Below are 55,711 nucleotides of genomic sequence, written 5' to 3' on the forward strand. Positions count from 1 at the left end.
GTCTGAATTTGGCTTAGCAATCATAGGCGGATGACGCGGAAACGGCCCCTCCCGGGGCCGTTTCAGTTCCAGATCGTTGTTTTCGCCCGCTGAGCTGGGCCTATGCCGGAATCTCTCCCACAGAAACCACCGAAGAGCCAACTTAATCGTAATGCTGATTTACTTTATGAAATCATGGATTGCCTTACTACCCTCAATGATGACGAAGAAACCCAAGGATCTCTCACTGCAAGAGAGATTGCCCTAATACTAAAAATGCGTGGGAACATCGAGTCTCCTGCCTCTAGCGAGATCTCCGAAATGCTTGAGTTTCTTGCGTCTCCGCTAATTGGATGCATCTCAAAAACAAAAGACGAGTACCAGGCTGTTGGATCACTGAAAGAAGCCGCGAAAAAATTTGAGTTCTACGCTCGTGCATGTCTGCAAGAAAAAGCCGCAAATCCTCAATAAACTAGGGGCGCGGGGCATCCCCTGCAGAAGCGAAGCAAAGAAGGCTACTGGGACAATTTGTCTCGGTAGCCTTCTTTGCGTAGATTCAAGGCTCCGTCGTAGCAAGTTGTTACTTTGTATTACTGATTATTTCGCGTTTCGCGTAGCACCTGTTTCGCGCTTTCCGTATCACTGCGCTACCTAGCCGTTTCACTTGTTCCGTATCGCCTGATTCGCTCGTTCCGCATCACCTAGAACACGCTTTTCGTAAAATCGGATCGCCATGCAACCGATATGCGATAGGAGTCCGAAATGGAAGAGGACACCGGCGCCGCCGGGGCAAGGAGCGCCGCGTCACGTTCCGCATGGGGGGAGGCGACTACGACGCGCCCTGCGAGCGGTGCGAGCGCGCCGGCCTCAGCAAGTCGGAGTACCTGCGCTACCTCGTGCGCATACCGCTGTCGACGGAGGCGAACGCGGGAGACGAGCACCGCATACTCGTTGACCGCAGGGCCCTGTGGGCAATGTCGCGGGAGCTCACGAAGTGGGGCTACCACTACAACCAGAGTACAGATCAGTACGAACGCTGGAAAGACGGTTTCTGCGCCGACTTCTCTCGCGAGGACTTTCCTTTCCGCTGCGAGAGAATCGCGAACAGCGACTATACGCCCATCGAGCCTTGGGCGAACATACGCTTCTCGGAAACCCTTCAAAGGCTGAGAAGAGCGCACGACCCTGCCTTCACCCAAGCTGACTTGGCTTCTTTGACGGGAACGACCGAATCGACCATCCGCAGCTACGAGCAGAAAAAGAGGCTGCCCAAGTACACGCTGCTCCAGAGGATCGCTACGGCGCTGGATGTCACGGAAGGCGCGCTAACGTTTTTCGACTTCGGCAGTCCCGTTCAGGCTGCTCATGCTTTGTTCCAGCTCGCGAACGTCTATGGCCTCGTGCCCGACGTGATCGACGGCCTACCTGCGCTGAGGACGGTTCAGCCAGGCATAGAGCAGATCATCGATCAATGGCATCAAGCCCTAGCCGAATACGATCAAGATGCGCTCGCGCATCAAGCGTGGAAAGACGCATACGATCCCGAAAACTCGAGGGGCGGTCACGAATCCCGCTACCACCCTGCATGGGATAGCAATCGCCGAATGTGCGGTATGGATAGCGACTACGATAGGTTTGATTTTAAGTACGAGAATGGATTCCTGAGAGCTTAGATTATATAATTTGATAGACAAAGGTTCCCGTAACTTAGACGGCCGCACCAGCAGTTCGACAAGATAAGGCTGACAGCAAATGAAGATTGACCTCCACTGCCATACTATGGCAACCAAAAAGAACGAGTCAAAAGGGCGCAATGTTTCAGTCGACCTCTTTAGAGAAAAGATCGAATTGGCTGATGTGGGCATTGTGGCAATTACGAACCACAATCGATTCTTTCGTGACCAATATGACGAGTTTCTTAAAAAATCTGATTGTCAAGTATGGCCCGGCATCGAACTTGACGTTGCTTCTACAGTACGGAAGTCCCCATACCATTTAGTTCTAGTTGCAAACCCAAACCAAGTTGATCTTTTTGACGAAGCCACAACTTTGCTAACCGGAACCGATACTCCAGACGAATGCGTCCATGATATTTCGACCATCGTTGAGGCGGTCAAAGGAATCGACGTGTTCTTCATTCCTCATTACCCGAGCAAGTCTAAGTTTATCCCCGCAGAAGACGAGGAAATCCTAAGAGAGCTAATAGAAGACCCTCGTTGTCTTTTTGTTGAGCCTAGTGACTTCCGCTCAATGGGAGTCTACGCAAACCACGATTACAACGTAATCATAGGCAGCGATGTGCAGGACTGGGAGACATATGAAAAATGCACTCTTCCGGAACTAAGACTCCCCGTAACCGGATTTCAGCAACTAAAATTGCTAACCCGTCGCGAATCAAGCGTCGTTGCTTCCTTATTGAGAGAAAAGGATATAACGACGTACGCGGTCTCGCCTCACGAAGGCGTTTATTTCGATTTGGATTTCTATAACGACATCAACGTTCTATTCGGTCAAAAGGGAACGGGGAAATCTGAAATTCTTGCCTCGATTGAAAGGGGTCTTCGTCAAAAGGGGGTTCCCTGCGTATTCTATGTGGCTTCCAAACGTAGCGAATCTTTCGATGCTCTTCTATCAACAAACGACATGGATCGAAATGCAAGTTCGCTCGATGCAGACAATTGCAAGGATCAATTTACGGCCATAGATTCTTGGAACGATTTTCCGCCAGCGCCGTTAAAGGGCTATCTTGATTGGTGGAGAACGAAAGACAGCAACAAAAATAAAGCCCGTATGAAAATAACCGCGATGGACTCCTTGGGGACACCAGACGAAGAAGCACTCATCCCGATCAAGTCCGACAAAGAATCGACGGAAAGCTACCTTGTCCATCTAGCCCAAATGGACATGAGCCATTACCTGGACGATGAAGACGGAGCACGTCTAATTGAGCTGCTTGAAAAGCTTAATTATCAAATACACGAAAGCCTTACTCGGGCCTTTATAGGAATCGAAGCCATAAAACTGGCGAACTTCACAATAGATGCCATAAAGAATATCGCTGACGCCAAATCAGAAACAAAATCCAAGCCGTCTTCTACCGGATTCGAAGCTTTTGCAAATGGGAGAATCGACTTAAAAGTTGCGGCTAGGAAAATCCGCGACAACTTTGCAGTGCGACCGGCCAACTCTTATGAATATATTGGCAGCCTCGAAGGAAAAGGGGAAGTCTACCTTCGAACCACCCACAGGTTTCTTTGCGACAAATCAAACAAGAAAGAATACCCGGGAACGATTACCAAGCTGAAAAACGTACGGAAAAATATGGAGGCTCTGTTCGACGCCTCCCTAGGCGACGATATTTTGAATGCCCATGCAGAATTCAAAAAGTGCACCTCGGATAACGGCATCATCTCTTTGGACGATTTTGTCGGACTATCGAAAGAGATAACCCTAGAAAAAAAGACGTACACTCCCTCCAATGGAGAGAAAGGGATTCTCCTGCTCCAAATGGAGTTAAGCAAAGATGTTCCAGTTTATATATTAGATGAACCAGAATTAGGCATGGGCAACTCCTATATCGAGAAGACAATTCGAACCAGACTGGTCGATTTGGGGCGTCAGGGCAAAACCGTTATAATCGCAACACACAATGCCAATATCGCTGTTAGAACCCTCCCTTGCGTCTCGGTCTATCGAGAACACGTAAACGGCAATGACTATAGAACCTATATCGGGGAATCCCTTTACCGACTCTTTAATAGACATCACGGATGCGGACAATACGTTAAGCTGGACTAAAACGAGCTTGGAAACTTTAGAAGGCGGTTTCGACGCATTTTATGAGAGGGAGTTCATCTATGGAACAAATTGAGATTAAAGCAAGCCTCGTGAAAGAAGGCGAGATCGAAAAAATTCGGTTTGATTTCGATGACAAACCGGAGCTCAATCTGAATGATGAGAAAAACCAAGTACAGGTAAAGGAATTATTTGTAAAACTTCTAAACGAGCTAGTAAAAAACAACATCACAATCATTCCCGATATACCCGAAAGCCGCAAGAACGATCTATATGGCGAAGTCTGTCAAGAGTATATTAATCAGCTTAATAGCGAGATCTCTCGCGTAAGATCTAGGCTTTCCCAAAATGGATTGGTAAATGAAGACAATTCGGAAAATTAACTACCTATACTTTGGGTGTTTCTATCAAAGCTTTGGATACCAAATGGGTATAAAGCAAACAAAATGATATGGATTCTTTGGTGTCATAAGCAACAAGAGAGCATGCCAATGCACGTACGACACACTTGGCATCCTAGAGTGGGAGTAGTATAAATCGGATAGCACCTCGCATCATCCAATGCCCTGCGGTGTCACCTGTTACCGCAGGGCATTGTTGTTTTAACCTTACGATGTTGCATTAGCAGGGAAATAACCAACTATTGACGCATGAAAAAAGAATTGCCTGTCAGGAATCATCGAGAATTCGAAAGCATGTTCATCAACGCAAAGATTATTGTCTAGACGTCCCCCATGGTATGCTTAGTGACGTTTGCGAACTGGAGCGCTTGTATCGATTTGAATGATGCGCCATTGCACCATGCATGCATGACGGAAGCTTGCTCGCTCTCAAAGGAGGGCATTCATGGACTTTTTTGAAGCTGTTGAAAAATCACTAAGTTCAGTAAATTCAAGTGAAGGATTGTATTTATCGGAAACCGTTGAGTTCAATCAGTGCCTTGATCATATAGTTCATATTCTTCGCGATTCCGTTGCGCTATACAAACTCGAATCGTATTCATCGTCAGTTTTTCTTTCCGTATCCGCAATTGAGGAGGTAGGGAAAACTCATATTGCGCTGTATCGATCGATTATCAATTCGGATAAGAAAGAAACCAGATGTGACCCGTTGAAAGACCACAGGATAAAAGAAACCCTTGGCTCTGGACCAACTATCGCAATGGGCGGTCGGCTCAATGAAGCTGTAGGCAATGAGGCACTTGAAGAAATAATGCAACTTGCTTATTCCGGCAGGTTGAAACAGATGAGGGAAGAGGCTATATACTGGGATCGCGTCGATGGCGAGCTTTACATTCCATCGGTGAAATTCGATAAAGAATTTGCCAGAGCACTTCTCCTTTTTGCGATCGAGTCATTTGATGACGGTCTCGTTGGGTGCACCAATTACTCATTCCAGATAGACGATGAGACGGATTTGCTATTTGAGCAGGTGGCAAATAGCTAGCTTATACCCTACTGCCAAATTTGTTAAATCTGCAGCAATCCGTTCATCAGATGCGCAACCAGGTAAACCTCGGCAGATTCTGCTCAACGATTTGCCTCGCTGAGCAGAAATAAAACTCGCTTAGCGCCTCGCATCATCCAATGCCCTGCGGTATCACTTGCCGCAGGGCATTGTTACTTCAGCCTTTAGATACTGCATTAGTAGGGAAATAGCCCATGCAAAGTGGATGCAAATACCAATGACGCCAACAAGTATCCAAACGAGAACGAAAAATGGCTGAACGCCTGGTGTGTACGGAAATAGGAGAAAGAACTAACTCGCGAAAATCAAGGCGCAGACGCCGCAGCGAGATCATTCAGAATAACGCATATGAACCGCACCAGACGCGGTAGCCACGTTGCTCCCATCATAAGATTCGTTCCAGGTGCTCCAAAGCCTTTCGATTTTGCGCACCATATCACCTTCGCCCAGCACCAAGAGTGCGTTCTTTGCGGCACCGAATCCATAGCCGGGCATAAACCACTAGATGCAAAACCGTCTTTCAAGGAAGAAAGCACTCCCAACCTTGACGCTTCAGTGTCAAGGTTGGGACAAAGACGATTACCTAAAGAATCTTCTCAACCATTCTCTCAACGCCCTGTCGCAAACGTAGACATGGGTACCGTTTATGCCCCTTGTAAGCAAAACATAATAGATGTTTCGAATGTACTGCGTGAGTTCCTCCTGCGATGCAGTAGCAAAACCATTCCTGTCGAAATAGCTATCCTTGTTCGCATCGAGATGGCCAGTTACGGGATTCAGCCTTATGTCGTCCCCGATGATTACGTACGCGTAGCTCAGATCGTATCCCTGAATCGAATGGATGCAGCCCACTTCGTGAGCCACCGCAGGATCGTCCATTCCCCTCCCCACCCAATTGTCATAGGTAAAATTCCAGCGTTTACCTACACCGTCGATTTCGATATCGAATAAACCAGGGTCGTTCTTTCCTTTAGTCTTCCACTTCCACGCATACCCAGAAACCATCCGACTTAAACTATGTTCGCCGAACGTCCGCTCGAAATCATCAGCAAAGTCCTTGAAGTCTTCATGCAGCACAAATTCGTAACCCTCGAACAAACGGGGCTCGGGATTCTCGCCAGCAAGGACGCCAGCAACGTAATCAAGATACTCTTTTCCGCCTTTTACCCGCATTTGGCTATCAAGCCTTATCGGATTAGACAGAGCATCGCCAAGCAGATCGCGAACCGTATCCCCTGGAATGCACGAAGGCCCCACAGTCTGCAACGGGTCATAGAAGAAGATCGGTAGCTTAGCCTGATCAAGTATCCAATCGATCTGGGTCGCTTCTTTATCCAGATCAAGCTTTCTGTTCACTTTGTCATAGTTTCCAAACTGCGTTCCAAGGTTCACCCTTCTCTTAAGGCGATGGGCTTCATCGACGAGGACAATGTCGAAGCACTTTTTTTCGCCTTCAATATATCCGTATTCACTTTTAGCAAGGTCGGATGCGCCAAGGATATCTCCCGCACTCAATCCACGCACACCGGAGAGAGATTTTCTCAGCGTGTTTCTCAAAGACGAAACCGGCTCGACTATTCGTATGTTCATATCGGCATATCGAGGATCGTCCTTCAACGCCTTCAATAGGTAAATTGCAAGAACAGTCTTTCCGGTACCTGGCATGCCTTCAACAATGATAGGCTCAGCTTTGTCCAATCCTTCATCAATCGCTTCGAGTATTCTATCGAGCGCAACCCTTTGATCAGGAGTCAAGCCTTTATATGGAGAGTATCGAAAAACTTCTGATTCCTCTATTTCATCAATAGCGTGTTCAGCAAGTTCGAGACGACGGAGCTCTTCCCAAAGACTTTCGAACATATCGGCATATTGACTTTTCGAGAAGTAATTCGTATCGGTCATCCCGTCGTTTTTGTTTGTTAGCACATACTTGCCATCAGCATGCATAAGCCCTATAAGACGATGCTCGTAATCAGTTACAACCGATGCGTTAAATTCTTCATTGTAGATTACGTTTACGCTCGTGAAATCCTTTTTTTCTTTACTAGCACCATGCTGATTAATACGGGTAGCAACACTCGTGGTCTGCCCAACATAAGCCGCTTCGCCGTTTGCCAAAATATATACCATCGGCCAATTGACAATTTTATCCTCAGCCAAATCGAAAGCAGAAATATCAAGGCGCTCTCCATGACGAAAAGAACATCCGTCAATGTGGAACGGAGCCCCCTTCGGCGCTTCCGAATTAACGTTCGTCGAAACAGTTTTCATGAGTTCGCATACTTTCTCGCAATACCGTGAGACTCTTCACCAGGCTGCATCGTTTCATTTTTCCATCTTAACGCTAATCGGAACAAGAATACATGCGCCGGCGCAGCCAATCGTACAAGCGCGGCGAATCTTGGAGCCGATGCTGCTTTTCGCTAAACTTTCTGTTCCATTCTTCGACATCGGCGTCTCGTCCCTCAACTCGCAACGCACCCAAAAGCTTCTCAACCGCTGCGAGTACAGCTATGGCGAGGTTTAAGGAATTACAAAACCGTCCCAGCTTCGCTCATTTCAAAAACCAAGATCCTACTTTACCAGCCCTATCGAACCCATAGCAAAATACGCCCCGGACGCCCTTGCGAAAAATTTGATCAGCTGCCGAATTTTCGCCCTCCCGACACTACGCATAAATCCGCATGGCAATCAAACCTATCGTCACCAGCAATAACCCTGCACCACGAGCTGCCCGAATAGCCGCAGCTTTCCCTTGTAAGCAATAGCGGATAAACTCGAATCTAGACAACACACCAGTTTTCGCCACAGTAGCGCAATAGAGGCCCATCCCCCACCTTACTCCCCGCAGCACCAACCGCCCTCCCACGCCCTCCCGCTTCCTCGTTCCAACCTTAAAAAGACCTGAAATCCCATTTGCCGTGGTATAAAGACCCCAAGCAACGAAAGACCCCCTTGGGGAATCAGCCTTCCGGACGGAACACCATTGCCCATAGAGCAACCGGAAACGCAAGAACTGCGCCGCATTCCCCAAACGAAGTGAAGAGGCATCGATGAAAACAACCGCGAAGATCGCATTGATCGTGATACTTGCCCTAGCCGGCATCTCCCTAGCTGCGTTCATGCTCCTGAAATCGCTCACCCCCAACCAGGAAAAGCGTATAGCCTACGACAAGGACAAGCAGGTCGCACTCATCGACTCGCAGCTTGCCGGGATGGATCTCGGAAAGATCCGCGCGAAAAAAGACCTGATCATGGAGAAATCTATCGAAGACCTGCATGCGGCAGTCTCGAAAGGAGAACTAACCTACGAAGAGCTGACGGCGTTTTACCTGGACCGCATCAAAACGTACGATGCCGGCGAAAAGGGACTCAACGCGGTAGCGGCAATCAACCCGAAGGCGATAGAGGAAGCCCGCGCGCTCGACGCGAGCCCCGCAGCCCCGACGGGCATGAGGGGAATCCCCGTCCTCATCAAAGACAACATCAACACGAACACCATGCCGACCAGCGGCGGCACCTACGCGCTCAAGGACTTCACGCCAAGCGACAACGCCGAAATGGCAACCGCCCTCATCAATAGCGGCGCCATCATTTTGGGCAAGTCGAACCTATCGGAGCTTGCAAACTTCATGGATACGAAGATGCCGAGCGGCTACAGCTCCAAGGCCGGCCAAACCCACAACCCCTTCAACCCCCTCGAGCTCTCGCCGGAAGGCTCCAGTTCCGGAAGCGGCGCAGCCGTTGCCGCGAACCTCTCCGCAGTGGCGATCGGAACGGAAACCACGGGCTCGATCATCGCCCCATCGGCAATCCATTCGATAGTCGGATTCAAACCCACGAAAGACGCCATCTCCGCCACGGGCGTGATCCCTTTGTCCTCCACCATGGACACCGTAGGGCCCATGACGAAAAACGTGAAGGACGCAGCCGTTCTCTACAACGCATCCATATCGGATACGTCGAAGGCCGTGAACGAGCAGCTCGACGCCGACTTCCTCAAGGGCAAGCGGATCGGCATTGTCGGCAAAGATCCCGATCAGGCCCTTGCCAACAAGATAAAGGCCTGCGGCGCCGAAGCGGTAGCGGTCGAGCTTCCGGAAGAAGGAATTGACGACGAGCACATCATCAACCAGGACTTCAAAAACGACCTCAATCGGTACCTGCAAACCTACGATGCGCCGGTGAAAAGCCTTGCGGATCTGATCGCCTTCAACAAGGAGGACGCGAGCAGGCGAGCAAAATACGGTCAGGACCTCCTTGAAGAGGCAAACGAGGTTAACGAATTCGACAAAGCGAAGGTCGAAGCGATGGTCAAAAAGGCACAGAGCAGAATCGACGACCTGCTTCGCGACAAAAAGCTCGACGCACTTGTTTTCTACGACAACGAAGGCGTCCTTCTGCCCGCCGTGGCAGGATACCCCGAACTGACGGTGCCGGTCGACGTTTCCGAAGAAGGCGCCCCTAGGGGAGCCACCTTCATCACAAGGCAGAACGAGGACGAGAAGCTGCTCAACATCGCCTACAGCTTCGAACAGAAAACCGCCGCACGAGCGATCCCCCAAAACTACCTGAAGTAAGATTGCCCGCAATCAACGAGCGCCGGATTGCGCCGTTGACGAGCTCCCTTCTTGACAAACGATCACTGCGCTTCCCAAAATCCCTTAGCGGGCGGGCTTCCTTCTAGCCCGCCCGCACGCGCTGGACACCGCACGCACCGCGAAGCGCGATTTGACGTTTCAAGATCAAATCGTCAAGCCCACGGAAAATCTCCTTGCTATGCTGTGCCTCAATAGGAGCGAATCGCTCTGAGCGAAAACCGCATCGATTTTCGAGCGTTTTCCCAAGACGGTTCGCACGCATTCGAAGGGAAGGGGCTCCTATGTTCTTCTATGAACCGCTTTCGGCAACGGCTTTCATAAGCGTAATCGTCTACCTGGTGTTTCTCATAGGAATGAACGAGCTTTCGCGTCTAAGCAAATGGGTCGGCGCGGCGATGTTCATCGCGTTGCCCATCGTGTTGACGGTGTTCGTATGGCCGAACACCGCCGTCGAGGGAACAGGCGCGGGCACATGGTTTCAGTGGGTGAAAACGTACTCGTGCTTGGCCGGTGCCATTCTGGGATGGCTCATCGTGTACTTTCCCGCGTTTCAAAAGAAGCACATCGTATGCATTCCTCCCATCATCTTCGCCATCAACATCCTGGAAGCGTGCATCCGCGACTTTCAGCTGGCAGGCGTAACGGGCATGGTGGACGGCTACATGGTAGTGGGCGGACCATGGAACGTCATCAACGGTGTGGCGGGCATCCTGAACGCGCTGTGCATCTGCGGGTTTTTCGGGATCATCGTAAGCCGCGGAAAGAAGAAAGACTATATATGGCCCGATCAAATGTGGTTCTGGATCATCGGGTACGATCTGTGGAACTTCGCGTACACCTACAACAGCGTGTCGGACCGTTCCATGTACTGCGGCTTGGTTCTACTGCTCGCCTGCACCATCCCGGCGTTCTTCATCAAGCGCGGCGCCTACGCGCAGCATCGCGTGCGCACCTTGGCCGTCAACATGATCATCACCATGACGGTGCCGTGGTTCTTCTTGCATCCCATGTTCATAGTTCACTCCACCAACAGCCCCGCAGCTCACATGACCATCTCTGTGATCGCGCTTGCGTTCAACGCATGCGTGGCGGTCTATCAAGCGCGCACGATGCTGGCAAAAAAGCGCAATCCGTTCAAACGCGAGCTATTCATAGACAGCTCGCGGTACCGCAGCGTCTACCTTGACAACATCGACGTTCCCGAAGGCGAACGCGAAGCGGCGCTGGCGAACCTGGAACAATTCGGCTATGCCGCGGCTTGGGACGACAAGGGCCGCGTGGAGACGATGGTGACGCGTCCGTAGCAACAGCGGCGCAATTGGAACCAGGGCGAACCGTACGCGGCAAGCCACGACGAGCCCTGCGAGCAACAAGGCCCCGGCATCGCGCGATCCAAGGAGGCAATCCATGGGAATCCTGTACCAGGCAAGCGACCCTACGGTGTGGGTCGTATGGCTGTTCGTGCTGTTCGCCCTGATGGCATTCAACGAATTAGGGCGCACGAGCGCATGGGGCGGCGTGGCGCTGTTCATTGCCGCGCCTATCGTGCTGACCGTGTTCGTATGGCCCTACACCGCCGCGCCCGGAAACGTCTACGGCACGGGCAACTGGTTCAACTGGGTGAAAACGTATTCCGCTCTAGCCGGATGCGTGGGCTTCATGGCGCTCAGGTTCGTGAAATGGCGCGGCGCCGACGGTCGGACGCATCACCTGTACGAAAAGCGTTGGGCGCTCTGCTTCCCGCCGCTCATTCTGGCAGTCAATATAGCCGAGGCCGTGGTGCGCGACGTCCAGATGTTCAGTTTCGGATTATGGGACGGCGCCGTGGTCGACCATGTATGGATGATTTCCGGTCCGTGGAACATCATGAACGCGATAGCCGGCGTTCTGAACATCATCACCATCTGCGGCTGGTTCGGCATCTTCGTTTCCAAGGACAAGTCCAAAGACATGATCTGGCCCGACATGATTTGGATGTGGATCATCGCCTACGATCTGTGGAACTTCGCGTACACCTACAACTGCATGTCCGACCATTCCACGTACACGGGCTTGGCGCTGTTGATCGCCTGCACCATCCCCACGTTCTTCACGAAGCGCGGCGCATGGCTGCAACATCGCGCGCAAACGCTGGGACTGTACGCAATGTTCGCCATGGCGGTACCGCAGTTCTACACATTTGCGGAAATTCCCACCACGCACAATCCAACCGCGTTCTTCGCAGTAAGCTCGGTGGCACTTGCCGCCAACATGGCGCTTGCCGCCTACCAGGTTCACCGGATTCGTTCGCGGCATCTTAACCCGCTGAAAGACGAGCTTTATACTGACACCAGAAGCTATAGGGAGGTCGTCGAGGAAAACCGTTGATCCGCTCGTCCGATATCCTCGCGAAAGCGGAGCGCAGCCGCACAACGACACGCACATGCAGCGACTTCCCGAACGAACGAAGGAGCCGTCATGCCCATGCAGAGCAGCGCGCCCATGCCGGGAGTCGATCCGCACCTGCCGCGTCCCGTCACGCGGCAGGTGCGCGAAAGCGCACGGCTAGACGGCACGGCGGGCGACATCATGCTGGCTGCGCGAGAATTATACGAACGCGCGGGAGTGGCAGCCACCAGCTTGGCCTCCATCGCTCGCGAGGCCGGCGTGAGCCGTAGCCTGGTGTACTATTATTTTCCCGACAAGCAGGCCGTGACTGCTGCCGTATTGGACGATTACCTGGAAGACCTGATCGAAAGCGTGGCCACCTGGAACGAACTGCGCGCATTCGGCGACACGCCCTCCGAGCTGAAGAAATGCGTGTCGGCGTTTCGCCGGGCGCTCTACACCGCATCGGGCCGACCGCGCCCCATGATAACCGTCCTGGAAGAACTGGGCATGCGCGACAAGTTCGCCACACGGGCCGTACGCGAAATCGTCGCATGCATCCAGCGCTACATCGTGTCCGAATACGCGGCATACCGCACCGTCGATATTCAGCTGGTGCCCGAAACGTTCGGATTGCTGCTCTTCGGTCTGGAGGGGATGATGAAAGCCAAACCCGACATCACCGATGACGAGTTGGCGCTGCTCATCGCGCAAACGCTGCACCTGGACATGCGGGTGATGGACCCGCCCCCGTGGCCGGAGCACCCCGCTGCTTCGGAATGAGAAGCGACGACCTTTCCCCGCACAAGGGAAACAAGCAGGAAGTAAAGCCGCTCTTTTGGAAAGTTGGCGACAAACACCGAGGCACATTCGGAAACCGAAGCGAACTCCTTGGCCAGGCGCTCAAAGGTACAGGGAGCGGACAAACTCAACGAACTCAGAATCCAAATTGCTGAGATGACGCGACCTCCGCCAAAACAAATGCAACGGCATTTCTATGGTATTCCCACAGCCGTCCACGATGGGAAGAACAAGCAGGTGCCCGTTTCTTATCGTTCGTCTTGCATGCTGCAAAGGACGTATCACGTACAATTCTCTATCAATGACGAAATCGATGTCGCTATGAGAGCTAACCTGCAAGGGAGAAACGTTCACCGAGCTCCCCTCGGACCGCACGCGCTCGATGAAGAATTCGTTGAAATCCCGCTCCCCCGAAAACAAGACCAATTCACCTTGCACCAATTCCTCAATCGCAACGACGCCTCCTGCGGCGAAGCGCGCACAATGATCGGACACCAAAGCCGCAATGGGGAACTTTTTCAGCAGCAAACCTTCCGATAATCGAAAATCGCCTTTCGACACCACGCTGATGCCAAGATCGACTCTTCCCTTGGCAACAGAATCAACTATTGCGTCCCCCTTCATCTCAGCGAAGCTCGGATCGGCCGTTTGATGGGCTTCCTGAAACTCGAGAAGAGCACTGCGGTCGATGCTTCCACCGTTTTCCCTGAAACAGAGGGAATGGATGCCCACCGTAAGGGAGAGGGTTCTCTCCTTCTTGTACTGATCGGCAAGAACCTGCAACCTCTCCAAAGAAAGAAGCGCTTCTTCGGCTTTCTCTTTGAATAATTCGCCGAAGGAGGTTAAGGCTATCCCGTTAGGGCCCCGCTCGAAAAGCGAAACGCCTATGCGGCATTCGAGAATCTGAACCCCCTTGGAAACCGCCTGCGGAGACACGTAAAGCATCTTTGCAGCTTGCGAATAGCTCCCCGCCGAGGCTGCCGCCACAAAGTACTCCAGTTGGCGCATTTCGAATTCAATCAAAGCCCCTCCCTTACCCCAGTGAAACGCGAAGCTTTCAAAACATCATAGCAAAGCACTTGCCCGCTTTCGCTTCATCTATTCAACAAAAAATTGCGCTGCATCAACGCGACATTGAAGCAGGTTGTTTTTCGTTGGGCTGCCCAAAGAATCACTGCTTTCCTCAAGGCGCTTGCCGCCTCTATAGTAAATACCCGAAGGTCAATCTGACTGCACGAACTTCGTTGGAGGGTAAAAGAGAGGAAAGCCATGTCGGTAGGAAGAAGAGAGTTTCTCAAAACCATCGGTGTAGCCGGTGCCGCGCTTGCAGGAGGCGCCGCGCTTGCTTCTTGCGCACCTGCGAAGTCGTCTTCGGAAGACACGCAGGGCCAAACGAACAATCTCGATGCTGCCTCGGTTGCATGGGACAGCGAAACCGACGTCTTGGTAGTGGGCACCGGGTTCGCAGGGCTCGCCGCAGCCATCGAAGCAAAAAAAGCCGGCAGCGATGTCGTCATTATCGATAAAATGACGACGTACGGAGGCAACTCGAGCATCAATGGCGGAGACATGGCCGCTGTCGGCACCCCCTTGCAGAAAGAAGCGGGCATCGAGGACAGCGTCGACCTTATGATGGCGGATATGCTTAAAGCCGGAAAATACTACAACCATCTGGATAAAGTGAAAGTGCTTGCAGAAAATTCCGGTGCCGCCGTCCAATGGCTTACCGATATCGGAGTCAAATTCACAAAGCTCAATTTCCATGGAGGCCACTCGGTTCCCCGAACCAACACGACCGAGAATGCAACGGGGGCGGACATCGTCAAGGCCGAAGTCGCCTATCTGGAAAGTCTGGGAGTTGAACTGACGCTCGGCACCAAAATGGAACGGCTCGTCGAGGATGCTTCAGGACGAATCGTCGGTGCCGAAGTTCGCAAAAAATACAAGTTCGGGCAAGAAAACAGCGGCACCCTGGCTTACATCAAGGCAAAAAAAGCCGTCGTACTCGGAGCAGGCGGATTCTCCCAAGACGTTCCCATGCGGGCTATACACGAACCGCGCCTGACAGACTCCTTTGCAAGCACAAATCACCAAGGAGCAACGGGCGAGGCTTTGAGGGAAGCGCTCAAGCACAAAGCCATGGACGTGCACATGGATTGGATCCAGCTAGGGCCGTGGACCAGTCCCGACGAAGAGGGCTTTGGCTATTGCCCGCAATTTTGCGAACGGCTTGTGGGCTACGGGCTGATGATCGACCCCGCTACGGGAAAACGATTCGTCAAGGAAACAGGGGACCGCAAAGAGCGTGCCGACCTCATGCTCGAGATCAACCATCCCACGCTTATCATCGCGGACGCCCCAACGGTTAAAAAGCAAGTGGCCCAGCACATCTTCGAAGGAGGTCTCAAAAAGGGCGTGATTATGGAATTTCAAACCCTCGATGCGATTGCGGACAAGTTTGAAATACCCGAGGAAACGTTCCTTGCCGAAGTCCAACGATGGAACGGCTTCGTGGCCCAAGGAAAGGACGAGGACTTCGGCGCAAAGGTGCAAGTTGGCGCCGAACCGACGCAAACGCCTCCGTATTACGCCGCCAAACTATGGCCGAAAGTCCACCACACCATGGGCGGACTGCATACCACTTTGCAGGCGCAGGTTATCGACCAAGACTTCAAGCCCATTCCCGGATTGTACGCAGCTGGCGAAATAACGGGCGGAACGCACGGCGCCGTGCGCTTGGGAAGCTGCGCGATTACCGATTGCACAGTCTACGGGCGCATCGCCGGGCAAAACGCGGCGAAAGAACAATCGTAAGCCTGCACAAAGATCAAGCACCGAATACGTGGTGACGCCAGAAATAGATCGCGCTCCGGCAGGACATCCGTCGGGGCGCGATGGAAAAAGGGCACCAAGAGGATAGGTTGCACCACCGTGCCCCTACCATGAGCGCTTGCGGTACCAGAAGAATTCCGCCGAAGACAAGAAGGAATACGAATTTCAACCATTTCGAGCACTTCATGCCCAACATGGCAAGCGCTGCAAGCACAAAGCCTGTAGGCGCAAGGCAAAGCATCGCGCATCGGTTCCGCCAATAGGAGCACACGACGGATAAGCCGTGGCCGATCTCCCTTGCATTATCAGCCTCGAAAGAAATCCTATGGCGCCTGCCGCCGCAGGATGCTCCAAGAGGACCTTGCCAAACAGCTCGGCAGCGCTACCGTTTCGAGCGCCCCGGCGGAGCAACAAGAATGCCGACATCGCAAGTCGCCAGCGCCTCAACAGCAAGCTCCTGCTCGGAGCGCAACGCTCCTTTGAACTCAACTCTAATCGACCGGCCCTTGCAACGCCTGCCCCCAAACGCAGGTTGCGCGCCTTATCCGGCCAATCGCTGCAGTTGCCATCCCCTCTTTTGACACGTACGGCAGATTCGACCGCATGATCCGCACGCTCGCAGGCATGTCTTTCGAATTAAGCTTTAAACTGACTTTCGACGTCATGCGTTTGAGCGATGATGGAAACCGCCGCTGATCATCGTAAGTTTGAAACGATGCTCCCATGAACAAGGGTTTACCGTCATGACATGCGCCACTCCGAAGCGGCAACGCAAATCGCATTGCCGAAACCACCAATCGGAACAGAGCCCTGACGGGGAAATAAGCGGTCGTACGATTTGAATCGCGCGCTCGATCCGATGAGCACTGCATGTGCCGACAAGGCGCAGCAAAGCTTGCGAACATCCGTCGCTGCCACCGGCTCGGCGAAAAATGCCCTCATGTGGGCACATCGCCCGATCGCGAACGCTCGACCGCCGCAGGAGCACCCTCCCGATCGCGCGCGATCCGAAACGCACTTACCGCCCGCCGTTAATCATCCTTGTCGAAATCAACCGCAAGCAAACGCGCATTGCCGTCATCGACAAGCGGATAACCCGCCGCAATCCCCGCACTTCCTCAACCCGATCCTCGAAAACGAGCCAGAAGGACCGCGTCTTCAAGCGGCAAAAGCTCGCGACGCGAGCGGTTCGAACACTCGATGCGAGGCTTCCATCGCGCAGACCGCTCCATCCCGACACGCGGCAGCAAAAAACAACTCGTCCCTGGAAGCGAGCGTTACTTCCAGGGACAAGCTTTAGTTCAGGCAATGCGAAACGATCTGCTTGCTTCCTTTAAATTTCCCTCTTCCTCAAAGCCATAGCAAGAACACCGCCCGCCGCAGCAACCGCCGCAAGAGCAGGCGAAAGAGGACTGTGATCCCCCGTGCGAACGAGACCCTTGTAGCCCACTGCAGCCCGCTTGCCCTGACCGTTGTCATCAGTTCCGACGTTCTTGCCGGTTTCGGGAGAATCAGGCTTCTCCTCATTTTTGTTAGAGCCAGGATCGGCTATCTCGCGGTCCTCCATGCGCACCACGGACCCGGCCGCGGCGGCCCACCCGTCCCCGGAGCGGACCTCCACGGCGCCCTCGCGCACGCGGAACACGATCGACTCGGCCACCTCGTAGCCCCGCGGGGCGCGCGTCTCCACCATCGTGTAGACGCCCGGGGCCAGCTCCACCGAGCGCGGCTCGGGGCCCGAGACCCACTCGGCCACGGCCTCGCCGTCGGCGGAGCCCCCCTTGACGACCTTGAGGGAGGCGCCCTCCAGCTCGCCGGAGCCGGCCACGGCGGTCTTGCTCATGAGCGCGGTCGCGCCTTCGTCGGCAACGCTTACGCGCAAAGCGACGGTGCGCTGCAAGCTCTCCGAAAGGGCAAAGCTGCCGATGGTCTGGCTTCCCGGAGCAACGAAGCTTATGCTCTTGCCCATGTCCTGCGGCTTGAACAGATTAATAAGAATCTCGTTCTCGCCAAACGAAACCGACTCCGTCGCCTGGATGAAAAGACCTTCGGGCCTCTTCTCCACGCGCAGCCCCTCGGGCACGACGATATCGCCCAACTCGTCGTCCGAAATCACCTTGTCGGACTTCTCGCTTACCACGATCCCCTGAAGAAGTTCCTTTTTGGAAACGGTCAGGGTTCCATCGATCTCGTTTCCATTGAACATGAACTGCGGCACGTACGCCATCTTTTCGCGATAATCCGCCACCTTGTCCTTGATGGACTGCTTCATGCTGTCGATGGTCTGCGCTATTTCGGCAGGCATCTGTTCGGCAGACCCCGAACCGTCATTCTTGACCAAGGCGAACTCTTTGAAATTCGAGTTTCCCAGCTCTTCCCAGATAAGAAGCTGCGTGGCAACGTACCACAGCTTGTTCTGACTGTCGTCGTTGTCTTCGTTGCCGTATCCAAAATGAGAATACAGGCTCATGGTGTTGATCATATCGGAAGTGAGCGTCAAATCCGAGGGCTGGTAATCGCCCATTTTAAGGGGGTCGACCATCACGTCGGCCTCAAGGCAATAAACCGGCTTTTCCTCGTGGCTGATAACAGCCACGGCAACGTAGTTCGTCTTCTTCAAGTGCCCGGGATTCTGCTTGTCTTCGACCATAACCCCCAGCGTGTTTCCCGAGGGGTCCTTCGCATTGATCGCGTACACGTCTTTCCCGTCGAAAATGCTGGTAATCTCAAGAGGGCCGGCTGCAACCCCAACCGCTGAAGCGGGCGCAGCATATACCGGAGACAAGCCTATCAGCGCCATCAGAAGCAGCGCAATTACGGGCATTCTCATTCTTGTCATAAGCAATCCTTACTTAATACGAACGTAAGGCGACAAGACAACCCCCGTCGTCATAGCCGCCCATCTTCCATTTCCGGTCGAATAAATCGACCCCGAATTATGCCAGGCGGAGTCTACTATAGAATTGTTTATACATGAAAGAGTTTATATACAAGCAAGGATAAATGATCCATTGCGTAAACCATCTGCTCTGCACAGAGGCGAAAGCGCCGCGAGCCAATGCAAGCCTCAGCTCGCGGGAACCGCTTCCGCATGCAGGTCAGAGAAGTATTGCTCCGCTATGCGAGCGGACGAAGCGGCATCCTTTGCGTAGTAATCCGCGCCGATGATCCGAGCGTACTCTTCCGTCAAAACCGCGCCGCCCACCATTACGGCAGCACCCGGGACCTCAGCGTGCAAAAGCGCGATCGTCTGCTCCATCGCCTTGACGGTCGTCGTCATCAAGGCGGACAATCCCACCAACCTCGCATGGCACTCCCGAACCCCGTCCACAACCGCTTCAGGCGAAACATCGCGCCCAAGATCGACCACGCGATACCCGTAGTTCTCGAGCAGCATCTTGACGATGTTCTTCCCTATGTCGTGAATATCGCCCTTCACCGTAGCAAGCACGATAACCTGCCCGCGGTCAAGCTCGCTCGCACCCGCCTGGTCTTTGATCACGTCGAAACCGGCCTTGACGGCCTCCGCCGAAGCCATGAGCTGCGGAAGGAAGAACGTGCCTCGTTCGAACCTGTCGCCAACCTCATTGAGCGTAGGAATAAACACGTCGTTGATCAGGGACAGCGCGTCTCGCGACCGCAAAAGGCCCCGCGTCGCATCGGCCATGGGCCCCTTGCGCCCCGTAAGGATCAGCTGCTCGATTGCGCGCACCTCGTCGTCGGCCCCAGCGCTTACGCCGCTCGAATCATCGGCGCTCGGCACCGGCTCCCGCGATCCCTTGGCCGCGTCTTCAGACCCGCCGGCGCTCACGGCATAGCGCTCAACGTACGATGCGGCGTTTTCGTCTTCGCCGCTCAACACGCGAAAGCTCTCTACAACGTCCCGGCAGCGCACGGACATCGGATTGAGGATGGGCATGTCGAGCCCCGCCCCCAAAGCGGCCGCAAGGAACGTCGCCGTCATCAGCTCCCGCTCGGGCAAGCCGAAGCTGATATTCGACACGCCGAGCACCGTGCGCACGCCCAAACGCTCCTTGACCATGCTTACCGCGCGCAAAATCTCGCATGCTTCGCGTTGGTTCGTCGCCACCGACATGACAAGGCAGTCGATGGCGATGTCCTCGCGCGGAATCCCGTGCGAAACCGCCTGATCAACAATGCGCTTAGCCAAGGCGAACCGCTCCTCGGCACTTGACGGAATGCCGTGCTCGTCAAGCGTCAAGCCTACCACCGCGCAGCCGTAGCGCTTCACGATGGGAAGAATGGCCTCCAAGCTCTCCCGCTTCGCGTTCACGGAATTGACGAGCGGCTTGCCCGCATAGCCGCGCACCGCTTCCTCGATGGCGCAAGGGTCGCTCGAGTCGATCTGCAAAGGCAGCGTCGACGTTGCCTGCAGCCTCAAAACGGCGCGCGAGAGAACGTCCGCCTCGTCGAGCTCGGGTAGCCCCACGTTCACATCGAGGATCTCGGCTCCCGCCTCCTGCTGGACAACCGCCTCCCCCACCAGGTAATCGTAGTCGCCGTCGCGCAAAGCGGCCCGCAAGCGCGGCTTGCCCGTCGGGTTTATGCGCTCGCCGATCATCGCAACGCGATGCGCGTCCTTTTCGAGCACCACCGCTTCTTGGGCGCTCGTGACAACGAACGCGTCAACCTTGTCGCGCGGGGCAACCGACCGGCCCTTCGCCAGCCGCGCAAGACGCTCCACGAACACCGGGGACGTTCCGCAGCAGCCCCCGATCACGGTCACGCCCGCGGAAACGATCCCGTCCATCGCGCGCTCGAACTCGTCAGGCTCGACGTCGTATACCGTGCGTCCATCAACAATGCGCGGCATGCCGGCGTTGGGGCGCACCACAACGGGGCAGCGCGCGAACCTCAAAAGCTCGTGCGCAACAGGCACCAGCTCATCGGGGCCCAGCGAGCAGTTGACGCCGACCACATGCGCGCCCAAAGCGGAAAGCGTCGCCGCCGCCACCGAGGGAGGCGTCCCCAAAAACGTTCGGCCGTCCTCCCCGAACGTCATCGAAACGAATACGGGAAGATTCGAGCAATTCTTAGCGGCAAGAAGAGCCGCTTTCGCTTCCCGCAGATCGGTCATGGTCTCTATCAGCACGATGTCGCACCCAGCCGCCACGATCGCTCGCACCTGTTCGCAGAACATATCGTAAGCATCGGAAAACGACAGCGTGCCAAGCGGTTCCAGCAAAACACCGAGCGGGCCCATCCCTCCGGCCACGTAGCGCGCGCCCGCGGCACGCGCGCAAGCGGCGGCCGCACGATACACGTCGGCCACCTCCGCGCGGCCCTCCAGCTTATGAGCGTTCGCACTGAACGTGTTGGTGGTGACCATTTCCGCGCCCGCTTCAACGTAAGAAGCGTGAACAGCGGTAATGGCGTCGGGATTCGCGAAGTTCAGCAAATCGGGAAGCTCGCCATGGGCAGTCAGCCCCTGCTTTTGAAGCATGGTGCCCATGGCGCCGTCCTGCACAAGAAAGTCCAAGCCTTGCAGCACGCGCTCCAGATGCGCATCCTTGATAACCAAGCCCTCCAAGCTGTCCGGCATGCTCGCTCGCCCATCGTTCGCCATCATGTTCTCCCTCCGCACGCTAGGCGTCGTCGCCGCAGCATGTCCTTCCCTGTTTTCTCCACGCGCAGCGCCCTTCAAGCGCGCACGTTTCGCACGACGCTCGCACCGCATCGCTCACCGCGCCGTCGAACACCCCCATAACGGCCGTGATGCTCTTCGTCGGGACAAGCAAGCACTCCGACGTCGCCGTCAAGCCAATGCTTCGCGGCGCATCGAGCACGTCGAGCAAACCCTTCTGCACGGTCAGGGGAAAGTCACCGTATCCAGGGCTGTAGCGGCGGTTCACGGCGCATGCGCGCTCAGCGGCATAGCAAGTCACCTGCTCCTCCGCATCGGATGCGGCGGATTCGACCAAGGCGGAAGCCGCCGCATCGAAGAACAGCGCCTCCGTTGGACTGACCGCGACCCTTCGCTGGTACTCTCGCTCGTACGACGACCCCAGCGTGCAGGCAATCAAAACGGCTTCCCTCGCCCCCTGAAGATGCGCGGCAATGTCTTTTCCCTCCAGCGGCTGAGGCATGCCCTCAAGCCAAACGCACGTATCGCTTCCTCGTTCTCGATCAAGGGGAAACGCCCGCCAAACGCACCGCGGCTTCACTGCTTTCTCGCACGCACGCATCACGTCCTCGAGTCGGGCCAAAAGCTCGGCATCGAGGGCTTGGCCATGATATCCCAGGTAACGCAGCACTTCAGCGCGATCAAAGCCCGCCATGCCGACCGCCTTCCGCACCCCAGGAGCCCCTGAGCGCGCTCACGCAGGCGCGCGCGATGTCAGGCTGGTTCATCGTGTAAATATGCAATCCGTCAACGCCGTGCTTCTGAAGATCGACCAGCTGCTCGCACGCGAACTCGATCCCGGCCGACCGCAGGGAATCGGGAGCGTTTTCGTATTTCGCCAAAAGCTTGATGATGGGAGACGGCAGCGAGGCGCCGCACATGAACACCATGCGCTGTATCTGAGCCTTGCTCAAAAACGGCATGATGCCGCACGTTATGGGCACCGTGACGTGCGCTCTTTCGGCCGCTTCGCGAAAGCGGTAGTAATACTGGTTGTCGAAGAACAGCTGCGTGACGAAAAAGCTCGCACCTGCATCTTGCTTCTGCTTCAGATGAGCGACGGACGCCTTGAAGTCGGTGCACTCGATATGGCCTTCGGGATAAGCCGCCGCTCCAATGCAAAACCCCTCGTCGGCCAACCTCATGATAAGGTCCTTGGCATACTTGAACGGCGACGGGTCGCAGGCGGACACAACGTCTCCGCGCAAGGCGAGCACATTGGAGACCCCGCGACGACGCAGATCGTCAATCGCCGCGGTCAGCGCCTCCTCGGTGGAGTTGATGCACGTCAGATGCGCAACCGAAGGAACATCGAAGTCGTGGTGGATAAGCGAAGCGACTTCAGCCGTAGCCTGCTGGTTGCCGCTCCCTCCCGCCGAATACGTCACGCTGATGAAGTCGGGAACAAGATCGGCCAAAGAAGCCGCAACCCCATGAGCCGCATCGAGCGTCAAATCCCCCTTCGGAGGGAAAATCTCGAAAGAGACCGGCTGCTTGCGCGTAGCGAATATGTCATCTATCCTTCTCATGCTTCCATTATTGCGAATCGCGACGCTCCGAGCAAGGACGTCGGGGGCATCGGGTCGAACACGGCAGCACAGTCGCGACAAAAGGACACCGCCTTCAGGGTTTCGTCAACCCAGAACGGCTCCCTATCGTACAACGGTTGCCATATTGTCATTTGCGCGATAGAATGCACATTCCCGTCGCAAACACCAACTGCAAAACGAACACGTTCGCGTTCCGCCCGGCGCCACGCTTGGGCGGAACGTCTTGTTTGCGGGGGCGCAACACCGCAAAGCCCGACACGACCCAGAAGAATCGACCATGCAACGCGACAAAATCAAACCTATCCTGTTCAGCATCATCAAGCATTCCAGCAAAGAAGAGCTCAAAAAGCAGCTGCCCAAAGACATCGTTTCGGGCATCATGGTAGCGGTAGTTGCCCTGCCCCTCTCCATCGCCCTCGCCATCGCCTCCGGCGTCAGCCCCGAAAAGGGACTCTACACGGCCATCGTCGCCGGGTTCCTGATCGCCTTCTTAGGCGGAAGCCGCGTGCAGATCTCCGGCCCCACCGCAGCGTTCGCCACTATCGTAGCCGGCATCGTGGCCGCAGACGGCATAGACGGCCTGATCGCCGCCACCATCATCGCCGGCATCCTGCTCATGCTCATGGGATTCTTCAAGCTCGGCGCTATCATTCGCTTCGTGCCGTACACCATCACCACGGGCTTCACCGCGGGCATCGCGGCAACGCTCGTCATCGGACAGGCGAAGGACTTCCTAGGGCTCACCTTTCCCGCAGGCGCGCCCACGGTTGAAACCATGGACAAGCTCCAAGCCGTAGCCCAAAGCATCTCCACGGTCAATTGGCAAGCATTCGCGGTAGGCGTCGTGTGCCTTGCCGTTCTTTTCGCCTGGCCCAAGGTGAGCGAAAGGATCCCCGGCTCCCTGGTGGCGCTGATCGCCGGAGTGGCCATGGTGAACGGCTTCGGAATGAACGTGAACACCATCGGCGACCTCTACACCATCAACAGCGGGCTTCCCTCCTTCCACGTTCCGCAGCTCGACCTGGATATTTTCCGCGAGCAAATGGCAAACGGCATCACCATCGCCATCTTGGCCGCGATCGAATCGCTGCTGTCCTGCGTGGTCGCCGACAGCATGATCAGCTCCCACCATCGCAGCAACATGGAACTTGTGGCCCAAGGTGCAGGCAACGTCGCATCGGTGCTGTTCGGCGGCATTCCGGCAACGGGAGCCATCGCCCGCACGGCCGCGAACGTCAAAAACGGCGGGCGCACCCCCGTCGCCGGCATGACCCACTCGATAGTGCTGCTCATCGTCCTGGCGTTTTTCATGCCCTATGCGGCCTTCATCCCCATGCCTACCATCGCGGCTATCCTGCTGCACGTCGCGTACAACATGTCCGGCTGGCGCAACTTCGCGCACCTGTGCAAGACCACGTCGAAGGGGGCCGTCGCCACGCTGCTTCTGACCTTCACGCTGACCATCGTGTTCGACCTGGTGGTAGCCATCGGCGTGGGCATGCTGATCACCGTGGTCCTGTTCATGAAGATGGTCAGCAAGGAAACCGAGGTTCGCGGCTGGAAGTACTACTGCGACGAGGACTCCGAGGTCACCCATCTTCGCGAGCTGCCGAAAAGCGTGCGCGTGTACGAGATCAACGGCCCCATGTTCTTCGGCATGACCGACCGCATTACGGACATTTCGGTAAAGTCGTTCACGAAGTACCTGATCATCCGCATGCGCGGCGTGCCTTCGCTCGACTCCACGGGTATGAACGCACTGGAGAACCTGTATGACTACTGCCGCGAAAACGGCGTGAGCCTCATCTTCTCGCATGCCAACGAGCAGCCTATGAAGACCATGCGGCGCGCAGGCTTCGTGGATTTGGTCGGCGAAGATCATTTCCGCGGCAACATCGACGACGCCATAGCCTACGCGCACCAGCTGCTTGACGAGGAGAGTCGAGCGGTGCGAAAGCGCGCGCAGTAGCGCAAGCGCACCGCCAAGCCAAGCCTCAACGTTGCCCGAGCGCCACGTGCGCAAGTTCCAACCTGCGCGTGTGGCCTCGACGGTCGCGCCTGGGCCACGCGAAGCGACCGCAAGAACCCTAGCCGCTGCCACCGCGCCGCAACAACTCGTTGCTTTACGTTTTCGCACCTCGCATGGTTCAATGTCCTTGCGGCGCATCGCCGCTTCCGCCCGCCTGAAAGGACGCCCCATGACCATCGCAGACGCCCTCGTAACCATGCGCAAAGAGCGCAACCTCACGCAGCAAGACGTCGCCCGCAAGCTTTTCGTAACGCGCCAAGCGGTATCTCGCTGGGAAAACGGCGAGACCACACCCGGCATCGATATGTGCAAGCTGATCTCGGCCACCTTCGACCTCCCCGTCACCCACTTGCTCGAGATGCCCGACGGAGACTACTGCCAAAGCTGCGGCATGCCCTTTTACCAACCGAAAGACTACGGCAGCGAAGCCGACGGCGCACCTTCCGCCGACTACTGCTCATGGTGCTATCGCGACGGCGCATTCGTCGAAGACGAGTCGCTTGAGGAGCTTATCGAGCGTTGCGCCCCGTACATGGCCGAATCCTGCCACGTTTCACGCGACGAGGCCGTCTCGTTCATGGGCGCGCTGCTTCCCCACCTCAAGCGCTGGAAGTAGCGACCGAAGACGCCGCGGACCGCACAGCGTGCCGAACGCGCCGGGCCAACCTTGCTGCGTGCGCGCTCCGAACGCGCCGCGTGCATGCTCCCACGCCCCCTCAGGCTTCCTCGTGATAGAATTCGTCCAGGAAAATCAACCCCGCAGCGCGCACGCAGCACCGCGGGCGTTTCAAACCCACGAAGACGGGAGCATCATGATCAAGGAACTGGTAAAGGACGAGGCCATCCTCTCGCAGCCCTGCGCTGCAGCCACCGCCGAAGACGCGTCGGTTGCGCAGGATCTGATCGACACGCTGACCTCGCTCGAAGGCGCCGCATGCTTGGCGGCCAATCAAATTGGCGCCGCCACCTGCGTTGTCGCCTATCTTGACGACAACGACCAGCCGCACGTCATGTACAACCCCAAGCTGCTGCAGGCGCTCGGCGCGTTCAAGACCGTCGAAGGCTGCCTTTCCTTGGAGGCCGATTCCAAGGTAACGCGCTACGATCGCGTCAAAATCGCCTACGAAGAGCAGGTCGACGGCACGCTTGTTGCCCGCAAGAAGGACTTCAACGGCTGGACAGCCCAGATCATTCAGCACACGATCGACCATTGCAAGGGCAAGCTGGTCTAGCTCGCGCGCTCAGGCAGTCCGAACCATCATGGCAAAACCGTCCAGCAACCCCGATCGAGACCGCTGGATTCGCGCGCTCGCCGCAAAAGGCGGGCGCGCCGCTTCGGCTCCCCTCAATCGCAACCCGCGCGCAGGCATCGGCCCGAACAAGGCCTCGGGCCACAAGGGCGGCATCAGCCGCCAAGGATCCAAGCGCGGTTGATGCCGCACGCCTAGAATGGAGCACCCTTGCACGAAGCAGAGCCTTTCGGTCCCGAACGCAGCCATCCCCAAACGACAAGCCGCCCGATTCCTCGAGTTGCTTTCGTCTGCACGCACAACTCATGTCGAAGCCAAATGGCAGAAGCAATCGCGAAGCAGATCGCAAAAGGCACCTTTGCAGCTTGCTCGGCCGGCACGCACCCCCGGGAGCACATAAACCACCAGACACTGCAAACGCTTGCCAACCATGGATACGGAACCGACGGGCTTCGGTCAAAGCCGCTCGACGATATTCCGCCCGTCGATTGGGTTGTCACCATGGGCTGCGGGGTTGCGTGCCCGGCGCTTCCATGCGCGCATCGCGAGGATTGGGGGCCCGAAGACCCCAGCGGCAAAGACGATAGCTCGTTCGAAACCTGTCTCGCCCTCATTGAAGATCGCATCGCCGACCTCAAGAAGCGCATGGAAGCCGCCCTTTGACCGTTTGCGCCGTATCCCGTTCGCGCAAGCCACCGACCTCCCCGAATCCCGTCGTCTCATCCCGAAAGGCCCTGCCGTGATCAAGCCCATCATGAGAAACCAAACGTTTCTTGCGCAGCCCTGCGCACCGGCGACAACCGCCGATGTCCAAACGGCGCAAGACCTGCTCGACACGCTGGCCGCCCACTCGCACGAATGCGTCGGAATGGCCGCCAACATGATCGGCGTACCGAAGCGCATCATCGTATTCGACGACGAAGGCACGTCGCGCATCATGTTCAATCCGGAAATCATCAGCTGCGCAGGCCCCTTCGAAACGGAAGAAGGCTGCCTCTCGCTGCTCGGCAGGCGCGCCGCCACACGCTACCGAACCATCAAGGTTCGCTACGAAGACAAGGCGTTTCGCTCCAAGACGAAGTCGTTCGCCGGATGGACCGCGCAGATCATCCAGCACGAGATCGACCACTGCAACGGCATCGTGATCTAGCCCGGCGGGCGGCTGCGCGATCCCGCAGCCACTCGCGCAGCGAAGCCCCGCGCGAGCAAGCCGTGCGAAAGCCTTAGCCCTCTACCGTCCGATCGTGATTCACCACCCGATAGAACAACGATCGAATCTCGTCCGCATCGGTCGTTTGCCCAAGGGCCCACATGGTCTTCGCCACCAAAGCCTCGGTGGTCATATCGCCGCCCTTGAGAATGCCGGGATGGTTGGCAAAGGCTCGTCCCACTTCGTACACGCCCAAATCGCACCCCTCTTCGGGCACCTGCGTGGTCATCACCAGGGTTTTCCCGGCATCGACCCAGTCGAAAAGGGCCTGGTGGAAGTCATGGTACGCAGGAATTCCCCCAATGCCGAACGTCTCCACGATCACCGCATCGTAGTCGCGCTCCAAAAGTTCGAACACGCTTGGGCTCATTCCCGGCGTCAATTTGAGAACGAACACGCGCTCGTTCAAGCGATCGAACAGACGAAGCGACCCCTCGTCCGCGCATCGAACGGGCGAGGCCGCCCGGATCACGCGATCGTTCCTGATAAGGGCTATCTCGGGAAAATTAACGCTCGTAAACGCGTTGAAGCTCATGGTGCGCTGCTTGCGCGCACGAGTACCCGCGATCACCGAGCCGCCGAACGCAACGGACACGTCGCACGATCGATCGTCAAGCGCGTACAGAAGGCTTTGGTACACGTTGAGCTTCGCGTCGGTGAACGGACTGCCCATGGGCTGTTGCGAACCGGTCAGCACAATGGGCTTTCCGCTCCCCTGGATCAGGTACGAAAGCGCCGCTACCGTATACGCCATGGTGTCGGTGCCGTGCAGCACCACGAACCCGTCGTACGCATCGTAGGCACGCGCGATTTCGTCGCGAATGAGCATCCAATCAGCAGGTCGCATGTTCGTACTGTCGATGTTCATAGGCTGCACCACGTCCAACGCGCACAAGCCCTCCACCTGCGGCACGAACCGAGCCAGCTCCTCGCCGGTCAGCGACGGGGCAAGTCCGCAGCCATCCTCGGCTGAAGCGATGGTGCCCCCGGTTGCAATCATCAGAATCTTCTTCATGCGCACGCTTTCCCTCGAATCCTTTGAACGAAACAACAGTACCTGCCTCCACGCAAGCGCGAACGCTCCGATCGAAAATTCCATCAAGCCCCCAGCTGCGCCCAACGCCGCCAGCTCGAAAGAGCGAAACGCCCGCCCCTTCGACCCTGCACGCAACTTTGGGCACGGCTTCGCAAAGTCGACGGCGCCGCCGCTGCCCGCGCTTCTCGTGCAGAAACCGCGGATCGTCCCACGACCTCGGCCTTGCAAGGCTTCAGGAGCTTTATACTGATGCTTTTGCAGGACGAGGCGGCAGGGCAAGACGAAAGGTACATAATGGGCGGATTCTTCGGGGCTGCATCACATCATGATGTGGTGCTGGACGTGTTTTTTGGCGTGGACTACCACTCTCACTTGGGAACGCGGCGCGCGGGCATGATTTTCCACGACGACGAGGGCTTCCAGCGCGAAATCCATTCGATCGAGAACACGCCGTTCCGCACGCGCTTCGAAGACGACCTTCCCGGATTCCACGGATGCAGCGGCATCGGCTGCATCAGCGACACCGATCCGCAGCCGCTTCTGGTGCGATCGCATCTGGGCACCTTCGGCATCACCACCGTAGGCGCCATCAACAATGCCGAACAGCTGGTGGAATCCTACTTCACCGACGGCAACCGCCAGTTCATGGCCATGAGCTCCGGCGCCGTCAACACCACCGAGCTGGTGGCTGCGCTCATCAACCAGAAAGACGACTTCGTCTCGGGCATCAAGCATGCTCAGGATGCGATCGAAGGATCGCTCACCTTGCTGATCATGACCGAGGACGGCCGCATCATCGCGGCGCGCGACAAGATGGGGCGCCTCCCCGTGCTCATCGGCAAGAACGACGACGGGTTCTGCATCTCGTTCGAGTCGTTTGCGTACCACAAGCTGGGCTACGACGACGAGTACGAACTGGGCCCCGGCGAAATCGTGCGCATCGACGCTGACGGGTACCAGACCATTGCCCCCGCAGGCGACAAGATGAAGATCTGCGCATTTCTGTGGGTGTACTACGGCTACCCCAACTCGAATTACGAAGGCGTGAACGTCGAGGTCATGCGCTACCGCAACGGTGCCGTCATGGCGCGCAACGAAGCCGCTGCCGGTACCCTGCCCGACCTGGACTACGTGGCGGGCGTGCCCGATTCCGGCGTACCGCACGCCATCGGATACGCAACGGAATGCAAGACGCCGTTCGCCCGCCCGTTCATCAAGTACACGCCCACGTGGGCGCGTTCGTTCATGCCCAGCAACCAAGAGGTTCGCAACCGCGTGGCCAAAATGAAGCAGATCCACATCCCCGAGCTCATCCGCGACAAAAAGCTGCTGTTCGTAGACGACTCCATCGTGCGCGGCACCCAGCTGCACGAAACGGTGGACTTCCTGTACGAATGCGGCGCGTCCGAGGTGCACATGCGCTCGGCTTGCCCGCCCATCATGTTCAGCTGCAAATACCTGAGCTTCTCAAGCAGCAAGTCCGAGATGGATCTGATCGCGCGCCGCGTAGTGCAGCAGCTCGAAGGCGACGAGGGTCAGGAGCACCTGGAGGAATACGCCGACAGCTCCACCGAGCGCGGCCAGTGCATGCTGCACGCAATCTGCGAGCAGATGGGCTTCGATTCGCTGGGTTACCAGTCGCTTGACGGCATGCTGGAAGCCATCGGCATCGATCGCAACCAGGTATGCACCTACTGCTGGAACGGCAAGGAATAGCCTTTTTCGACAACGCTTGCTCGACGAAAAGAACCGCTTCGGCGGTTCTTTTTTCATTCTCCCATTTTATTCAACAATTGTACCAATAGTGGTACTCATAACTCACCCCTTCTCCGGTACACTGCGCAGCATACTCGCCAGATCCAAAGCAAGGAGGCCCCATGAGCACCGCAGCCATCGCAACCCGGCATATCGATACCGACCATTCCTCCCGCACAACCGCGCACGCCTCGCACGCGCAGACCTCAGCAGCGAACCCGGAAATCCGCGCGATAGCCGGCGGCCTCTACCCTGGCCGCAAGCAAGCGCTTCACGCGCGAAACCAGCACAACGTCGCAGAGCATGAGCCTTCGAGCGAGTGTTTCGATCGACGCAGGGCCGCTCGAAACGACACCTCAGCGAAGCCGCGCCTCCTTCAGGGAATGCAAGGCGTCAGCTACAACCTGTCGTCAGGCGAGCGCATCATGGCGGCAGGCGCGGGAATCCTGTTTTCCCTGGCGACAATCGCAGCCATGATGCTCTAAAGGAAGGGGGGATACCGTGAAGGACGCTTTGGCACCGTTGCGATCGCAGTCTCGACCATCGCTTCGCCCGGCCTCCGCAGATGCGGCGGCCGTCTTCGCAAGCCTATACCGACGCTGGAGCAGCGATGCTCGTCGCCTCTCGCGCGAAAGCATGCAGGCTGTCCGCAGCGCAACGGGATCGCGCATCATCGACGTGCTTTCCATATGGGACGAACGGGAAGCATGCTGGCTGGCCGACGCACCCACCATGATCAGGCTCGACACTTGCGACATCACCGCATTCGCCATGCATAGCCCGCTCATAGCCATCCACCGCGGCCACGTCGAGACCGACTCCCCCATTGCAACCTTCGGGTCGCGCAGCAGCCCAGAAAACAGTTCGCACGCATCGCAGCCCTTCTTCTGGAGAAGCGTTCGGCCCTGCTCCTACGCATTAGGGCGCACGGTGGAGCGATTCGCGTTCGAAACCGACGGAAGAAAACGCCTCCTGGCCCTTGAAGCCCATTTGGATGACGGAGGATGGCTGCGCATGAGCAGTTTCGGCATCGACTCCGAACGGTCCTACTCGTATGCGTCGAGGATGCTCTTCAGGTAATCGCGATACGCGCTCGCAAGCACCGCGGGCTTCTCGATGCGCACCCGGCTGCCGAACTGGGCCACCCAGCCGAAAAACGCCGGACTCTCGACAACGGCCACGTGCACATGCGCATGCTCCTCCCCCGCCGATGTGACGGGAACGTCTTCGCCGAATCGGTCGATCACGCCGCCCATGGCTTCGCCGGATACCAAAAGCGTTGCGGAAACCGGCTCGCCTCCGTACATGCCGAACGCGCGCTGCTCCAGCTTCCCCGCATCGAACGTGGCAATGCGGTCGTTGCGCGAAGCAGGCTCGTCAAGCAGGGCGATATGCTCCATGCGGTCCACTCGGTAATGAGGGAACCCGTCGTGCTTCTCGTTGTATGCCACCAAGTAGTAATAGCCGTCTGCGTACACCAGCTGCACGGGAGTTTCCTCGTAGCGCCGACCGTTGCGCTGCCGAACCCGGCGCTTTTGCGCATCGTATTTGAAATAGAGAAACGACACTCTGCAACGCTGCGCCATAGCGCGCTGAAGCTGATCCACGTTGGCCAGCACCGACTCGTTCTGCATCTTGATGCGACCCTCAACATGCAAACGCCTGGTCAGAAGCGCCCGCTGGCGCTCGGGAGCCAGCCGCTTCACGCTGCGAACCAGCTTGTCGCTCATGCGCTGCGTCAGGAAGCGCGAGCTTTGCACTGCGTCCACCAACAACGCAAGCTCCGAAAGCGTGAAATCTCGCGAAGCCAACGCGTACTCGACCGGGGCGCAACGCCGCGTGCGTATATCCATGCCGAAAGCGCGCAACGCCTCGATGTCGCGGTATACCGACTTGCGTTCGGCCGAAACACCGAGCGCCCCTAGCCGCTCGAGGATCTCGGCCATAGTAAGGCCGCGCTCGTCATCGGTTTCATCTTGAAGCATCTTCATGAGATGAAGCAGCTTCAGCTTCTGGCGGTTGACGGCCATGCACGCTCCTTTTTCAGCCACGTCTTCAAACCCCAGTATACAAGCGCGCCCCAAAACTATCGCAAAAAAGGCCCTGCCGCTTTGAATAAACGGCAGGGCCTTTCCATGCATAACGTTTAACGGCTACAGCATTTCAGCGCGCAGCTCCTCGCCGCTTTTGGAGGACAGGTACGCCGGGGCGATGTCGAACATCGTCTTGCAGCCCGTCTGACCCTCGCGGCTCAGGCGATGCGCCGCACGAGCGCACGCCGTAAGCACGCTGCCCGTAAACTCGGGGTTAGAATCCAGCTTCAGCGAGAACTCGACCACATGACGATGCTCGCCGTTTTCGCCGGTCAAGCCCGAACGAATCACCGAACCGCCATGGGGAATGCCCGCATGGTCGCGATCAAGCTCTTCCTGCGAGATAAACGTGACCGTGGTGTCGTAGTCGGCAAAGTAGTTCGGCATTTCAACGATGGCCTTCTCGATGGCAGCCAGATCGGCGCCTTCCTCGGCCACCACGAAGCACTCGCGCGTATGCTTCTCGCGCGTGGTCAACTGAGGATTCTGACCAGCCCGAACGGACTCGAGCGCCGCAGGAACGGGAACCGTGTACTGACGAGCGTCGGCCACGCCCTCGATGCGACGAATCGCATCGCTGTGACCCTGGGAAACGCCGCGACCCCAGAACGTGTAATCGGCACCTTCGGGCAGAATGCAGTTCGCGTACAGGCGCGCAAGCGAGAACATGCCCGGATCCCAGCCCGCGGAAATGACGGCGACCTTGCCGCCTTCCTTTGCCGCTGCGTCCACGTTCGCAAAATGCGCGGGGATGTTCGCGTGCGTGTCGAAGGAGTCCACCACATTGAACAACCCGGCGTACGCCGGCGTCTGCTCGGGCAGATCGCGCGCGCTGCCACCGCACAGGATAAGGACGTCCACGTCGTCCGCGTGCGCCGCCAAGTCGTCGGCAGAGTACACCGAAACGCCCTCGGTCAAAGGCTTCACGGAAGCGGGGTCGCGTCGAGTGAATAGAGCGACCAGCTCAAGATCGTCGTTTTGACGGCAGGAGAGTTCCACGCCCCTGCCCAGATTGCCGTACCCCAAAATACCGATGCGCGTTTTCGTCATATGCTGCTCCTTGTACTCGTTTGCACCCATGCATTGAATGTATAGGTTAATGATGGACGACCACGACCAACGTCGTCAACGAACGCGATGCGACTTCAAGAAAGCCCCATCGTGCTGAAACGAATTGGAAACCTTATCGGAATGAATGCACCGCACGACCGTCGCGCGAGCCAAAAGGCCGGCGCGTGGGCGCAAATCGGCACCCGTGACAGCACCCGCCCCGCATACAGCCCCCTAGAGCCGCACGCCTGCCGCATCCTAAGATGCGGCAGGCGTTTTGTCGGCGATCTCTCCGAAAGCACGCTTTCAGCACCCAGCGCATTGCCATAGGCGCCGGGTTGCTTCCACACGCCGCTCGTCCGCTTCTACGCCTTCTCCACCCGAATGGCGCACACCTTGTACTCAGGCGCCTTCGACACGCGGTCGAGCGCGGCGATGGTCAGCCAGTTGCTGTTGCCGTCCTGGAAATGGAATGGCATCCACGTTTCGCCCGGGTTGGTCTTGCCCGACACGCGCGCCGTCGTCTCGATCTGACCACGACGCGACGACACGCGCACACGATCCCCGTCGGACACGCCCAAAGCCGCCGCATCGCATTCGTGCAACTCGATGAACGAACGATCCGCAACCTCGTTCACACCCTGCGCGCGAGCGGTCATCGCACAGGCGTTGTACTGGTACAGGATGCGCCCGGTGGTAAGCATGAGCGGATACTCCGCATCGGGCAGCTCCACCGAAGGCTGATAGCTTGGCGTAGAGAACGACCCCACGCCCTGCGAAAACTCGCTCACATGCAGGATGGGCGTACCCGGATGCTCCTCGTTCGGGCACGGCCATTGCAAACCGCGCCCGGCAACGCCGTCGCCGTCAAGGCGCTTATGGCTCACGCCACCGTAGGTGGGCGTGACGGACGCCACTTCGTCCATGATCTCGGCCGGCGTCAGGCAAGGCTGGGCATACCCCATCCGATTCATGACCTCGGTGAATATCTCGGTGTCCGGACGCGCGCCCGCCAGAACGTCCACCGCCTTGCGCACGCGCTGCACGCGACGCTCGGTGTTCGTGAACGTGCCCTCCTTCTCAGCGTAGCTGCAACCGGGCAGAATCACGTCGGCGTACTTCGCCGTCTCGGTCATGAACAGGTCGTCCACCACGAAGAAGTCCAGCGACTCCAGCGCGCGGATCACGTGCCCCGTATCGGGATCGGTTCGCACAGGATCCTCGCCGAACAAAAACAGCCCCTTGATGCCGCCCTCGATCATGGACGGGAAGCACTCGGTAGCCTTCACGCCGCGCTCGCGCGGCAAGCCGGTGCCCCACGCGCGCTCGAAGCGGCGCACCACCTCGGGATCGGCCACCTTCTGGTACCCCGGCAGATCGTCGGGTCCGGCGCCCATGTCGCACGCGCCCTGCACGTTGTTCTGGCCGCGCAGCGGATTCACGCCGCCGCCGCGCTTGCCCAAGTTTCCCGTGATCATAGCGATGTTGGATAGCGCCATCACGCCGTCGGTGCCGGTGGAGTGCTCCGTCACGCCCAGACAGTACACGATAGCAGCCACTCGGGCCTTGCCGTACATCTTGGCCGCAGCCACCAGATCGCGTTGGTCGACGCCGCAGATATCCTCCACGCGCTCCGGCACGTAATCGCGCACCGTCGCGGACATGATCTCCACGCCCTCCGTGCGTTCGTGCACGAAATCCGCATCGTAGAGGCCTTCGCGCAGGATCACGTTCACCATGCAGTTGGCGAAAGCCACGTTGGTGCCCGGGCGCAGCTTCAAGTGAATGTCCGCCTGCGCGGCCAGCCCGATGTCGCGCGGGTCCACCACGATCAAACGGCACCCGCGTTCCACCGCAGCGCGTATCTGCATGCCGATGACCGGATGGGCTTCCTCGGGGTTCGACCCCACCAGCATGATCACGTCGGCTTCGTTCACCACGTCTTCAATTGAGTTCGTCATCGCTCCCGAACCAAGCATGGTTGCCAGACCGGCAACCGTGGGAGCGTGTCAAACACGCGCGCAGCAGTCGACGTTGTTCGTCTGCAGCGCCGTTCGAGCCATCTTCTGGAACAGGTAGATGTCCTCGTTCGTGGAACGCGAACAGGCGAACGCCGCAAGGGAGGCTCCCCCATGCTCGTCGCGCAGCTCCGTGAAGCGACGAGCCACCAGATCAAGCGCGTCATCCCAGGTAGCAGGTTCGAATTCGCCCGTTTCGCGATTCTTGACAAGCGGCGTGCGCAAACGATCGGGCGCGTCGACGAAGTCGAAACTGGCCGAGCGTCCCTTCACGCACAGAAGGCCGTTGTTCGAAGGGCCGGGCGCTCCCTCCGCATCCACGATGCGCCCATCCTTCACCACCAGGTCAAGCTGGCATCCCACGCCGCAATGCGGGCACGTGGTGCGCACGCGATTCGTCTCCCACGAGCGGTACGCCGCGCGGCGCTTCTCCGTGAGGGCCCCGGTCGGGCATGCCTGCGCGCACGTGCCGCACGACTCGCAATCGGTCATGCGCCAATCGACCCCGAAAGGCGCCTCGATAACCGTACGAACCCCGCGCTTTCCCGCCTGCAGCGTATGGTTGCGCGCAGCGCTGTTGCACGCGCCCACGCAACGCTGGCAACGGATGCACAGGTTGGGATCGTATGAAAGAAACGGATTGGCGTCCAGCACGGGCTCGCGCTTCTGCGCAACCTCGAAAGAAGACTCCAGCACGCCGTACTCACGGCAAAGCGCTTGCAGCTCGCACGCGCCGTTCTTGTCGCACGAGAAGCAGTAGTGCGTCGAATCAAGCCCATGATCGGCGATGATGAGATCGAGCGCGACGCGGCGGTACGCCTCTACGCGCGGCGAATCCGTGATCACGACCATGCCGTCTTGCACGGGCGTCGAGCATGCGGGAACCGGATGGTCCAAGCCCTCCACGTCCACCACGCACACGCGGCACGACGAAACGGCTCCCGACCTCTTCAAATAGCACAGCGTGGGAATGCGCACGCCCGCCTCGCGCGCGGCGTCCAGCACGGTCGCCCCCTCGCGCGCCTGCACAGCGCTCCCATTGATCGTGATGCTAGGCATACTGAACCCGGCCCCCTTCCAACGTTCCCGGTCCGAAGCAATCGCAGCGCAGGCAGCGCCCGCACTCCTGCACGGCTTCTTCGCGGCTCATCTCAATCTCGACGCCCTGGAAATCGCGTTTGCGCTCGCGAGCCGGACGTTCGGTTATCTCCACGCGCCCCTTAGGCGTGCGGTCGTTCGGGCGCGCAACGGGAACCTCCACGTCGCAGCGCAGTTTATGACTGTACCCCAAGAACTCGTCGATGTTGCGCGCGGCGACCTTGCCCGCTCCGATGGCGCGAATGGCCGTCGCGGGTCCCGTCTGGCAATCGCCGCCCACGAACACGTTGTCGAAGCCCTCGGCGCGCAAGCGCTCGTCGGCGTTGAAGCAGCCCCAGGTGGTTGCCATGCCGAACTCCTCGAACGGGGCCGACATCACATTCTGCCCCACCGCAATCAGCACGATATCGGCCTCGATGCGGCGTTCGGGCTTGTCAGCCGCCACAGGGGCAGGTCGGCCGCCGCGCACCGCGCCGATCATCTGCGGTTGGGTGATAAGCGCCGCGCATCGCCCTTCCGCGTCCTTCTCGACGGCCACGGGCGCCTCCAGGACGATCATCTCGACGCCTTCGGCGATGGCGCTCTCCACTTCGATAGGCAAAGCGGTCATGTCTTCCTTGCGGCGCCGGTACACCACCGACACGTCATCGGCGCCTGCGCGAACCGCAGTGCGCGCGCAATCCATGGCCACGTTGCCGCCGCCCACCACGACCACGCTCTTGCCCGAGAAATCAGGGTAGTCGCCGTCGCCGATGCGGCCCAGCATATCGACAGCCGACATCACGCCTTCGGCGTCCGCGCCTTCGATGCGCAGGCTCTTGCCCGTTTGGGCACCGATGGCCACGTACACGGCATGGTAGGTGTCCGCGATCTCGCGCATCTCGGTCAGGCCGATCGCCTCGCCGCAGCGCGCGGTGATGGTGCCGGCGTTCATGATGCCGCGGATATCCTCGTCCAGCCGCTCGCGCGGAAAACGGTACGCAGGGATGCCGTAGCGCAGCATGCCCCCCAGCTGATCGCGCTCCTCGAACACCGTCACGCGATGCCCCATGAGCGCGCAGAAGTACGCGCAGGTCAAACCACTCGGCCCGCCGCCGATAACAGCAACGGTGCGCGCCGTGTCAACGCTGCGCTGCGGCACCGGCACGGTATCGGCGGGCGCCTGGTCCACGGCGAACTTCTTGATGCCGCGGATGTTGAGCGGCGCGTCGATGAGCGTGCGCCGACAGCGTTCCTCGCACGGATGCTCGCACACGAGCGCGCACGCCGTGGGAAACGGGTTGTCCTTGCGCACCATCTGCACGGCACCGGCGTAGTCGCCTTCGGCCACCAGCGCAATGTAGGCGGGCACGTTCACGTGCGCAGGGCAGAGCGTTTCGCAGGGAACCGACTGGCCCACGCCCGCTTGGCAGCAGCCTCGCTCCACGTGGCTTTCGTACTCCTCGGCGAACGCGTCCATGCCCTCGAGCAGCGCATTAGCCGCCTCGTAGCCAATGGCGCAGTCGGCCGTGTCGCGCACCATCTGAGCCAACGCGCGCAGTCGCTCCAACGCCCCGGCGTCGGCGTCGCACGCCACCACGCGCTCGAGCAACGCGGCAAGCTGCGGCAAACCGTCGCGGCACGGGACGCACTTGCCGCAGGTTTGCAGAGCGCCGTCGCGCAGAAGCGACAGCTGGGCGGCAAGCGGGCACATTCCCGGCGGAGCCGTCTCCACCCGTCGTCCGTGCCTGTTCAACTGTTGGGCGATACGCGCGTCGTCTTTCGACTTCGGCGCAATCGATAATGCGGCCACGTTCATCCCCCATGTTCGATGCGGTAGTTCGCTCGGCATGCCGTTGCGGCAATGCTCAAAAGTACTCGAATTAGCAGAATACCAGATGGCGCAGGTGCCCACCGACACGAAATCGCCGGAAAGCGGCAGAGGGCCGCTTCGGACGCGGCGCCTTCGAAACGCTGGACGAAACAAGGTTGCGCGAAGCGTTTCACCGTCGCCGATCTTGCGCGAGCACTTCAGGGTTCAGGCAGTCGGCAGGACGACGGCCCAGCACCACGTCGATCGCGCTGCGCATGGTGCGCGTGCGCAGTTCAAGCCCCGATTCCTCGGACCAGTACGCCGCATGCGACGTGAGCACGGTGTGAGGAGCGCGCAGCAGCGGATGGTCGAAGTCGACGGGTTCGCCCTCGTACACGTCGACGCCCGCGCCCCACAGCTTCCCCGATTCGAGCGCCGCCGCCAAGGCCGCAGTGTCCACCACCGCCCCGCGCGCCGTGTTCACCAGCACGGACCCTTCCTTCATGAGCGCCAGGCGATCCTCGTCCAGCAGGTGGTGCGTCTCGGGCGCGAGCGCCACATGCAGGCTGACCACGTCCGCGCAGCCCAACAGCTCGTCAAGCGACAGGATATCGTAGCCTTCCGGCGTGCGTCGGCCCGGCACCAACGAGCGCGACCAGCACACCACGCGAAAACCCAGCCCTGCGGCCTTGCGCGCAACGGCGCGGCCGATATCGCCCATCCCCACCACGCCGAACACCCGCCCGTACGCCTGCCCCATGGGCCGGCGGCGCGCATAGTCCCACACGCCTGCGCGCATGTCGGCATCGATCTCGTTCAAACGCCTCAGCACGCACAGCGCCAACGCGATCGCATGGTCCGAGACGACCTCGGTTCCGTACCCCGGGGCAGTGCACACCGCAACGCCGTGATCCGTGGCGGCTTCCACGTCGATGTCGTCGTAGCCCACGCCGGTACGGCTGACCACCCGCAACCGAGGAAGCGCCTCGAACGCCGCGCGCGGCAACGCGCTGTACGAAGTGACCATTCCGTCGGCATCGGCCGCAAGTCGAACCAAGTCATCCAAGCCGCGCGAATCGAAACAGGCGAAATCCACGCCCGCATCGCGCGCCATGCGCTCTTCGAAGTCCATGTTCTCGAAATCGCTGTCGACCATAACGATCTTGGGCATACTCCGTCCTTCCTTGACGTGCAGTCTTGACGAACGCAATCGGTTCCAGTAGGGTCGCGTAAACCATAGAATCGTGCTTGGGAAAGGTCATAGTATGAAAAAATCGGTCGACGGCCGCAAGGTCGCCATCATCGGATGCGGGTTCGTGGGGTCGGCCACGGCTTTCACGCTGATGCAAAGCGGCCTGTTCTCGGAAATGGTGCTGGTCGACGTCGACCGCAACCGAGCCGAGGGCGAAGCGCTCGACATCAGCCACGGCATGCCTTTCGCCAGCCCCATGAACATCTACGCCGGCGACTACGACGACCTTGCCGATGCAGCCATCATCGTGGTCACGGCCGGAGCGAACCAGCAGCCTGGCGAAACGAGGCTCGACCTGGTGCACAAGAACGTGGGAATCTTCAAGTCCATCATTCCCGAAATCGCGAAGCGAGACTTCGGCGGCATCCTGCTGGTGGTATCGAACCCGGTGGACATCCTCACCTACGTGGCCTTGAAGCTTTCAGGGCTTCCCGAGGATCGCGTGATAGGATCCGGCACGGTGCTCGACACCGCGCGCTTCAAGAACATCCTGGGCGAGCACTTGGGCGTGGACCCGCGCAACGTGCACGCCCGCATCATCGGCGAGCACGGCGACAGCGAGATCGCCGTTTGGAGCTTGGCGAACGTCTCGGGCATTCCCGTCAACGACTTCTGCGAGATGCGCGGCCATTTCGAGCACGAGGAATCCATGCAGCGCATCGCCGAAGACGTGAAGAACAGCGCGTACGAGATCATCGCGAAGAAAAAGGCCACGTACTACGGCATCGCCATGGCGGTCAAGCGCATCTGCGAGGCCATCGTGCGCGACGAAAAGCCCATCTTGCCCGTATCGAACTACCAAAATGGCGGAGAGTACGGCCTGGAAGACGTGGTTTTGAGCTTGCCCGCCGTCGTGGGCAAAGGCGGCATCGAGTACCGCGTGCCCGCGCCCATCAGCCACGACGAACTTGCCGCCCTGCAAGCATCCGCCGCCAAGCTGAAGGAAGTCATCGCAGAGCTGGATCTGGATTAGAACAGCAGGGGCAAGCGCGGTCGGAGCCGCTCCATCCTCGACCGCGCTTGCCTTACGGCCTTGCCCCTATCGCCACTTCGTGCGCAGCTCCCAAAAGGCGACGGCGCTTGCGGCAGCCACGTTCAGGGAATCCACGTCGTGGTCCATGGGGATCTTCACCGTGTAGTCGCATGCCGCCACGGTGGACGGCGCAAGGCCGTCGCCTTCGGTTCCCAGCACCAGAGCTAGCTTCTCGCATGCGCGCAAGCGCTCGTCGTGCAGCGGGATCGAATCGTCGGAAAGCGCCAGCGCAGCAGCCTTGAATCCCAGCTCATGCAGCAAGGCCACGCCTTCGACGGCCCATTCGCGCACGCCGCCGATGCGCGTCCACGGCACCTGAAACACCGTGCCCATGGACACGCGGGCGGCACGACGGTACAGCGGGTCGTGGCACGAAGGCGTGATCAGCACCGCATCGATGCCGAGCGCAGCGGCGGAGCGAAACACGGCGCCGATGTTCGTGTAGTTCGTGATGTCCTCCAGCACCGCAACGCGGCGCGCATCGGCCAACAGATCCTCCACCGACGGGAGCGGCGGGCGCTCGAACGCCGCCAACGCCCCGCGCGTCACCTGGTAGCCGGTCAGAGCGTGAAACTGCTCGCGCGTTGCCACGAACGCTGGAAGTTCGGGATCGATCCGCAGCAGCCGATCGATCAGCGGCATCGTCTGGTCGAGCCAGCATTCTTCCACGAACAGCGAAACCGGACGCGCCCCGGCGGCGAGCGCGCGCTCGATAACCTTGCGCGACTCCCCTATGAACAGGCCGCTTGCAAAGTCCGGACAATCCCGCAACTGCGCGTCGGTCATGCCGGAATACACCGCCAAGCGCGCGTCGTCCAAACCTTCCAAATGAATCAGCGGCATAGCTTCCCCTTTCAGTCGGCGAACATGGTACCACGCGAACGGAAGCGTCGAGCGTATGACGAATCCGCCCCATTGCAGACGCGCAGCCGCTCGCCGGTCGGCGATGCTCTATACTTTTCGCATGTAACGGGCACGGATTCAAAGGGGGCCTTATGGCCGCAACCGTCAAAACGCTTTTGGAACACCACGGCGAGCTGTACTGGGGCACGCGCCAAGCAAATCCGGGATACCACTACGGGCTGTCGCTCGATATCGGGGAAAACGGCGTTGCCGCGCAGGTGGTCTACGTGATGAGCGATCTCGATGAAAACGACAGCCCCGTCGTCACGCCCGAGATGCTCATGTCGTGCTATACCGTAACCGATCTGGAAGCCAACGGCATCGTCCCGAGCGACCTCATGGACGAAGAAGACAACGACTCCGTCAAAGGCTGGTACTGCATCGAAGAGTCGTTCTTCCCCGGAAACCAGGTTGAAGCGCTGCAGGAGAGCAACGCTCAGCTTGACGGCTATCTGGGCATCGTGCTGGACATCATGCTCGTTTCGCCCGAAGAGGTAGCGGCGGGCATGCCGTCGCTCGACGACATCTCGTTTTTCGACCTTCTGAGCGAGCTTGAGGGGAATCGCGGAGCGCATCGATTCCGGCGCGCTGGCGAAACCGCTGCCGTTCGGCTTCCGCCTTGTCGGCGACGCGCTGTTCGGCTGGGAATTCGCCGACGAAGAGGACTGGCGCTAACGCACAGGCAACGCGATCCCCGCAAAGGCGCGCCCTGCGCGGGGATCTTCGCAAAAAGCACCGGGGAGCGCGATCGAAACGCTTAGGCGCCCAGGCCGAAGAACGCGGCAACAAGACGCATGCCGTACAGCACCACGACTATCCCGCAAACCACATTCACCACGCGCAGCATGCCGTCGCTGAACCGGCTGCCCAGCGCGTTCACGGCAAGGGCGATCCCCTGAAACCACACGAGCGACGCCGAGCACGCTCCAACCACGAACGCAATGCCTTCCGCACCGACGAACGTCGCGCGAAAGGCGCCCAGCATCAAGGCGCCGTCGACGAGCGCTTGCGGATTGCACCAGGTAACCACGAACGCCGCCGAAACGATCGACGCGAAGCCGGCCTCGCGTCCGAAGCGCGGAGCTTTTCTCGAAGCACCGGAAGCCGCTTGTGCGGCGGGATCTTTGCGCTTCGCCGCGATGAGACGAACGCCTATCACGACTACCAGAAGGCCGCCGACCAGCTGAATTGCACGAGACAGGCCGGGCACTGCATCCATAAGCAAGCCAATACCGAAAAAACTCGCGAGCGTCAACGTCATGTCGAACAGCGTAACCGCAAGCGAAGTCGCAAGGGCGCGCCGTCGAGTGCCGGAAACCGCCGCATTGATCACGAACAGGTTCTGCATTCCAATTGGCGCCAAATACGCCAAGCCCATCGCAAAGCCCTGCAGCAAGACGGCAACCATGGCCCTATCCTTCCAGCCTGGAATCGTCTTCGAGCAACAACGCGCTGGTAGCGGCAATCCGCATACCCAGATCAGCAGCCGATTCGTCACGCAAACCCGCCAGATCGACCAGCGCGCGTTCAAGAAGCCCTCTCCACGCACCGGCTTCAAGGGACGCCCCCGGCGCAGAGGGCTCGTCAGTTTCCAGCAACAAACGCTCGCGGGGCACGGCCTGCGCATAGGCGCGCCCGCGCTTCGTGGCCAGCATGCGCGGGCCTACCGAAAAGAAGCAGCCGAGCCGTATCGCGCGCTGCAGATCATCGGACGAGCCCGAGAACCAATGGAACACGCATGCACTGTCCTCTGTCGCGCGATGCCGTTCGAGCGCATCGAGGACCGCGCCCGCCGCGCGCACCGCATGAAGCGTTAGCACCTTGCCGCCCAGGTTGGCACATGCAGAGACCACGCGATCGAACGCGCGCTCCTGCGCCTCGCGCGATGCAACGTGCCTTGTACCGAAGTCCAGTCCGATCTCGCCGACGAATCGAGTCGATCCCACCAGATGCTCGAACCGCTCCAGCGCCCGGTTCGCGCCGTCTGAATCGCCTTCGGCCACCCACCAGGGATGCAGGCCCAAGGCCACGCGCACGTTGCCGCACGCTGCCAACTCCTGCACGGCGCGCTCGTAGCCCTCGGGCGTCACCGTTGCCGAGAAGGCGCTCACACCAAGCTCATCAAGGCCGGCTGCAAGCGAAGCCGCATTCGGTGCGAAGTCCACATGGCAGTGCATGTCGAAAAGGCGCATCGACGAAACGTCGCCGTCGATCGCCGAAGATGCCGTCCCCAAAATAGTCACTGACCGATTCCCGCCAGCTCGCGAAGCACCTCGCCCGCAATCATCTGCCCCATGATGGGCGGCACGTACGATGCGGTGCCCAGGTTCGATCGCTCGCGCCGCGCAGCTCCTTCGCGCACGGGCACCTCGACCGGCTGCTCGCATGAATACAGCACCCGCAGACTGCGAATGCCGCGCTTGCGACCTTCCTTGCGCATGATGCGGCACAGCGGGCAGTTCACCGTTTCGTACACGTCCGCCGCGCGAAAGCACTCGGGATGCAGCTTGTTCGCCGCTCCCATGCTGCTGATCAGGCGCATGCCCTCGCGGTCTGCATATTCAGCGATCGCCAGCTTCGTGGAAATGGTGTCGATCGCGTCCACCACGTAGTCGGCACGCGCGCCGAACTCGCCCAAAAGAGCGGGGGCGTTTTCGGCTAGCACGAACGTATCCAGCGCCTCTACCTGGGCGTTCGGGTTGATGTCGGCCACCATGGCGCGCACCACCTCCGTCTTTTTGCGCCCGATGGTGCTATGAAACGCAATGGCCTGACGATTGATGTTGCTCGCCTGCACCACATCGTGGTCGACCACGATCAAGCGCCCCACCCCGCCGCGTGCGAGCGCTTCGACGCAGTTCGATCCCACGCCGCCCAAGCCCAGCACCATGACGGTGGAGGCAGCCAGGCGCTCGACGCCTTCTCGGCCCATGATCAATTCGAGTTTCGATACGGCATCGTCTGCAGCGCTCATGGCAATCCTTTCTATCGGCGAACATGGTAGCATTGCGCAACTCCCAAACGAAGCAGAGGACGGAAGCTGGGCGCGAATCAGCGCTTTAGGACCGGCGACCCCGCCATGCGCTCGGAGCGCTTGCCTGCACGCCCGGACGCGTGCTACACTCGCACGGCAACGTTTCGCGGACGCCCCCATGCCAAGCGCCCGCCACTCCAAGGAGAGCGATACATGAAGTTCTAGCGATGCCCCAACCCCGACGTATCCCGGCGCCTGCACGGCGCTCGGCCCTGCGCGGACTCGCATCGCAGATCCATACGCTCGACCCAACGCCCTCGCGCCGCTCAGCGCGCCGGCGAACCCCCTACGCGAACATCCGCATGCAGGGCCTCCAAATCCACAGGAGGTCTTCATGGTTCTCACCTTGCACGATATCGGCTACGCCTACCCCGGGTCGCCCGCACCCGCCATCGAACACGTCTCGGCTACGTTCGCCGAAGGTTGGTGCGGCGTCATCGGCGACAACGGCTGCGGCAAGAGCACGCTCGCACGCATCGCATGCGGCCTGATCCAGCCCGACATCGGCAGCGTCTTTCCCCAGCGCACGGCAACGTACTGCCCCCAAGACGCCGTCACCTCGCCCGATCTGCTGTACGACTTCGCATGCGATTTCTCCCGCCACGCAATCGCGCTGCGCGAAAATCTAGGCATTGAAGACGACATGCCCTGGCGCTTCGACGAACTTAGCTTTGGGGAGCGCAAGAAAATCCAAGTGGCCGTGGCGCTTTGGCAAGACCCCGACGTATTGGCGCTCGACGAGCCCACGAACCACGTAGACGCGCCTTGCCGCGCCGCCATTGCGCAAGCGCTCAAGGGCTATCGCGGCATCGGCATCCTCGTATCGCACGATCGCGAGCTATTGAACGCCCTGGTCGAACGCTGCCTCATGTTCGAAGGCGGAACCTGGTCCATGCGCCCGGGAACCTACGACGAAGCGCGCACGCAGCATGAACGCGAGCGCGCCGAAGCCCTGGCCAAGCGGGCAACCGCCAAGCGAGAGGCCGAACGCCTGACAGCCGAAGCGAACGAGCGGGCCCAGCAAGCCGCGAGAACGGCCGCCCGGTTGAGCGCCCGGCACCTGGACAAGCACGATAGCGACGGAAGGGAGAAGCGTCGGCTTGCCGTATACTCCGGACAGGACGGCAAGACCGGCGCGCTCGCGTCGAACATGGACGCACGCGCCGGACGGGCTCGACAGGAAGCGCAGGGCATCCGCACGGCGAAACGCTACAACGGGTCGCTCTGGCTGGAGTCGAAACCCCATCCGCGCGCAACGCTCCTGCTCATGGACGAACACGCCATCCCCTGCGGGCAGGGTCGGCTCGAGCTTCCGAAACTCGCCCTCGGAAACACCGATCACATCGGCATCTCCGGACCGAACGGTGCGGGCAAATCGACGCTCGTACGCCACCTGCTTCAACAGCTTCCCAACGACATCGCCGTCCTGACGATCCCGCAGGAAGTGTCGCCCGCCGAAGCAAGGCGCATAGCGAACGACCTGCTTTCAACCGACGAAGCCCGCATGGGACGCCTGCTCTCGATCGTCACCCAGCTCAACTCGAACGCAAAACGCATCCTGGCCGGGAGCGAAGTGAGTCCGGGGGAGCTGCGCAAATTGATGCTGGCTCAAGGCATGCTGGACGAGCCGGCGCTCATCGTGATGGACGAACCCACCAACCACCTGGACCTGCATTCGGCAGAAGCGCTCGAACGCGCGCTTGCGGCTTACCCCGGCGCGCTCGTTGCCGTATCGCACGACCAGGCGTTTCTGAACGCTTGCACCAGCACGCGCTGGCACGTGGAAGGAGGGCGCGTGAGCGTGCGATGATCGAGCCTTTCCCAAGCGCTCCACGAAGCGTAGGTTGCCCGCACGCGAAGGCAGCCCCATAATCGATGCAATCGAAACAGGGTCGTTGCAGACCGCCACAACCACCGAACGGAGCACTTCATGTCCACCTACATTACCGGCGACACCATCCGCAAGCTGCGCGAGCGAAAAGGATGCACGCAGCGCGAGCTTGCCAGCCGCCTCGGCGTCACCGACAAAGCGGTTTCCAAATGGGAAACGGGAAAGGGGCTTCCCGACATCACGCTGGTCGAGCCTTTGAGCGCGGCGCTCGACGTGTCGGTGGCGGAGCTGCTTTCGGGGGAATGCGCCCACAACTCGAATCGCTGCGCCAACATGCTGCGCACGCGGTTCTACGTCTGCCCCCTGTGCGGCAACGTCGTCCATGCAACCGGCGAGGGCGCGTTCAGCTGCTGCGGCATCCTGCTCCCCGCCCTTGACGCCGAAGACGCAGACTCTGCCGACAGCGTCCATCGTCTGGAAATCGACGTGGTGGAACACGACTTCTACGTAACGATGGACCACCCCATGACGAAGCAGCATTTCGTCAGCTTCATCGCCTACGCCACAACGGACCGCCTGCACCTGCGCAAACTGTACCCGGAGCAAAACGCCGAGGCGCGCTTCCCCATCATGGGGTCGGGAACCGTCTACGCTTTTTGCAACCAACACGGCCTGTTCAAAGCGAAAGCCGCACGGCCTAAGCCGTCACGCTAGCCGAACCGCCCGACGGGCTCGCAGGCGGTTGCGAGCTCGTCGGGGTGGTCGAACCTGCGGATGATCCCGAGCCGGAACTCGAGCCCGAACCCGTCGCAGAGCCCGAGCCAGACGACCCGGAACCGCCACCCGGCGTCGTTCCCGATCCCGAACCGCTGCCGCTGCCGGCCGACCCGCCAGCATCGCCGCCGGCGTCCGATCCCGATCCGCCCGACGTCCCCGATTCGGATCCGCCCGCGCCCGACGAACCAGAACCGGAACCGCCGCTCGTGCCAGAGCCGGCGCCGGAGTCCGAACCGCCGGAAGTCGACCCGCCCGTATTCGACGATCCCTCTTGAGCGCTTGAAGACCCCGATCCCGCCGAGGAACCGCCGTATCCATCGGAGCTCTGCGAGCCGCCGTTCGCCGCCGAACCCGCTGACCCGGACTGGCCCTGCCCGACCGAGGCGCCGCCCACGTCCTGTGGCGCCTCCTGCTTCTGCACCGAAACGAGAGGCTCCGGCCGCGCGCCGAAACCTTCGCCCTGCGTGATCAGGTTGATCGCAAAAGCGGATACCAGCACCGCCACCATTGCGGAAACGGCGGAAACGGCAACGATCCTGCGCTGCGTCCTGCGCTTGCGCTCGCGATTGTCGCGAACCCGCTGCGCCGTCACATCGCCAAGAAGCGCAGCGTCCCCGATCCGAGGCGTGAGCGACCGACGCACGGTGGTCGGCCGCAGCACCGCCGTTTCACCGGCAGGCGGCAAAACGACGGTCGGCGCATCGCCCGAACCGCCATCGGGCACGTAGCCCGGCTCGCCCGGCTTCAACTCGCGCAGCTTTTCGGCCGAGGCGGTAAAGAACTTCTTGTACAGTTGCGACGCCACCGCCGAAACGATGGAGCCCACGCCCACGCCGATCACCGATCCGTAAATGCCTATTTGAGACGCCAGCAACATGGAAGTAACGGCCGCAAGCGCACCGGCAGCCACCTGCGGCAACGACAGGTCGTCGAACAGCGTGCGCAGCGAACCGCCCTTCCCGGCGTTTTCATCACGTGCATTCCGCTCCATCGTGCGTCCTCCTTGCGAACTCCGGCGTTCGCCCATTCGTTTTCTCGTCTTCGAACATACCCCACTCATGTCGTATGCTTATGTGGTTCATCTAAACGTTATCAGCAAGCCACAGAACGTCCAATCCTCCACCGCGATGCAGTGGCCGCAAAGCTTGGACGATCGAACGCGAACATGAAATGCGAGACTGTATGCACTTGAACCGATCAAAGCACTTCGACGTCCTGGTGATAGGTTGCGGCATAGCCGGAACCATGGCGGCGATCTCGGCAGCACGCGCGGGCGCGCGCACGGCAATCGCCAGCCTGGGACCCCTGTTCTCGGGCTCGAGCTTCTACCCGGGCACCTGGGGCCTGGGGCTCATCGGCCCCGAGTCGCCCTCCGACGAAGCCGATCTTGCAAGCTGCATTCTCGATGTGGGCTGCGGCATGGCCGACCCCGCGCTGGTCGCGTCGTTCGTCAGCGGCATCTCCGACGGAATCGAGCAGTTGGAAGCGCTCGGCGTAACGCTCAAGGAGCCAAAGCGAGCGCAGGAACGCGAGTTCATCCCCTGCTTCGATCGCAAGCACCGGCTGTGGCGCGGCATCGAACGCAACCCCTTCGAGCAGGCCGCAACCGCCGAGCTTGCGCGCTTGAACGTCGTCGCGCTTTCCCCTTGGGAACTAATCGACCTGGTCGTCCACGAAAAGGAGATCGCGGGCGCCATGCTGTTCGACCACGCGGCGCAGTCGTTCGAGCTGGTCGCATGCGGTGCCGTCGTGCTGGCAACGGGCGGCTACGGCGGACTGTTCGAGCGTCGGCTCACGGCGGACGACGTGCAGGGAACCGCCCAAGCCCTTGCGCTGCGCAGCGGCTGCACGCTTGTCAACCTGGAGTTCATGCAGATGATGCCCGGCCTCGTCCGCCCGAAAAGCGGCATCGTGTTCAACGAGAAAACGTTTCGCTTCGCCCAGTTGCTCGACGCCGAGGGACGCGACGCGCTCCGCGAGGTCGAAAACGCTCGGCTTGCGTTGGAAGCGCGTTCGGGACACGGACCCTTCACGGCCCGGCTCGCATCGCGCGACGTGGATCTTGCGCTGGCGAACGCAGGTCCGAGCGGCCTGAACGTGCACTACCGTCTTGACGGCACCTCCCCGCTGCCCGAGTTCGTGCGCACGTACTTCGACTGGCTGGAGCGAGACCGCGACATCCGAATCGACGACGAATTGGCCATCGCCCCGTACGCCCATGCGGCGAACGGGGGCATCCTCATCGACGAGCATGCGGCAACCGGCGTTGACGGGCTTTACGCCTGCGGCGAGGCAACCGGCGGCATGCACGGCGCCGACCGCATCGGCGGCCTTTCAAGCGCGAACGGCATCGTGTTCGGCCTGCGAGCAGGAGCATCGGCGGCAGCCCGTGCCGCAAGGGCGAATCCGCGAAGCAGCCGCCCACCGCATGCTCGCGCCGCCTTTGAAGGAATCGGCATCGAGCACGGCTCGGACATCAGAAAAGCGCTGAGGCGCATCATGACCGACAGCTGCATGATCGCAAGAAGCGAGCGCGGCTTGAGTGCAGCCCGGGAAGCCCTGGAGAACTTGACCGCGCAAGCCGAATCCGAAAAACGCCGAACCGAAGACCCGCGCCAGGTTGCGGGAGCGGCGCGCATCACGGCCCAGCTGACGCTTGCGCGATCCATCGTGGAAGCGGCGCGCACGCGCACCGAAAGCCGCGGGGCGCACTATCGCCTCGACTTCCCCGCCTCGGATCCCGCCCAAGCGCGGCCGCTTGCCGTCAGCCTGGGAAGAAACGGCAGCCCCGTAGCGCGGCCGCTGCACCAACGCCGCTGAAGCCGCATCACGAACGTACTGCCGGGATCATCGCCAGGTCGGCCAACGTCACGCCGTCGACATAGTCCTCGATCGTCTTGTCAAGACCGGCCCAGAAGCGAACGGTGGTGCACTCCGACAAGCGCGGACATCGATCGTCGCCGTCAAGGCCCATGCACGCCACCGGAGCCGTGCTGCCTTCCACCACGCGCAGCACGTCCCCGGCCCTGATGGCGGCAGGATCGCTTGCCAATACGTAGCCGCCTCCCTTTCCGCGGACGCTGCGAAGCAGCCCCGCCTGAACAAGCGGACGAGCAAGCTGCTCAAGGTACTTGAACGAGATATCCTCCCGCTCGGCAACCTCGCGCAGGGCAACCTTCGCACCGTCGCCCGCCTGAGCTACGTACACCATAAGCCGCAAAGCATAGCGACCCTTTGTCGATACGAGCATTGAAACTCCTTCCCTCTACGCCGCACGAACTCCGGCGGAATCAGCGCACCGGCCACCTGCCGGGCACCGAACGTTTTGCATAAATTCTATCAACTTTCTAGGATTACTGCTTGACTTTTCACAGTATCGGATTATTTTAATCCTAGTAAAGCTATATGATTAAATCACGACGAGAGATTTCGGGCAATGCACCTACCAAGACAGGCCACCCGCCCCGAAAACGAAAGGAACGTTCGTATGACCGAAAAGAGCACGCTCCTGTCCGTACAGGGGCTTACCGCCTCAGCCAACGAAACAGTTATTCTCGATGCCATACATTTGGATATCGGATCAGGTGAAACCCACGTCATCATGGGCCCGAACGGCGCCGGCAAGTCAACGCTCGGCCACGTTGTCATGGGCAGTCCCGTCTACACGGTCGAAAGCGGAACGGTGGAATTCGACGGCCAGGACATCACCGACCTCGCCCCGGACAAGCGCTCGCGCGCAGGGCTGTTCCTGAGCTTTCAGGCGCCGGTCGAGATACCGGGCGTCCCCGTTTCCAGTTTTCTGCGCGCCACCACGGCGGGTCGCGAAGGGCTCGATATGAAGGGCAAGCTGTTCCGCAAGCACGTGCGCGACCTTGCGCAAGAGCTGGACATGGATCCCGCCTACCTCGACCGAGAACTGGGCGTGGGCTTCTCCGGCGGCGAGAAGAAGAAGCTCGAGATGTTGCAGCTTTTGCTGCTGCGTCCGAAATTGGCCATTCTGGACGAAACGGACTCCGGCCTTGACGTCGATGCCTTGGGCGTGGTCTCGCGAGGCATCGATGCGTACCGTCGCTCGTGCGAGGGCACGCTGGCCATCATCACCCACAACACTCGCATCCTGGAGCGGTTGGACATCGACCGCGTCCACGTGCTGGTGCGCGGACGCATCGTCGAAAGCGGGGACGCGTCGCTCATCCGCGAGATAGACTCCCACGGTTTCGAGCGCTTCGAGCTCATGGATCAGGCCAACAATGCTCCCGTCGATGTGGCAAGCACCGGTTGCGATGCGCAGCATGGCTGCACCGCAACCGCGTAGGGAGGAAGCCATGACGAAGCAACGGACGCACGTCGACGACATCGACCGCAGCCTCTACGATTTCGCAAACGACGAAACCGGCATCGAACGCCTTGATGCGGGCCTTACGCCGTCCATCGTGCGCGAGATCTCCGAACGCAAGAACGAACCCGCATGGATGCTGGACTTTCGCCTGCAATCCCTCGATACGTACCATCGCATGAAAAACCCTGACTGGGGACCCGGGCTGGACGGCCTTGACATGGACGACATCGCCACGTACGTAAAGCCCCGCACGGAAATGCAAAGCGACTGGGACAGCCTTCCCGACGACGTCAAAAACACGTTCGACCGCCTGGGAATACCCGAAGCGGAGCGCGAGTACCTTGCCGGCGTGGGAGCGCAATACGATTCCGAGCTGGTCTACCACAGCATGCAAGACACCGCGGCCGGTATGGGCATCGTCTACTCCGGCATCGAAGAGGCGCTATTGAATCCGGATTGGGAGCCGCTCATCAAGGAAAAATTCATGACGCTCATCCCGCCCACCGATCACAAGTTCGCCGCGCTGCATGGCGCAGTATGGAGCGGCGGATCGTTCGTCTACGTTCCGAAGGGCGTGAAGCTCGACTTCCCCCTGCAAAGCTACTTCCGCTTGAACGCGAAGGGAGCCGGCCAGTTCGAGCACACGCTCATCATCGTGGAAGACGGTGCTGACCTGCACTTTATCGAGGGCTGTTCCGCCCCGAAGTACAACGTGGCCAACCTGCACGCCGGCGCGGTGGAGCTGTTCGTCGGCAAGAACGCGCGCCTGCGCTATTCGACCATCGAGAACTGGTCGAAGAACATGTACAACCTCAACACCAAGCGCGCCCGCGTAGACGAAGGCGGATCCGTGGAATGGATCAGCGGATCCTTCGGCAGCCACGTGGGCTACCTCTATCCCATGTCCATCCTTGCCGGGCGGAAAAGCACCTGCACGTTCACCGGCATCACCTTCGCCGGAGCGGGGCAGAACCTCGACACGGGCTGCAAAGTGGTGCTTGCCGCGCCCGACACGTCCGCGTCCATTGAAACGAAATCCATCTCGAAAGGCGGCGGCATCTCGACGTTCAGGTCCTCCATCGTAGCTACCGAAGCGGCGAAAGGATCCGCGGCCAGCGTGTCGTGCCAGTCGCTCATGCTCGACGACCTCAGCCGCTCGGACACTATCCCGGCCATGGACATCCGCTGCAAGCACGTGGACATCGGCCACGAGGCCACCATCGGCCGCATCGGAGACGACAAGGTCTTCTACCTGATGAGCCGCGGCGTATCCGAGGAAGAGGCGCGCACGATGATCGTGAACGGCTTCGCCGACCCCGTGTCGAAGGAGCTGCCCCTTGAGTACGCCGTGGAAATGAACAACCTGATCAAGCTTGAAATGGAAGGGGCCATCGGATAATGGAAACCCTCACGATAGAACACGCGAACGCCATGCCCGCCCCCACGTGGCACAGGCTTCGCATGAACGATGCGGACATCGAGCTGCCCGCCAACTTGAAGCATGCGCGCTGCGTGGAGACGCTTGCGCCGTCGTCGCTCGTCGGCAAGGCGAACGCGTTCGACCATGCGCTCGAACGCGCCCAGGCAGCGCTCGACGAAAGGACGCCCGCGTCGGAAGCCGAGCCTCGAGCCATCGTCGCGGCAGCCTGCGGCACGACCGACCCCGCCGACCTGGACGTTCCCGCGCTTACCCCCTTTCAGCGGGTTGCCGCAGAAAGGGAGCTGGAAAACAGCATGGTGGAGGCATTTGAAACGGGCATGGGCCGTCAGGCACGGGAATATCTTGAATTCGCAGCAGGAGATTCCATTGTGCTGGCCACGAGCCCTGGGGAAACCGCGCGCGCATCCATTCGCATCGAAGGCGTTGACGGCGCGGTCAACGCAGCCGCCATCGACCTGGTCGCGGCGCCGAACTCGTCGCTTGCGCTTACCGTCACGATGGACTCCCCCCGTGCGGGCGAAGGCGTGGTCGGGACGCGCATCCGCGCGTTCGTCGGCGAAAACGCCCGCATCGACCTTGTTTGCACGCAAACGCTCGACGACTCCTGGACGGCGCTCGACGACACCGGCATCGTGCTCGACCGAAACGCCCGCATGACCGTGCGCCACGTCGTGCTGGGCGCGGGCCGCAGCTACACGGGCCTCGCAGCCGACCTGCGAGGAGACGACGCGCGCCTGGATGCGGACACGCGCTACCTGGGACACGCCCAAGAGCAGCGAGACTTCAACTACGTGGCGCATCAGCGGGGCCGACGCACCACCTGCGCCTTCAACGCCAACGGCGTGCTGGCCGGAGCGTCCTCGAAAACGCTGCGCGGGACCATCGAGCTTGTGCACGGATGCAAGGGGTCCGAAGGGTCCGAGCAGGAAACCGTGCTTCTTGCCGACGAGCGCGTGGAGAATCGCACGGTGCCCGTGATCCTCTGCGACGAAGACGACGTAGCCGGAAACCACGGTGCCACGATCGGGCACGTACGCCCGGAGCAGCTGTTCTACCTGGCCAGCCGAGGGGTGTCCCCCGACGCAGCCGAGCGTCTGTTCGTCACCGCCACGTTCGAAGAGGCGGCGCTCAGCGCCAAGGACGACCAAGCGCGCGCCGCCGTAACCCGCCTAGCCACTGCGCGCGGCATCGTTTTCGAGGAGGCAACCGCATGAGCGTCGACATCGCCGCCAATCCGTACCGCAAGGACTTTCCGCTGCTCGAGGCAAACCCAAGCCTGGCGTTTCTGGACAGCGCCGCCACGGCGCAGCGGCCCGCTGCGGTTCTGGACGCCCAACGCGCATTCTACGAGACCATGAACGCGAATGCCCTGCGCGGCCTCTACCGGCTTTCAGTGGACGCCACCCAGGCCATCGACCAGGCTCGTGCGAGCATCGCGCGCTTCATCGGCTCGCACGATGCGCGCGAGCTGGTGTTTTGCCGAAACGCCAGCGAAGCGCTCAACCTGGTCGCAAAGGCTTTCGCACCCACGGTGCTCGAGCCGGGCGACGAAGTGTGCGTCACCATCATGGAGCACCATTCGAACCTCGTCCCGTGGCAGCAAGCATGCCGCAAAGCAGGGGCCAGCCTCGTGTACCTGTACCCCAACGAAAACGGCGTGATCACGGACCAGGAGCTGGATGCCAAAATAGGGCCGAAGACCAAGATCGTGGCTGCCGCGCACGTATCGAACGTTCTCGGGATCGAGAACCCTCTGGCGGCCATGGCCGAGCGCGTCCATGCTCAGGGGGGCTACCTGGTGGTCGACGGCGCCCAGTCGGTGCCCCACATGCCTGTGGACGTGCACGCGATTGGCTGCGACTTCTTCGCGTTCTCGGCGCATAAAGCGTTCGGACCCTTTGGCGTGGGCATGCTCTGGGGCAGCCTGGATCTGCTTGAAGAGATGCCCCCGTTTCTCACGGGCGGCGAGATGATCTCGTCGGTCACGCAGATCGATGCCGTCTGGGCTCCCGTGCCCGAAAAGTTCGAAGCGGGCACGCAGGACGCCGCGGGCATCGCCGCATCCGCTGCGGGCATCGCGTATATCGAGAGCATCGGCTGGGATGCCGTGCAAGCGCGCGAGCAGGCGCTCGTGCGTGCATGCATGGATCGTTTGGCGAAGCTTCCCTACGTCCGCGTTCTCGGTCACCTCGACCCGGCGCAGCACCACGGCGCCGTCAGCTTCAACGTAGACGGCATACACCCGCACGACGTGGCCAGCATCCTCGACGAGCACAACGTTGCGATCCGTGCTGGTCAACATTGCGCGCAGCCGCTGCTGACATGGCTGGGAGAAGAGTCGTGCTGCCGAGCCTCGTTGGCGCTCTACAACGACGAAAGCGATATCGAGGCGCTGATCGCCGGGCTGGAAACCGTATGGAGGACTTTCAATGGCTAGCATCTACACCGCAGCGCTCATGGAGCACAACGCGCACCCCGACTACAAGTACCAGATGGACGAGCCCACGTGCACGCACGACGGCGTGAACCCCAGCTGCGGCGACGAGCTGACGCTGGCGCTGCGCCTGAGGGGCGACGTGATCGAAGAAGCCGCCTTCACCGGCCACGGCTGCGCCGTGAGCCAGGCGGCAGCCGACATGATGGCCGACCTGATCACCGGCGAAACCATCGCCGAAGCGCAGCGCCTTTCCAGCCTCTACCTGGACATGATCAAGGGTCGCCCGCTCACCGACGA

The 55,711-nt window shown here is 59.7% G+C and carries 48 protein-coding genes; 28 read left to right on the plus strand and 20 right to left on the minus strand.

Going from position 1 to position 55,711, the window contains the following annotated elements:
* The first annotated feature begins 102 nt into the window (after positions 1–102).
* The 5 genes from ACMNI9_RS05210 to ACMNI9_RS05230 all read left to right on the plus strand — a co-directional run bounded on the left by ACMNI9_RS05210 (position 103) and on the right by ACMNI9_RS05230 (position 5,220).
* Entirely contained in the window at positions 103–450 is a 348-nt protein-coding gene (locus ACMNI9_RS05210; RefSeq protein ID WP_418831136.1) for a hypothetical protein, read from the plus strand.
* Positions 451–794: 344 nt separating this feature from the next.
* A complete protein-coding gene (locus ACMNI9_RS05215; protein ID WP_418831137.1) occupies positions 795–1,652 on the plus strand; it encodes a helix-turn-helix domain-containing protein in 858 nt (285 codons plus the stop codon).
* Positions 1,653–1,731: 79 nt separating this feature from the next.
* On the plus strand, positions 1,732–3,777 hold the full coding sequence (locus ACMNI9_RS05220) for a histidinol phosphatase (RefSeq protein ID WP_418831138.1): 2,046 nt from the start codon (positions 1,732–1,734) through the stop codon (positions 3,775–3,777).
* Between the two features lie 59 nt (positions 3,778–3,836).
* Complete coding sequence (locus tag ACMNI9_RS05225) at positions 3,837–4,157, plus strand: hypothetical protein (protein ID WP_418831139.1); 321 nt, start codon at positions 3,837–3,839, stop codon at positions 4,155–4,157.
* A gap of 463 nt (positions 4,158–4,620) precedes the next feature.
* Positions 4,621–5,220: an AbiV family abortive infection protein gene (locus tag ACMNI9_RS05230; RefSeq protein WP_418831140.1), complete on the plus strand. Its 600-nt coding sequence runs from the start codon at positions 4,621–4,623 to the stop codon at positions 5,218–5,220.
* Between the two features lie 600 nt (positions 5,221–5,820).
* Here the strand turns inward: ACMNI9_RS05230 and ACMNI9_RS05235 are convergent.
* Positions 5,821–7,512, minus strand: a complete 1,692-nt coding sequence (locus tag ACMNI9_RS05235; RefSeq protein WP_418831141.1) for a DNA/RNA helicase domain-containing protein — start codon at positions 7,510–7,512, stop codon at positions 5,821–5,823.
* 782 nt (positions 7,513–8,294) lie between these two features.
* Here ACMNI9_RS05235 and ACMNI9_RS05240 point away from each other — a divergent pair.
* The 4 genes from ACMNI9_RS05240 (at position 8,295) to ACMNI9_RS05255 (ending at position 12,992) form a co-directional block, all read left to right on the plus strand.
* Positions 8,295–9,821 (plus strand): amidase family protein, encoded by a 1,527-nt coding sequence (locus ACMNI9_RS05240; protein WP_418831142.1) that lies wholly within the window; start codon positions 8,295–8,297, stop codon positions 9,819–9,821.
* 302 nt (positions 9,822–10,123) lie between these two features.
* On the plus strand, positions 10,124–11,146 hold the full coding sequence (locus ACMNI9_RS05245; RefSeq protein WP_216529626.1) for a DUF5692 family protein: 1,023 nt from the start codon (positions 10,124–10,126) through the stop codon (positions 11,144–11,146).
* Between the two features lie 103 nt (positions 11,147–11,249).
* Complete coding sequence (locus tag ACMNI9_RS05250; RefSeq protein WP_418831143.1) at positions 11,250–12,209, plus strand: DUF5692 family protein; 960 nt, start codon at positions 11,250–11,252, stop codon at positions 12,207–12,209.
* A 90-nt stretch (positions 12,210–12,299) separates the two neighbouring features.
* A complete protein-coding gene (locus tag ACMNI9_RS05255; RefSeq protein ID WP_225749468.1) occupies positions 12,300–12,992 on the plus strand; it encodes a TetR/AcrR family transcriptional regulator in 693 nt (230 codons plus the stop codon).
* Positions 12,993–13,112: 120 nt separating this feature from the next.
* On the opposite strand, the gene ACMNI9_RS05260 is transcribed toward ACMNI9_RS05255, so the two are convergent.
* Positions 13,113–14,033 (minus strand): LysR family transcriptional regulator, encoded by a 921-nt coding sequence (locus ACMNI9_RS05260; RefSeq protein ID WP_418831146.1) that lies wholly within the window; start codon positions 14,031–14,033, stop codon positions 13,113–13,115.
* A gap of 246 nt (positions 14,034–14,279) precedes the next feature.
* Here ACMNI9_RS05260 and ACMNI9_RS05265 point away from each other — a divergent pair, with 246 nt between their 5' ends.
* Positions 14,280–15,824 (plus strand): flavocytochrome c, encoded by a 1,545-nt coding sequence (locus tag ACMNI9_RS05265; protein ID WP_225749470.1) that lies wholly within the window; start codon positions 14,280–14,282, stop codon positions 15,822–15,824.
* Between the two features lie 13 nt (positions 15,825–15,837).
* On the opposite strand, the gene ACMNI9_RS05270 is transcribed toward ACMNI9_RS05265, so the two are convergent.
* From ACMNI9_RS05270 to ACMNI9_RS05295, 6 genes are all read right to left on the minus strand, one after another.
* Positions 15,838–16,113 carry a hypothetical protein gene (locus ACMNI9_RS05270; RefSeq protein WP_369412409.1) on the minus strand — a complete coding sequence of 92 codons (276 nt, stop codon included), beginning with the start codon at positions 16,111–16,113 and terminating at the stop codon, positions 15,838–15,840.
* A 470-nt stretch (positions 16,114–16,583) separates the two neighbouring features.
* Complete coding sequence (locus ACMNI9_RS05275; protein ID WP_418831147.1) at positions 16,584–16,784, minus strand: TOTE conflict system archaeo-eukaryotic primase domain-containing protein; 201 nt, start codon at positions 16,782–16,784, stop codon at positions 16,584–16,586.
* 391 nt (positions 16,785–17,175) lie between these two features.
* Entirely contained in the window at positions 17,176–18,681 is a 1,506-nt protein-coding gene (locus tag ACMNI9_RS05280) for a SpaA isopeptide-forming pilin-related protein (RefSeq protein ID WP_418831149.1), read from the minus strand.
* 228 nt (positions 18,682–18,909) lie between these two features.
* Positions 18,910–21,432 carry a homocysteine S-methyltransferase family protein gene (locus ACMNI9_RS05285; protein WP_418831150.1) on the minus strand — a complete coding sequence of 841 codons (2,523 nt, stop codon included), beginning with the start codon at positions 21,430–21,432 and terminating at the stop codon, positions 18,910–18,912.
* 16 nt (positions 21,433–21,448) lie between these two features.
* On the minus strand, positions 21,449–22,141 hold the full coding sequence (locus ACMNI9_RS05290) for a vitamin B12 dependent methionine synthase (RefSeq protein ID WP_225749471.1): 693 nt from the start codon (positions 22,139–22,141) through the stop codon (positions 21,449–21,451).
* Positions 22,128–23,015 (minus strand): methylenetetrahydrofolate reductase, encoded by an 888-nt coding sequence (locus ACMNI9_RS05295; RefSeq protein WP_114567490.1) that lies wholly within the window; start codon positions 23,013–23,015, stop codon positions 22,128–22,130. Before ACMNI9_RS05295 ends, ACMNI9_RS05290 begins: the two co-directional genes overlap by 14 nt.
* A gap of 298 nt (positions 23,016–23,313) precedes the next feature.
* Here ACMNI9_RS05295 and ACMNI9_RS05300 point away from each other — a divergent pair, with 298 nt between their 5' ends.
* The 5 genes from ACMNI9_RS05300 to ACMNI9_RS05320 all read left to right on the plus strand — a co-directional run bounded on the left by ACMNI9_RS05300 (position 23,314) and on the right by ACMNI9_RS05320 (position 27,465).
* On the plus strand, positions 23,314–25,005 hold the full coding sequence (locus tag ACMNI9_RS05300; protein ID WP_114567491.1) for a SulP family inorganic anion transporter: 1,692 nt from the start codon (positions 23,314–23,316) through the stop codon (positions 25,003–25,005).
* Between the two features lie 229 nt (positions 25,006–25,234).
* On the plus strand, positions 25,235–25,681 hold the full coding sequence (locus ACMNI9_RS05305) for a zinc ribbon domain-containing protein (protein WP_216529616.1): 447 nt from the start codon (positions 25,235–25,237) through the stop codon (positions 25,679–25,681).
* 196 nt (positions 25,682–25,877) lie between these two features.
* Complete coding sequence (locus ACMNI9_RS05310) at positions 25,878–26,297, plus strand: peptide deformylase (RefSeq protein ID WP_225749473.1); 420 nt, start codon at positions 25,878–25,880, stop codon at positions 26,295–26,297.
* 228 nt (positions 26,298–26,525) lie between these two features.
* A complete protein-coding gene (locus tag ACMNI9_RS05315) occupies positions 26,526–26,978 on the plus strand; it encodes a low molecular weight phosphatase family protein (RefSeq protein ID WP_418831151.1) in 453 nt (150 codons plus the stop codon).
* A gap of 76 nt (positions 26,979–27,054) precedes the next feature.
* Positions 27,055–27,465, plus strand: coding sequence for a peptide deformylase (locus ACMNI9_RS05320; RefSeq protein ID WP_225749475.1), 411 nt, complete (start codon positions 27,055–27,057; stop codon positions 27,463–27,465).
* 73 nt (positions 27,466–27,538) lie between these two features.
* Here ACMNI9_RS05320 and ACMNI9_RS05325 read toward each other — a convergent pair whose 3' ends face one another.
* Complete coding sequence (locus ACMNI9_RS05325) at positions 27,539–28,540, minus strand: asparaginase (RefSeq protein WP_418831152.1); 1,002 nt, start codon at positions 28,538–28,540, stop codon at positions 27,539–27,541.
* Between the two features lie 315 nt (positions 28,541–28,855).
* Here ACMNI9_RS05325 and ACMNI9_RS05330 point away from each other — a divergent pair, with 315 nt between their 5' ends.
* From ACMNI9_RS05330 to ACMNI9_RS05340, 3 genes are all read left to right on the plus strand, one after another.
* Positions 28,856–30,277 carry an amidophosphoribosyltransferase gene (locus ACMNI9_RS05330; protein ID WP_418831154.1) on the plus strand — a complete coding sequence of 474 codons (1,422 nt, stop codon included), beginning with the start codon at positions 28,856–28,858 and terminating at the stop codon, positions 30,275–30,277.
* Positions 30,278–30,438: 161 nt separating this feature from the next.
* Complete coding sequence (locus tag ACMNI9_RS05335) at positions 30,439–30,801, plus strand: hypothetical protein (RefSeq protein ID WP_418831156.1); 363 nt, start codon at positions 30,439–30,441, stop codon at positions 30,799–30,801.
* Between the two features lie 151 nt (positions 30,802–30,952).
* Positions 30,953–31,396: a hypothetical protein gene (locus tag ACMNI9_RS05340; protein ID WP_418831158.1), complete on the plus strand. Its 444-nt coding sequence runs from the start codon at positions 30,953–30,955 to the stop codon at positions 31,394–31,396.
* On the opposite strand, the gene ACMNI9_RS05345 is transcribed toward ACMNI9_RS05340, so the two are convergent.
* From ACMNI9_RS05345 to ACMNI9_RS05365, 5 genes are all read right to left on the minus strand, one after another.
* Positions 31,363–32,346 (minus strand): helix-turn-helix transcriptional regulator, encoded by a 984-nt coding sequence (locus tag ACMNI9_RS05345; protein ID WP_418831159.1) that lies wholly within the window; start codon positions 32,344–32,346, stop codon positions 31,363–31,365. The genes ACMNI9_RS05340 and ACMNI9_RS05345 overlap by 34 nt on opposite strands.
* 123 nt (positions 32,347–32,469) lie before the next feature.
* Positions 32,470–33,459: a diaminopimelate dehydrogenase gene (locus tag ACMNI9_RS05350; RefSeq protein WP_418831161.1), complete on the minus strand. Its 990-nt coding sequence runs from the start codon at positions 33,457–33,459 to the stop codon at positions 32,470–32,472.
* A 365-nt stretch (positions 33,460–33,824) separates the two neighbouring features.
* Positions 33,825–36,536, minus strand: a complete 2,712-nt coding sequence (fdhF, locus tag ACMNI9_RS05355; protein ID WP_418831163.1) for a formate dehydrogenase subunit alpha — start codon at positions 36,534–36,536, stop codon at positions 33,825–33,827.
* Positions 36,529–38,373, minus strand: a complete 1,845-nt coding sequence (locus ACMNI9_RS05360; RefSeq protein WP_418831180.1) for an NAD(P)-binding protein — start codon at positions 38,371–38,373, stop codon at positions 36,529–36,531. The genes fdhF and ACMNI9_RS05360 overlap by 8 nt, the downstream gene beginning before the upstream one ends.
* Positions 38,374–38,557: 184 nt before the next feature.
* Positions 38,558–39,538, minus strand: coding sequence for a C-terminal binding protein (locus tag ACMNI9_RS05365; RefSeq protein ID WP_216529605.1), 981 nt, complete (start codon positions 39,536–39,538; stop codon positions 38,558–38,560).
* A 94-nt stretch (positions 39,539–39,632) separates the two neighbouring features.
* Between ACMNI9_RS05365 and ACMNI9_RS05370 the strand changes: the two genes are divergently transcribed.
* Positions 39,633–40,592, plus strand: coding sequence for an L-lactate dehydrogenase (locus ACMNI9_RS05370; protein WP_114567500.1), 960 nt, complete (start codon positions 39,633–39,635; stop codon positions 40,590–40,592).
* Between the two features lie 66 nt (positions 40,593–40,658).
* Here the strand turns inward: ACMNI9_RS05370 and ACMNI9_RS05375 are convergent, their stop codons facing one another.
* The gene (locus tag ACMNI9_RS05375) at positions 40,659–41,495 is read right to left on the minus strand and encodes a TrmH family RNA methyltransferase (protein ID WP_418831166.1); all 837 of its coding nucleotides are present in this window, start codon (positions 41,493–41,495) and stop codon (positions 40,659–40,661) included.
* Positions 41,496–41,647: 152 nt separating this feature from the next.
* Between ACMNI9_RS05375 and ACMNI9_RS05380 the strand changes: the two genes are divergently transcribed.
* Complete coding sequence (locus ACMNI9_RS05380) at positions 41,648–42,316, plus strand: hypothetical protein (RefSeq protein ID WP_418831167.1); 669 nt, start codon at positions 41,648–41,650, stop codon at positions 42,314–42,316.
* Here ACMNI9_RS05380 and ACMNI9_RS05385 read toward each other — a convergent pair.
* The 3 genes from ACMNI9_RS05385 to ACMNI9_RS05395 are packed head-to-tail and all read right to left on the minus strand — an operon-like array spanning position 42,313 to position 44,529.
* Positions 42,313–42,963 carry a LysE/ArgO family amino acid transporter gene (locus ACMNI9_RS05385; RefSeq protein ID WP_418831169.1) on the minus strand — a complete coding sequence of 217 codons (651 nt, stop codon included), beginning with the start codon at positions 42,961–42,963 and terminating at the stop codon, positions 42,313–42,315. The genes ACMNI9_RS05380 and ACMNI9_RS05385 overlap by 4 nt on opposite strands.
* Positions 42,964–42,967: 4 nt before the next feature.
* The gene (gene qatD / locus ACMNI9_RS05390) at positions 42,968–43,798 is read right to left on the minus strand and encodes a Qat anti-phage system TatD family nuclease QatD (protein WP_418831171.1); all 831 of its coding nucleotides are present in this window, start codon (positions 43,796–43,798) and stop codon (positions 42,968–42,970) included.
* Positions 43,795–44,529: a tRNA threonylcarbamoyladenosine dehydratase gene (locus tag ACMNI9_RS05395; protein ID WP_216529600.1), complete on the minus strand. Its 735-nt coding sequence runs from the start codon at positions 44,527–44,529 to the stop codon at positions 43,795–43,797. Before ACMNI9_RS05395 ends, qatD begins: the two co-directional genes overlap by 4 nt.
* Before the next feature lie 394 nt (positions 44,530–44,923).
* On the opposite strand from ACMNI9_RS05395, the gene ACMNI9_RS05400 reads away from it, so the two are divergent.
* A complete protein-coding gene (locus ACMNI9_RS05400) occupies positions 44,924–46,399 on the plus strand; it encodes an ATP-binding cassette domain-containing protein (protein ID WP_418831172.1) in 1,476 nt (491 codons plus the stop codon).
* A gap of 120 nt (positions 46,400–46,519) precedes the next feature.
* Positions 46,520–47,134 carry a helix-turn-helix domain-containing protein gene (locus ACMNI9_RS05405; protein ID WP_114567505.1) on the plus strand — a complete coding sequence of 205 codons (615 nt, stop codon included), beginning with the start codon at positions 46,520–46,522 and terminating at the stop codon, positions 47,132–47,134.
* Here ACMNI9_RS05405 and ACMNI9_RS05410 read toward each other — a convergent pair.
* Positions 47,118–48,188, minus strand: coding sequence for a hypothetical protein (locus ACMNI9_RS05410; RefSeq protein WP_418831173.1), 1,071 nt, complete (start codon positions 48,186–48,188; stop codon positions 47,118–47,120). The two genes, ACMNI9_RS05405 and ACMNI9_RS05410, sit on opposite strands and share 17 nt — an antisense overlap.
* Before the next feature lie 191 nt (positions 48,189–48,379).
* Between ACMNI9_RS05410 and ACMNI9_RS05415 the strand changes: the two genes are divergently transcribed.
* Positions 48,380–50,017: an FAD-binding protein gene (locus ACMNI9_RS05415; protein ID WP_418831174.1), complete on the plus strand. Its 1,638-nt coding sequence runs from the start codon at positions 48,380–48,382 to the stop codon at positions 50,015–50,017.
* Positions 50,018–50,024: 7 nt separating this feature from the next.
* On the opposite strand, the gene ACMNI9_RS05420 is transcribed toward ACMNI9_RS05415, so the two are convergent.
* Positions 50,025–50,447, minus strand: coding sequence for an RrF2 family transcriptional regulator (locus tag ACMNI9_RS05420; protein WP_114567507.1), 423 nt, complete (start codon positions 50,445–50,447; stop codon positions 50,025–50,027).
* A gap of 237 nt (positions 50,448–50,684) precedes the next feature.
* On the opposite strand from ACMNI9_RS05420, the gene sufC reads away from it, so the two are divergent.
* From sufC to sufU, 5 genes are all read left to right on the plus strand, one after another.
* The gene (sufC, locus tag ACMNI9_RS05425) at positions 50,685–51,512 is read left to right on the plus strand and encodes a Fe-S cluster assembly ATPase SufC (protein WP_418831176.1); all 828 of its coding nucleotides are present in this window, start codon (positions 50,685–50,687) and stop codon (positions 51,510–51,512) included.
* 10 nt (positions 51,513–51,522) lie between these two features.
* Positions 51,523–52,935 carry a Fe-S cluster assembly protein SufB gene (gene sufB, locus ACMNI9_RS05430; RefSeq protein ID WP_114567509.1) on the plus strand — a complete coding sequence of 471 codons (1,413 nt, stop codon included), beginning with the start codon at positions 51,523–51,525 and terminating at the stop codon, positions 52,933–52,935.
* Positions 52,935–54,191, plus strand: coding sequence for a SufB/SufD family protein (locus ACMNI9_RS05435; protein WP_418831177.1), 1,257 nt, complete (start codon positions 52,935–52,937; stop codon positions 54,189–54,191). The genes sufB and ACMNI9_RS05435 overlap by 1 nt, the downstream gene beginning before the upstream one ends.
* On the plus strand, positions 54,188–55,414 hold the full coding sequence (locus ACMNI9_RS05440; protein ID WP_418831178.1) for an aminotransferase class V-fold PLP-dependent enzyme: 1,227 nt from the start codon (positions 54,188–54,190) through the stop codon (positions 55,412–55,414). The genes ACMNI9_RS05435 and ACMNI9_RS05440 overlap by 4 nt, the downstream gene beginning before the upstream one ends.
* The coding region (gene sufU, locus ACMNI9_RS05445) for a Fe-S cluster assembly sulfur transfer protein SufU (protein WP_418831179.1) at positions 55,407–55,711 on the plus strand (305 nt) is incomplete at its 3' end. The genes ACMNI9_RS05440 and sufU, both read left to right, overlap by 8 nt.

The sequence above is a fragment of the Paraeggerthella sp. genome (genome assembly GCF_048427265.1).
Lineage (GTDB): Bacteria > Actinomycetota > Coriobacteriia > Coriobacteriales > Eggerthellaceae > Paraeggerthella > Paraeggerthella hominis.

Excerpts from the sequence above, each read along its gene's own strand:
- ACMNI9_RS05350 (WP_418831161.1), bottom strand. The coding sequence starts at position 33,459 with ATGACGAAAACGCGCATCGGTATTTTGGGGTACGGCAATCTGGGCAGG.
- ACMNI9_RS05305 (WP_216529616.1), top strand. The coding sequence starts at position 25,235 with ATGACCATCGCAGACGCCCTCGTAACCATGCGCAAAGAGCGCAACCTC.
- ACMNI9_RS05330 (WP_418831154.1), top strand. The coding sequence starts at position 28,856 with ATGGGCGGATTCTTCGGGGCTGCATCACATCATGATGTGGTGCTGGAC.
- ACMNI9_RS05285 (WP_418831150.1), bottom strand. The coding sequence starts at position 21,432 with ATGATGGCGAACGATGGGCGAGCGAGCATGCCGGACAGCTTGGAGGGC.
- ACMNI9_RS05400 (WP_418831172.1), top strand. The coding sequence starts at position 44,924 with ATGGTTCTCACCTTGCACGATATCGGCTACGCCTACCCCGGGTCGCCC.
- ACMNI9_RS05365 (WP_216529605.1), bottom strand. The coding sequence starts at position 39,538 with ATGCCCAAGATCGTTATGGTCGACAGCGATTTCGAGAACATGGACTTC.
- ACMNI9_RS05420 (WP_114567507.1), bottom strand. The coding sequence starts at position 50,447 with ATGCTCGTATCGACAAAGGGTCGCTATGCTTTGCGGCTTATGGTGTAC.
- ACMNI9_RS05215 (WP_418831137.1), top strand. The coding sequence starts at position 795 with ATGGGGGGAGGCGACTACGACGCGCCCTGCGAGCGGTGCGAGCGCGCC.
- ACMNI9_RS05395 (WP_216529600.1), bottom strand. The coding sequence starts at position 44,529 with ATGAGCGCTGCAGACGATGCCGTATCGAAACTCGAATTGATCATGGGC.
- ACMNI9_RS05415 (WP_418831174.1), top strand. The coding sequence starts at position 48,380 with ATGCACTTGAACCGATCAAAGCACTTCGACGTCCTGGTGATAGGTTGC.
- ACMNI9_RS05225 (WP_418831139.1), top strand. The coding sequence starts at position 3,837 with ATGGAACAAATTGAGATTAAAGCAAGCCTCGTGAAAGAAGGCGAGATC.
- sufC (WP_418831176.1), top strand. The coding sequence starts at position 50,685 with ATGACCGAAAAGAGCACGCTCCTGTCCGTACAGGGGCTTACCGCCTCA.
- ACMNI9_RS05265 (WP_225749470.1), top strand. The coding sequence starts at position 14,280 with ATGTCGGTAGGAAGAAGAGAGTTTCTCAAAACCATCGGTGTAGCCGGT.
- ACMNI9_RS05255 (WP_225749468.1), top strand. The coding sequence starts at position 12,300 with ATGCCCATGCAGAGCAGCGCGCCCATGCCGGGAGTCGATCCGCACCTG.
- ACMNI9_RS05335 (WP_418831156.1), top strand. The coding sequence starts at position 30,439 with ATGAGCACCGCAGCCATCGCAACCCGGCATATCGATACCGACCATTCC.
- ACMNI9_RS05440 (WP_418831178.1), top strand. The coding sequence starts at position 54,188 with ATGAGCGTCGACATCGCCGCCAATCCGTACCGCAAGGACTTTCCGCTG.
- ACMNI9_RS05250 (WP_418831143.1), top strand. The coding sequence starts at position 11,250 with ATGGGAATCCTGTACCAGGCAAGCGACCCTACGGTGTGGGTCGTATGG.
- ACMNI9_RS05235 (WP_418831141.1), bottom strand. The coding sequence starts at position 7,512 with ATGAAAACTGTTTCGACGAACGTTAATTCGGAAGCGCCGAAGGGGGCT.
- ACMNI9_RS05375 (WP_418831166.1), bottom strand. The coding sequence starts at position 41,495 with ATGCCGCTGATTCATTTGGAAGGTTTGGACGACGCGCGCTTGGCGGTG.
- ACMNI9_RS05240 (WP_418831142.1), top strand. The coding sequence starts at position 8,295 with ATGAAAACAACCGCGAAGATCGCATTGATCGTGATACTTGCCCTAGCC.
- ACMNI9_RS05275 (WP_418831147.1), bottom strand. The coding sequence starts at position 16,784 with ATGAGGGCATTTTTCGCCGAGCCGGTGGCAGCGACGGATGTTCGCAAG.
- ACMNI9_RS05410 (WP_418831173.1), bottom strand. The coding sequence starts at position 48,188 with ATGGAGCGGAATGCACGTGATGAAAACGCCGGGAAGGGCGGTTCGCTG.
- ACMNI9_RS05220 (WP_418831138.1), top strand. The coding sequence starts at position 1,732 with ATGAAGATTGACCTCCACTGCCATACTATGGCAACCAAAAAGAACGAG.
- ACMNI9_RS05245 (WP_216529626.1), top strand. The coding sequence starts at position 10,124 with ATGTTCTTCTATGAACCGCTTTCGGCAACGGCTTTCATAAGCGTAATC.
- ACMNI9_RS05295 (WP_114567490.1), bottom strand. The coding sequence starts at position 23,015 with ATGAGAAGGATAGATGACATATTCGCTACGCGCAAGCAGCCGGTCTCT.
- ACMNI9_RS05300 (WP_114567491.1), top strand. The coding sequence starts at position 23,314 with ATGCAACGCGACAAAATCAAACCTATCCTGTTCAGCATCATCAAGCAT.
- ACMNI9_RS05435 (WP_418831177.1), top strand. The coding sequence starts at position 52,935 with ATGGAAACCCTCACGATAGAACACGCGAACGCCATGCCCGCCCCCACG.
- ACMNI9_RS05385 (WP_418831169.1), bottom strand. The coding sequence starts at position 42,963 with ATGGTTGCCGTCTTGCTGCAGGGCTTTGCGATGGGCTTGGCGTATTTG.
- ACMNI9_RS05340 (WP_418831158.1), top strand. The coding sequence starts at position 30,953 with ATGCAGGCTGTCCGCAGCGCAACGGGATCGCGCATCATCGACGTGCTT.
- ACMNI9_RS05290 (WP_225749471.1), bottom strand. The coding sequence starts at position 22,141 with ATGGCGGGCTTTGATCGCGCTGAAGTGCTGCGTTACCTGGGATATCAT.
- ACMNI9_RS05360 (WP_418831180.1), bottom strand. The coding sequence starts at position 38,373 with ATGAACGTGGCCGCATTATCGATTGCGCCGAAGTCGAAAGACGACGCG.
- ACMNI9_RS05325 (WP_418831152.1), bottom strand. The coding sequence starts at position 28,540 with ATGAAGAAGATTCTGATGATTGCAACCGGGGGCACCATCGCTTCAGCC.
- ACMNI9_RS05280 (WP_418831149.1), bottom strand. The coding sequence starts at position 18,681 with ATGACAAGAATGAGAATGCCCGTAATTGCGCTGCTTCTGATGGCGCTG.
- ACMNI9_RS05370 (WP_114567500.1), top strand. The coding sequence starts at position 39,633 with ATGAAAAAATCGGTCGACGGCCGCAAGGTCGCCATCATCGGATGCGGG.
- ACMNI9_RS05345 (WP_418831159.1), bottom strand. The coding sequence starts at position 32,346 with ATGGCCGTCAACCGCCAGAAGCTGAAGCTGCTTCATCTCATGAAGATG.
- ACMNI9_RS05230 (WP_418831140.1), top strand. The coding sequence starts at position 4,621 with ATGGACTTTTTTGAAGCTGTTGAAAAATCACTAAGTTCAGTAAATTCA.
- sufB (WP_114567509.1), top strand. The coding sequence starts at position 51,523 with ATGACGAAGCAACGGACGCACGTCGACGACATCGACCGCAGCCTCTAC.
- ACMNI9_RS05310 (WP_225749473.1), top strand. The coding sequence starts at position 25,878 with ATGATCAAGGAACTGGTAAAGGACGAGGCCATCCTCTCGCAGCCCTGC.
- ACMNI9_RS05380 (WP_418831167.1), top strand. The coding sequence starts at position 41,648 with ATGGCCGCAACCGTCAAAACGCTTTTGGAACACCACGGCGAGCTGTAC.
- ACMNI9_RS05405 (WP_114567505.1), top strand. The coding sequence starts at position 46,520 with ATGTCCACCTACATTACCGGCGACACCATCCGCAAGCTGCGCGAGCGA.
- ACMNI9_RS05210 (WP_418831136.1), top strand. The coding sequence starts at position 103 with ATGCCGGAATCTCTCCCACAGAAACCACCGAAGAGCCAACTTAATCGT.